Origin of the sequence: Brevundimonas sp. (assembly GCF_036400995.1) — a bacterium.
Lineage (GTDB): Bacteria > Pseudomonadota > Alphaproteobacteria > Caulobacterales > Caulobacteraceae > Brevundimonas.
On sequence record NZ_DASWWG010000107.1, the window covers coordinates 1 to 55,214 of the forward strand.

55 protein-coding genes and 1 riboswitch (1 of these 56 running past the window's edge) are annotated in these 55,214 nt (G+C 68.8%); of the genes, 28 read left to right on the top strand and 27 right to left on the bottom strand.

From position 1 onward, the window contains the following. The 5 genes from VGE03_RS14410 to VGE03_RS14430 all read left to right on the top strand — a co-directional run. Positions 1–311: SPOR domain-containing protein (locus VGE03_RS14410; RefSeq protein ID WP_331047167.1), on the top strand; the 311-nt coding region annotated here is incomplete at its 5' end. 184 nt (positions 312–495) lie between these two features. Beyond that, complete coding sequence (rpsF, locus tag VGE03_RS14415) at positions 496–876, top strand: 30S ribosomal protein S6 (RefSeq protein WP_331047168.1); 381 nt, start codon at positions 496–498, stop codon at positions 874–876. 12 nt (positions 877–888) lie between these two features. Beyond that, complete coding sequence (rpsR, locus tag VGE03_RS14420; RefSeq protein WP_331047169.1) at positions 889–1,164, top strand: 30S ribosomal protein S18; 276 nt, start codon at positions 889–891, stop codon at positions 1,162–1,164. A gap of 1 nt (position 1,165) precedes the next feature. Beyond that, positions 1,166–1,750, top strand: a complete 585-nt coding sequence (gene rplI / locus VGE03_RS14425) for a 50S ribosomal protein L9 (RefSeq protein ID WP_331047170.1) — start codon at positions 1,166–1,168, stop codon at positions 1,748–1,750. A gap of 109 nt (positions 1,751–1,859) precedes the next feature. Continuing rightward, positions 1,860–1,970, top strand: a riboswitch (SAM riboswitch). 296 nt (positions 1,971–2,266) lie between these two features. Beyond that, entirely contained in the window at positions 2,267–4,681 is a 2,415-nt protein-coding gene (locus tag VGE03_RS14430; RefSeq protein ID WP_331047171.1) for a TonB-dependent receptor, read from the top strand. Between the two features lie 60 nt (positions 4,682–4,741). Here the strand turns inward: VGE03_RS14430 and VGE03_RS14435 are convergent, their stop codons facing one another. Then, positions 4,742–5,200, bottom strand: coding sequence for a surface-adhesin E family protein (locus tag VGE03_RS14435; protein WP_331047172.1), 459 nt, complete (start codon positions 5,198–5,200; stop codon positions 4,742–4,744). A 117-nt stretch (positions 5,201–5,317) separates the two neighbouring features. Here VGE03_RS14435 and VGE03_RS14440 point away from each other — a divergent pair, with 117 nt between their 5' ends. Continuing rightward, positions 5,318–5,695, top strand: coding sequence for a hypothetical protein (locus VGE03_RS14440; protein ID WP_331047173.1), 378 nt, complete (start codon positions 5,318–5,320; stop codon positions 5,693–5,695). Between the two features lie 117 nt (positions 5,696–5,812). Further along, positions 5,813–7,294 carry a replicative DNA helicase gene (locus tag VGE03_RS14445; protein WP_331047231.1) on the top strand — a complete coding sequence of 494 codons (1,482 nt, stop codon included), beginning with the start codon at positions 5,813–5,815 and terminating at the stop codon, positions 7,292–7,294. Here the strand turns inward: VGE03_RS14445 and VGE03_RS14450 are convergent. The 10 genes from VGE03_RS14450 to VGE03_RS14495 all read right to left on the bottom strand — a co-directional run bounded on the left by VGE03_RS14450 (position 7,291) and on the right by VGE03_RS14495 (position 25,790). Further along, entirely contained in the window at positions 7,291–8,739 is a 1,449-nt protein-coding gene (locus VGE03_RS14450; protein ID WP_331047174.1) for a hypothetical protein, read from the bottom strand. The genes VGE03_RS14445 and VGE03_RS14450 overlap by 4 nt on opposite strands. A gap of 82 nt (positions 8,740–8,821) precedes the next feature. Next, on the bottom strand, positions 8,822–12,049 hold the full coding sequence (locus VGE03_RS14455; RefSeq protein WP_331047175.1) for a discoidin domain-containing protein: 3,228 nt from the start codon (positions 12,047–12,049) through the stop codon (positions 8,822–8,824). A gap of 159 nt (positions 12,050–12,208) precedes the next feature. Next, positions 12,209–13,024, bottom strand: a complete 816-nt coding sequence (locus VGE03_RS14460; RefSeq protein WP_331047176.1) for a carbohydrate ABC transporter permease — start codon at positions 13,022–13,024, stop codon at positions 12,209–12,211. Continuing rightward, the gene (locus VGE03_RS14465; RefSeq protein ID WP_331047177.1) at positions 13,021–13,920 is read right to left on the bottom strand and encodes a sugar ABC transporter permease; all 900 of its coding nucleotides are present in this window, start codon (positions 13,918–13,920) and stop codon (positions 13,021–13,023) included. Before VGE03_RS14465 ends, VGE03_RS14460 begins: the two co-directional genes overlap by 4 nt. Continuing rightward, positions 13,917–15,143, bottom strand: coding sequence for an extracellular solute-binding protein (locus tag VGE03_RS14470; RefSeq protein ID WP_331047178.1), 1,227 nt, complete (start codon positions 15,141–15,143; stop codon positions 13,917–13,919). The genes VGE03_RS14465 and VGE03_RS14470 overlap by 4 nt, the downstream gene beginning before the upstream one ends. Before the next feature lie 191 nt (positions 15,144–15,334). Continuing rightward, a complete protein-coding gene (locus tag VGE03_RS14475) occupies positions 15,335–16,777 on the bottom strand; it encodes a glucoamylase family protein (RefSeq protein WP_331047179.1) in 1,443 nt (480 codons plus the stop codon). A gap of 89 nt (positions 16,778–16,866) precedes the next feature. After that, positions 16,867–19,908, bottom strand: a complete 3,042-nt coding sequence (locus VGE03_RS14480) for a TonB-dependent receptor (RefSeq protein WP_331047180.1) — start codon at positions 19,906–19,908, stop codon at positions 16,867–16,869. Between the two features lie 99 nt (positions 19,909–20,007). Beyond that, entirely contained in the window at positions 20,008–22,998 is a 2,991-nt protein-coding gene (locus VGE03_RS14485) for a TonB-dependent receptor (RefSeq protein WP_331047181.1), read from the bottom strand. Continuing rightward, positions 22,998–24,059 (bottom strand): LacI family DNA-binding transcriptional regulator, encoded by a 1,062-nt coding sequence (locus VGE03_RS14490; RefSeq protein ID WP_331047182.1) that lies wholly within the window; start codon positions 24,057–24,059, stop codon positions 22,998–23,000. The genes VGE03_RS14485 and VGE03_RS14490 overlap by 1 nt, the downstream gene beginning before the upstream one ends. 225 nt (positions 24,060–24,284) lie before the next feature. After that, the gene (locus VGE03_RS14495; RefSeq protein WP_331047183.1) at positions 24,285–25,790 is read right to left on the bottom strand and encodes a carboxylesterase/lipase family protein; all 1,506 of its coding nucleotides are present in this window, start codon (positions 25,788–25,790) and stop codon (positions 24,285–24,287) included. 166 nt (positions 25,791–25,956) lie between these two features. Between VGE03_RS14495 and VGE03_RS14500 the strand changes: the two genes are divergently transcribed. Then, positions 25,957–27,465 carry an HWE histidine kinase domain-containing protein gene (locus VGE03_RS14500; protein WP_331047184.1) on the top strand — a complete coding sequence of 503 codons (1,509 nt, stop codon included), beginning with the start codon at positions 25,957–25,959 and terminating at the stop codon, positions 27,463–27,465. After that, positions 27,458–27,835: a response regulator gene (locus tag VGE03_RS14505; RefSeq protein ID WP_331047185.1), complete on the top strand. Its 378-nt coding sequence runs from the start codon at positions 27,458–27,460 to the stop codon at positions 27,833–27,835. The genes VGE03_RS14500 and VGE03_RS14505 overlap by 8 nt, the downstream gene beginning before the upstream one ends. Positions 27,836–27,905: 70 nt before the next feature. Here VGE03_RS14505 and VGE03_RS14510 read toward each other — a convergent pair whose 3' ends face one another. Further along, positions 27,906–29,489, bottom strand: coding sequence for an NAD(P)/FAD-dependent oxidoreductase (locus VGE03_RS14510; RefSeq protein WP_331047186.1), 1,584 nt, complete (start codon positions 29,487–29,489; stop codon positions 27,906–27,908). Between the two features lie 202 nt (positions 29,490–29,691). On the opposite strand from VGE03_RS14510, the gene VGE03_RS14515 reads away from it, so the two are divergent. Further along, a complete protein-coding gene (locus VGE03_RS14515) occupies positions 29,692–31,368 on the top strand; it encodes an MHYT domain-containing protein (protein WP_331047187.1) in 1,677 nt (558 codons plus the stop codon). 28 nt (positions 31,369–31,396) lie between these two features. Here the strand turns inward: VGE03_RS14515 and VGE03_RS14520 are convergent, their stop codons facing one another. Further along, entirely contained in the window at positions 31,397–32,260 is an 864-nt protein-coding gene (locus VGE03_RS14520; RefSeq protein WP_331047188.1) for an AraC family transcriptional regulator, read from the bottom strand. A 143-nt stretch (positions 32,261–32,403) separates the two neighbouring features. Between VGE03_RS14520 and VGE03_RS14525 the strand changes: the two genes are divergently transcribed. Continuing rightward, the gene (locus VGE03_RS14525; RefSeq protein WP_331047189.1) at positions 32,404–33,288 is read left to right on the top strand and encodes an oxidoreductase; all 885 of its coding nucleotides are present in this window, start codon (positions 32,404–32,406) and stop codon (positions 33,286–33,288) included. A 21-nt stretch (positions 33,289–33,309) separates the two neighbouring features. Here the strand turns inward: VGE03_RS14525 and VGE03_RS14530 are convergent, their stop codons facing one another. Further along, entirely contained in the window at positions 33,310–34,182 is an 873-nt protein-coding gene (locus tag VGE03_RS14530; RefSeq protein ID WP_331047190.1) for an MBL fold metallo-hydrolase, read from the bottom strand. Positions 34,183–34,249: 67 nt separating this feature from the next. Here VGE03_RS14530 and VGE03_RS14535 point away from each other — a divergent pair, with 67 nt between their 5' ends. Genes VGE03_RS14535 through VGE03_RS14545 form a run of 3 tightly spaced genes read left to right on the top strand, consistent with a single transcriptional unit; the run spans position 34,250 to position 35,898 of the window. Next, complete coding sequence (locus tag VGE03_RS14535) at positions 34,250–34,570, top strand: metalloregulator ArsR/SmtB family transcription factor (RefSeq protein ID WP_331047191.1); 321 nt, start codon at positions 34,250–34,252, stop codon at positions 34,568–34,570. Between the two features lie 11 nt (positions 34,571–34,581). Further along, entirely contained in the window at positions 34,582–35,118 is a 537-nt protein-coding gene (locus VGE03_RS14540) for a rhodanese family protein (RefSeq protein WP_331047192.1), read from the top strand. Positions 35,119–35,121: 3 nt separating this feature from the next. Then, on the top strand, positions 35,122–35,898 hold the full coding sequence (locus VGE03_RS14545) for a sulfite exporter TauE/SafE family protein (protein ID WP_331047193.1): 777 nt from the start codon (positions 35,122–35,124) through the stop codon (positions 35,896–35,898). On the opposite strand, the gene VGE03_RS14550 is transcribed toward VGE03_RS14545, so the two are convergent. From VGE03_RS14550 to VGE03_RS14565, 4 genes are read right to left on the bottom strand one after another with little or no spacing between them, the layout of a single operon-like run. Then, complete coding sequence (locus tag VGE03_RS14550) at positions 35,865–36,749, bottom strand: DUF817 domain-containing protein (RefSeq protein WP_331047194.1); 885 nt, start codon at positions 36,747–36,749, stop codon at positions 35,865–35,867. The genes VGE03_RS14545 and VGE03_RS14550 overlap by 34 nt on opposite strands. Before the next feature lie 57 nt (positions 36,750–36,806). Continuing rightward, positions 36,807–37,358, bottom strand: coding sequence for a hypothetical protein (locus VGE03_RS14555; protein ID WP_331047195.1), 552 nt, complete (start codon positions 37,356–37,358; stop codon positions 36,807–36,809). A gap of 5 nt (positions 37,359–37,363) precedes the next feature. Next, positions 37,364–37,825, bottom strand: a complete 462-nt coding sequence (gene queF, locus VGE03_RS14560; protein WP_331047196.1) for a preQ(1) synthase — start codon at positions 37,823–37,825, stop codon at positions 37,364–37,366. Between the two features lie 31 nt (positions 37,826–37,856). Next, positions 37,857–39,008: a Xaa-Pro peptidase family protein gene (locus tag VGE03_RS14565; RefSeq protein WP_331047197.1), complete on the bottom strand. Its 1,152-nt coding sequence runs from the start codon at positions 39,006–39,008 to the stop codon at positions 37,857–37,859. Between the two features lie 88 nt (positions 39,009–39,096). Between VGE03_RS14565 and VGE03_RS14570 the strand changes: the two genes are divergently transcribed. From VGE03_RS14570 to VGE03_RS14595, 6 genes are all read left to right on the top strand, one after another. Then, positions 39,097–39,930 (top strand): energy transducer TonB, encoded by an 834-nt coding sequence (locus tag VGE03_RS14570; RefSeq protein ID WP_331047198.1) that lies wholly within the window; start codon positions 39,097–39,099, stop codon positions 39,928–39,930. A 4-nt stretch (positions 39,931–39,934) separates the two neighbouring features. Next, positions 39,935–40,621 carry an energy transducer TonB gene (locus VGE03_RS14575; protein WP_331047199.1) on the top strand — a complete coding sequence of 229 codons (687 nt, stop codon included), beginning with the start codon at positions 39,935–39,937 and terminating at the stop codon, positions 40,619–40,621. A gap of 70 nt (positions 40,622–40,691) precedes the next feature. After that, positions 40,692–41,624, top strand: coding sequence for a nitronate monooxygenase family protein (locus VGE03_RS14580; protein WP_331047200.1), 933 nt, complete (start codon positions 40,692–40,694; stop codon positions 41,622–41,624). 35 nt (positions 41,625–41,659) lie between these two features. Next, complete coding sequence (locus VGE03_RS14585; RefSeq protein WP_331047201.1) at positions 41,660–42,361, top strand: TorF family putative porin; 702 nt, start codon at positions 41,660–41,662, stop codon at positions 42,359–42,361. Between the two features lie 31 nt (positions 42,362–42,392). Next, entirely contained in the window at positions 42,393–42,605 is a 213-nt protein-coding gene (locus VGE03_RS14590; protein WP_331047202.1) for a hypothetical protein, read from the top strand. Positions 42,606–42,770: 165 nt separating this feature from the next. Further along, the gene (locus VGE03_RS14595) at positions 42,771–42,983 is read left to right on the top strand and encodes a cold-shock protein (protein WP_331047203.1); all 213 of its coding nucleotides are present in this window, start codon (positions 42,771–42,773) and stop codon (positions 42,981–42,983) included. A 100-nt stretch (positions 42,984–43,083) separates the two neighbouring features. On the opposite strand, the gene VGE03_RS14600 is transcribed toward VGE03_RS14595, so the two are convergent. The 3 genes from VGE03_RS14600 to VGE03_RS14610 are packed head-to-tail and all read right to left on the bottom strand — an operon-like array spanning position 43,084 to position 46,056. Further along, a complete protein-coding gene (locus VGE03_RS14600; RefSeq protein WP_331047204.1) occupies positions 43,084–43,485 on the bottom strand; it encodes a hypothetical protein in 402 nt (133 codons plus the stop codon). Then, positions 43,482–44,648 (bottom strand): PLP-dependent aspartate aminotransferase family protein, encoded by a 1,167-nt coding sequence (locus VGE03_RS14605; protein ID WP_331047205.1) that lies wholly within the window; start codon positions 44,646–44,648, stop codon positions 43,482–43,484. Before VGE03_RS14605 ends, VGE03_RS14600 begins: the two co-directional genes overlap by 4 nt. A 4-nt stretch (positions 44,649–44,652) precedes the next feature. Next, complete coding sequence (locus VGE03_RS14610) at positions 44,653–46,056, bottom strand: cystathionine beta-synthase (protein WP_331047206.1); 1,404 nt, start codon at positions 46,054–46,056, stop codon at positions 44,653–44,655. Between the two features lie 117 nt (positions 46,057–46,173). Between VGE03_RS14610 and VGE03_RS14615 the strand changes: the two genes are divergently transcribed. The 6 genes from VGE03_RS14615 (at position 46,174) to VGE03_RS14640 (ending at position 50,821) form a co-directional block, all read left to right on the top strand. After that, entirely contained in the window at positions 46,174–46,437 is a 264-nt protein-coding gene (locus tag VGE03_RS14615) for a type II toxin-antitoxin system Phd/YefM family antitoxin (protein ID WP_331047207.1), read from the top strand. Then, the gene (locus VGE03_RS14620) at positions 46,434–46,889 is read left to right on the top strand and encodes a type II toxin-antitoxin system VapC family toxin (protein WP_331047208.1); all 456 of its coding nucleotides are present in this window, start codon (positions 46,434–46,436) and stop codon (positions 46,887–46,889) included. Before VGE03_RS14615 ends, VGE03_RS14620 begins: the two co-directional genes overlap by 4 nt. After that, positions 46,890–49,202: a ribonuclease R gene (rnr, locus tag VGE03_RS14625; protein ID WP_331047209.1), complete on the top strand. Its 2,313-nt coding sequence runs from the start codon at positions 46,890–46,892 to the stop codon at positions 49,200–49,202. Next, the gene (locus tag VGE03_RS14630) at positions 49,202–49,906 is read left to right on the top strand and encodes an NUDIX hydrolase (RefSeq protein WP_331047210.1); all 705 of its coding nucleotides are present in this window, start codon (positions 49,202–49,204) and stop codon (positions 49,904–49,906) included. The genes rnr and VGE03_RS14630 overlap by 1 nt, the downstream gene beginning before the upstream one ends. 76 nt (positions 49,907–49,982) lie before the next feature. After that, the gene (locus tag VGE03_RS14635; RefSeq protein WP_331047211.1) at positions 49,983–50,411 is read left to right on the top strand and encodes a hypothetical protein; all 429 of its coding nucleotides are present in this window, start codon (positions 49,983–49,985) and stop codon (positions 50,409–50,411) included. Next, complete coding sequence (locus VGE03_RS14640; RefSeq protein WP_331047212.1) at positions 50,411–50,821, top strand: DUF5990 family protein; 411 nt, start codon at positions 50,411–50,413, stop codon at positions 50,819–50,821. Before VGE03_RS14635 ends, VGE03_RS14640 begins: the two co-directional genes overlap by 1 nt. Here the strand turns inward: VGE03_RS14640 and VGE03_RS14645 are convergent. Then, positions 50,818–51,384 carry a hypothetical protein gene (locus tag VGE03_RS14645; protein WP_331047213.1) on the bottom strand — a complete coding sequence of 189 codons (567 nt, stop codon included), beginning with the start codon at positions 51,382–51,384 and terminating at the stop codon, positions 50,818–50,820. The two genes, VGE03_RS14640 and VGE03_RS14645, sit on opposite strands and share 4 nt — an antisense overlap. Before the next feature lie 130 nt (positions 51,385–51,514). Between VGE03_RS14645 and rpmG the strand changes: the two genes are divergently transcribed. Beyond that, on the top strand, positions 51,515–51,682 hold the full coding sequence (gene rpmG / locus VGE03_RS14650) for a 50S ribosomal protein L33 (protein ID WP_029417689.1): 168 nt from the start codon (positions 51,515–51,517) through the stop codon (positions 51,680–51,682). Positions 51,683–51,752: 70 nt separating this feature from the next. Here the strand turns inward: rpmG and VGE03_RS14655 are convergent, their stop codons facing one another. Further along, positions 51,753–52,286 (bottom strand): hypothetical protein, encoded by a 534-nt coding sequence (locus tag VGE03_RS14655; protein WP_331047214.1) that lies wholly within the window; start codon positions 52,284–52,286, stop codon positions 51,753–51,755. A 108-nt stretch (positions 52,287–52,394) separates the two neighbouring features. Between VGE03_RS14655 and VGE03_RS14660 the strand changes: the two genes are divergently transcribed. Then, on the top strand, positions 52,395–52,580 hold the full coding sequence (locus VGE03_RS14660) for a hypothetical protein (RefSeq protein WP_331047215.1): 186 nt from the start codon (positions 52,395–52,397) through the stop codon (positions 52,578–52,580). A 4-nt stretch (positions 52,581–52,584) separates the two neighbouring features. Here VGE03_RS14660 and VGE03_RS14665 read toward each other — a convergent pair whose 3' ends face one another. The 4 genes in view from VGE03_RS14665 to VGE03_RS14680 are tightly spaced (at most 22 nt apart) and all read right to left on the bottom strand, a layout consistent with a single transcriptional unit that may run on beyond the window. Beyond that, on the bottom strand, positions 52,585–53,097 hold the full coding sequence (locus VGE03_RS14665) for a hypothetical protein (protein WP_331047216.1): 513 nt from the start codon (positions 53,095–53,097) through the stop codon (positions 52,585–52,587). After that, entirely contained in the window at positions 53,097–53,618 is a 522-nt protein-coding gene (locus VGE03_RS14670) for a hypothetical protein (RefSeq protein WP_331047217.1), read from the bottom strand. The genes VGE03_RS14665 and VGE03_RS14670 overlap by 1 nt, the downstream gene beginning before the upstream one ends. A 22-nt stretch (positions 53,619–53,640) precedes the next feature. Beyond that, complete coding sequence (locus VGE03_RS14675; protein WP_331047218.1) at positions 53,641–55,005, bottom strand: PleD family two-component system response regulator; 1,365 nt, start codon at positions 55,003–55,005, stop codon at positions 53,641–53,643. 6 nt (positions 55,006–55,011) lie between these two features. Continuing rightward, on the bottom strand, positions 55,012–55,214 hold the 3' portion of the coding sequence (locus tag VGE03_RS14680; protein ID WP_141626327.1) for a response regulator. 163 nt of this gene lie beyond the right edge of the window; only the last 203 of its 366 coding nucleotides appear in the window; the start codon falls outside the window, past its right edge; the stop codon is at positions 55,012–55,014.

Here is a 55,214-nt window from a genome sequence, read left to right on the forward strand (position 1 = left end):
CCACCCGCAGCCCGCCGGCACGCACGTCGCCACGCGCCCCGGCCCGTCCCGCCCGGGAACCCGCCCGCGAGCCCGCGGGCCGCTGGACCGTGCAGGTCGGCGCCTTCCGCGACGAGACCGTGGCCCGGAACTGGCTGGCCGAGGTCAACCGCCGCTACACCCGCCAGTTCGCCGGCGCCGAACGCAATGTGCAGAGCGCCTCGGGCTGGTACCGGTCGCGCTTCACCGGCATGACCGAGGCCGCCGCCCGCGCCGCCTGCGAGGCCCTGGCCGAACGGCGCTGGGACTGCACGATCATTCGGCCGGAGTAACAACGGCGCCGCAGCCTTGCTCCCCGGCCGGTTTTCCCCTATACGCGCCCGCTTTCCAGGGCTTCGGTCCCGGTGCGGAGTTCCAAAGGGTTCGGGAAGTCATCCCGGCCGCCGCCTCGGGAACCATCGTGGAACGGACTGAACCCGGTCCGCCCGCGCCGGCGCCCACAAGGGAGAATACCGCATGGCTCTTTACGAGCACACGGTCATGACGCGCCAGGATATCTCGGCGCAGCAGGCCGAAGCGCTGAACGACACCATCAAGACTCTGATCGAGGAAAACGGCGGTTCCGTCGCCAAGATCGAGTACTGGGGTCTGCGCAACCTGACCTACCGCGTGAAGAAGAACCGCAAGGCTCACTACTCGCTGCTCGCCGTCGACGCCCCTCCGGCCGCCATGGCCGAAGTCGAGCGTCAGCTGTCGATCAACGAAGACGTGCTGCGCTGGCTGACCGTCCGCGTCGAGGAACTCGACCTGGAACTGTCGCCGCTGCTGGCCCGTCGTGAACGCGAGCGCGAGCGCGAGCGTGAACGCGGTCCGCGTGAAGACGCCGTCGAAGCCTAAGGAACCCGGAACATGACCGATACCACCGCCCCGATCCCGGGCGCGCCGGCCGGCTCCGGCCCGGCCCGTCGCCCGTTCTTCCGCCGCCGCAAGGTGTGCCCGTTCTCCGGCCCGAACGCGCCGAAGATCGACTACAAGGACGTCAAGCTGCTGCAACGCTACATCAGCGAGCGCGGCAAGATCGTCCCGTCGCGCATCACGGCTGTCTCCCAGAAGAAGCAACGCGAGTTGGCCAAGGCCATCAAGCGCGCGCGCTACCTGGCCCTCCTGCCCTACGTGGTGAAGTAAGATGAAGGTCGTTCTGCTGGAACGCGTCGATAACCTCGGCGCCATCGGCGACGTCGTCACTGTCAAGGACGGCTTCGCTCGCAACTTCCTCCTGCCGCGCGACAAGGCCCGCCGGGCCACCGCCGCCAACCTGAAGGCCTTCGAACTCGACCGCGCCGCCATCGAGCAGCGCAACGAGAAGAACAAGGCTGACGCGCAGAAGGTCGCCGACAAGATCGACGGCCAGACCTACGTCATGATCCGTCAGGCCGGTGAAACCGGTCAGCTGTACGGTTCGGTCGCCGGTCGCGACGTCGCTGAAGCCGTCCAGGCTGAAGGCGGCAAGGTCGAGCGCTCGCAGGTCGTGCTCAACACGGCGATCAAGACGCTGGGCGTCCACGACGTGCTGGTTCGCCTGCACGCCGAGGTCTCGGCCACCGTCAAGATCAACATCGCCCGTTCGGCTGAAGAAGCCGAGCGTCAAGCCAAGGGCGAGGACGTGATCAAGTCGGCCTACGACGAGGATCGTGAAGCCGCCGCCGAACAGGCCGCGGACATGATCGCCGGCGGCGCCGGCCAGCAAGACGGCCTGGGTTCGGAAGCCTAAACCCAAGCTTGATGCTGAAAAGTCACGGCGGCGTGGGGGAAACCCTGCGCCGCCGAACTTTTTTCCGGCCCGTCCTTGACGCATTTATGACGCGCCGCAATATCGCAACTGCTCATCGAGACCGGCTGAGGGATAGGCCCTTTGACGTCGGGGCAACCTGCGGACCTCCGTAAGGTGCCAACTCCTTCGGGACCCCTCCCCGGGTCGCGGCAGATGAGAGACCGGGTTGCAAGCCGGACTCCCCCCATCTGTCACCGCTGGCGTTTCCGATTGAGCAGGAGACGACCATGCGTGCCTTCCAGCCCTACGCCCTGACTCCTCTCGTCGCCGATGCCCGTGCGCCGCGCACCCTCATGTGTTGCGGCGGCCTGATGCGATGTCGCCGTTCGCTGTAACCGGCTGACTTCCCCGGCCTCGCGCCAGACCTGAACCACCCCATCGCTAGCCCGGACACCCGGCGATCGCTGCGCGCGACGCCGCCCGAGGACCTGCGTCACACATCGAGAAGAGACCGTCATGACCACCCCCACCCTGCGCCTGCGCGCCACCCTGTTCGCCGCGGCCTCGGCCACGGCCCTGCTGGCCGGCGCCGCCCACGCCCAGACCGCCCCGCAAACGGCCCCCGACGCGGCAGAGCTGGACGACGTCGTCGTCACCGGCACCCGCGCGCCGAACCGCTCGCGACTGGACACCCTGGCCCCCGTCGACGTCGTCACCCAGGAGGACCTGCAGAACCGCGGCACGACCGAGCTGGCCGCCGCCCTCGCCCAGTCGGTGCCGTCGCTCACCTTCCCCCGCCCCGCGGTCGTGGACGGCACGGACTCGATCCGTCCGGCCACCCTGCGCGGCCTGTCGCCGGACCAGACGTTGGTGCTGGTCAACGGCACGCGCCGCCACGCCTCGGCGCTGGTCAACGTCAACGGCTCGGTCGGGCGCGGTTCCGCGGCGGTGGACCTGAACACCATTCCGGCGGGTGCCCTGGACCGCGTCGAGGTGCTGCGGGACGGCGCCTCGGCCCAGTACGGCTCGGACGCCATCGCCGGGGTCGTGAACCTGCGCCTGCGGCAGGCCCGCAGCGGCGGCGGCGCGACCTTCACCGCCGGCCAGTACTACACCACCGTCGACACCGCCCGGGCGGCGGGCCGTGACGAGCAGGACGGCGGCACCCTGACCGCCTCGGCCTGGCAGGGCTTCGGCCTGGGCGACGAGGGCTATCTGACCCTCAGCGCCGAGTATCTGCAGCGCGATCCGACCAACCGCTCCGACCTCGATCCGCGCGTCACGCCCAACGCCGTCACCGCCCGTTTCGGTGATCCGGAGGTCACCCAGTGGACGGTCTTCGCCAACGCCGGCGCCCCGCTGGGCAACGGCTGGGAGGCCTATGGCTGGGCCGGATTCCAGGATCGCGACAGCGAAAGCGCCGCCTTCCCGCGGCTGGCCTCGAACGTGAACAACGTCGCCGCCATCTACCCCAACGGCTTCCTGCCCAAGATCGCCGTCAACTCGCAGGACCTGTCGGTCGCCGGCGGGCTGCGCGGCCAGATCGGCGGCTGGGACGCCGACGTGAACCTGGTCTACGGCCGCAACGCCCTGGACTTCCGTACCGAGGATTCGCTGAACGCCACCTACGGCGCAGCCTCGCCGACCAGCTTCGACTCCGGCTCGCTGATCTACGACCAGCTGGTGCTGGGGGCGGACTTCACCCGCCAGTATGACGTGGGCCTCTACGCCCCGCTGAACGTCGCCGCCGGTCTGGAGGCGCGCCGTGAGACCTATCAGATCAAGGCCGGTCAGCCGGAATCCTATGATCGCGGCCCCTTGGGCGGCAACACGGCCCTCTCGGGCGGGGCGCAGGGCTTCGTCGGCTTCCAGCCGTCCAACGAGGTGGACGAGGACCGCACCGCCGTCGGCGTCTACCTGGACGTCGAGGCCCCGGTGACGGAGCAGTTCACCGTCGCCGGCGCCGTGCGGTTCGAGGACTATTCGGACTTCGGCAACGCCACGACCGGCAAGATCTCGGCCCGCTACGACTTCACCCCGTCGTTCGCCCTGCGCGGCTCGGTCTCGACCGGCTTCCGCGCGCCGTCGCTGCAGCAGTCCTACTTCACCTCGACCGCCTCCGTGATCCAGAGCGGCGTGGTGGTCGAGACCGGCACCTTCCCGGCCACCAGCACGGTCGCCGGCCTGCTGGGCGCCGAGCCGCTGGATGCCGAAACCTCGACCAACTACACCCTCGGCGCCGTCTTCCGCTGGGGCGACTTCAACCTGACGGTCGACGCCTACCAGATCGACATCGAGGACCAGATCGTCCTGTCGGAGTTGATCAACCGCAGCTTCAGCCCGCAGGTCGCCAGCCTGCTGGATCCGCTGGGCGTGCAGGCGGCGCGCTTCTTCCTGAACGGGGTCGACACCACGACCAAGGGCGTGGACGTGGTCGGCCGCTATCGCCTGAACACCGTGGACTACGGCGACTGGGACTTCACCGTGGCGGCGAACGTGAACGACGTCGAGGTGACCCGCACCCCGACCTCGTCGTCGGTGCTGAGCCCGGTGCCGCCGCTGTTCGCCCGCAGCCGCATCCTGACCATCGAGGAAGGCACGCCGGACACCAAGGTGTCGGGCACGGCGAACTGGAGCTACGGCCGGTGGGGCCTGACGGCGCGCTCAACCTACTACGCCAGCGTCCTGCAGCCGGGTTCGACGGCGGCCAGCGACTATTCGACCGGCGACAAGGTGGTGGCGGACTTCGAGGCGCGCTTCAGCCCCAATGACCGGGTGACCCTGTCGCTGGGCGTGGACAATGCGTTCGATGAATACCCGGACGCGGTCCCGGCGGCGCTGAACAGCAACGGGGTGCTGGGCTTCCCCTACTACTCGCCGTTCGGCTTCAACGGGCGCTTCGTCTACGCCCGCATCGGCCTGAACTGGTAAGGGGCCGGACGGTCGTTCGGGAGGCGCGCCGCAGGGGGCGCCTCCCGAAGATCGGGCCTGTCAGCGGGCGTCTTCGGCCGCCATGTCCTCGAAGGTGGCGCGGGCCACCTGCAGGAAGGTCTTGAGCGAGTCGACCGGCGTCGTCTCCGGCCAGTCGTTGTGGCAGACCGCCGCCATATAGTCCGCGGCCACCGAGCCGGGCACGATCGGGTCCGTCGAGTCGCCCGCGCCCGAGAAGATGCTGCTTCCGCCGTCGTTGTAGTCGGTCATGTGCAGGATCGAGATCGTCTCGCGGTTGCACTCGATCTTGTAGCGGTCGACCGAATAGCGGGTGCCGTCGTCCTGGACCTCACGATAGTAGGTCGAGAGCCAGAAGATCCGCTCCGAGCCGGTGGCGCGCACGCCCGAGGCGTCGATGGCCTTGATCCAGTTGTCGTGGAAGGCGATCGCCCGCCAGTCGTTGCCGGACTGAACCGGCGACATCGCCATGGTCGCCGCCAGCACAAGAGCCTGAATCATAACGTCCCCCGTCTCACCATACGTTGAGCGACTGCTATCAGATACCGCGCGCCATTCAACCGGCCAGCGTTGCCATAAGGCGCTGTGAGGCCTACCTGAGCGGTCGGAGACCTCCCCATGCTTCGCATCCTCCAGGCCCTCGGACTGGCCCTGTTCCTTTCGCTCGCCGCCACCTCGGCCGCCGAGGCCATGACGGTGCGCGAGTTCCTGTCGATCGCCGACCGCCTGCCCCAGAACGCGACCGCCGCCCTGCGTCCGGAGGGCCGCCGCCTGATCAGCGAGGTCAGCACCGCCGTCCACGCGGTGAAGAACGCCCAGTTCGCCGACGAGCGTGCCGGACGCCGCCCCGCCTACTGCATCCCGCCGCGCGGAACGGGCATCACGCCCGAGGGCCTGCTGGCCCGTTTTCGCGCCCTGCCCGCGGCCCGGCGCGGCATCAGCGTGGAACAGGCGATCCGCGAATGGATGACCGAGCGCTGGCCCTGCGGCGCCTGATCGTTAACTGATCCGGTTGCGGAATTCGGGACTGCCCACAGCCCCGACGAATTGTCCCCGGCAACCGATGCGACCAACAATGACGCAGGCGGCCTGTAAGGGCATGACGTCATGACCATGAACGCCTTTGCTCCGTCCGCCTTCAACGACACGCCGTCGGTCGCGTCCCTGCCGCACAACCTCGAGGCCGAGCAGGCGCTGCTCGGGTCGCTGATGTTCGACAACGCGGTGTTCGAGCGTCTGAGCGACCGGCTGCGCGGCAGTCATTTCTACGAGCCGTTCCACCAGCGGCTGTTCGAGGCCATCGAGGACCACATCCGTCAGGGCATGCTGGCCGAGCCGACCATCCTGATGGAGCGGTTCAAGCAGGACCCGGCGTTCCAGGAATTCGGCGGCCTGCGCTACCTGGCCGATCTGGTCGACCGCGCCCCACCGGCGGCCAACGCCCCTGACTATGCGCGGGTGGTCTATGACCTGGCCCTGCGGCGCGACCTGATCCGCATCGGCGGCGAGATCATCAAGGAGGCGCCGAACCCCGAGACGCCCGCCGACGAGCAGATCGAACAGGCCGAACAGACGCTGTATTCGCTGGCCGAGACCGGCAAGCCGTCCTCGGGCTTCGTCAGCTTCTCCCACGCCCTGTCCGGCGCCGTGCAGATGGCCGCCGAGGCCTACCAGCGCGACGGCAAGCTGGCCGGTCTGGCGACCCAGCTGGACGACCTCGACCAGAAGCTGGGCGGACTGCACCCGTCCGACCTTCTGATCCTCGCGGGCCGTCCGTCGATGGGCAAGACGGCGCTGGCCACCAACATCGCCTTCAACGTGGCGCGCAGCTATCGCTGGGAGCCGACGCCGGAGGGCCGCAAGACGGTCTCGGGCGGGGTGGTCGCCTTCTATTCGCTGGAAATGAGCGCCGAACAGCTGGCCATGCGTATGCTGGCCGACGCCTCGGGCGTGTCGTCCGACAAGCTGCGCAAAGGCGAGATCGACGCCTCGGACTTCGGCAAGATCCGCGACGCGGCGGTCGAGATCGGCGAGAGCCCGCTCTACATCGACGCCACCGGCGGTCTGTCCATCTCCAAGCTGGCGGCGCGCGCGCGTCGCCTGAAGCGGATGGAGCACGGGCTGGACCTGATCATCGTCGACTACCTGCAACTGGTGACCACGGGCGAGAACAGCCAGAAGAACCGGGTGCAGGAAGTGTCCGAGATCACCGGCGGCCTGAAGGCGCTGGCCAAGGAGCTGTCGGTGCCGATCATCGCCCTGTCGCAGCTATCGCGCCAGGTCGAGCAGCGCGAGGACAAGCGGCCCCAGCTGTCCGACCTTCGTGAATCCGGCTCGATCGAGCAGGACGCCGACTGCGTGATGTTCGTGTACCGCGAAAGCTACTACCTGGGCCGCGCCGAGCCCAAGGAGGGCACGGAAGAGCACCTGCAGTGGCAGCAGGACATGGACCGGCTGGAGCACCAGGCCGAGGTCGTCATCGGCAAGCAGCGTCACGGCCCCATCGGCATCGTGAAACTGGCCTTCGACGCCAACACCACCCGCTTCGGCAACCTGGCCCATGACGGGCGCCGGTACGACGACTACGGGGACTAAGCTAACGGGCTCGTCAGGACCGCATCTGCCGCCCGGCGACCGATGACCAGCCGGATTGCCTCCCAACTCGAAGCGTCTTCTGCTCGTTGATCGAGCGCGCGAACCGCGCGGGCGAAGATAGCGTCGAGCCGTTCACCGTCTCCCGCAATGGCAGCCAGCATCATGAGCTCTTCTGTCCCGGCTGCGTCCAGTACCGCCGGATCGGCCAGCAGGTGATCGAGCAGGGCGCGGGCGTCTGCCACCGCGCGGCGCTCCAGCAACTCGGGAACCAGTAGCTTCAGCTGGAAGTCGATCCGGTGATCGGTCAGCCATCTCGGGTCAGGTCGCCGACCTGCGCGAAGCTCAAGGCGGTAGCGATCCCGCCCCGCCAGATAGCCGTTGGACAACGCCTCTTCCGTCGCGCCCAGTCTGTAGAGCTGTTGAACGGGCTCCGTTCCAAAGCCATTCGCCATCTCGGCGACGACGGCGGGCGGCGTTGTGCTCACGTCCTGACGATATGAGGTCCGGTTGGTGACCGTGAGCGGCGTCAATAGCGCCCCCTCTCGCGCCGCCGCCAATGCGGCATCCTGATCACCCGCGACGGCCAGAAGCATGGATGCAGCCGCCAGATCGTCGGTCCGCGCCTCGATATCCCGTTCCGGGTCACGCCCCCTCGCCAGCAGCACATCGGAAGCCCGCCTCGCCTCGCCAGACGCTCCAGCCGCAGCCAGAGCCGTGACCTCATCGTCGAACCACAGCGAAACCTCGTCGTCCGCCACGATCCCGTCAACGAGGTCTGCGGCCGCTCTTGGGTCATATCCGGCAAGCAGACGCGCGCGACTGATCCTCCGACGGATTCCGCTGACATCATAGTTCCGGGCCTTGTCCCCGCCGGCCGCCAACCAGGCATCCGCCGCGTCTGCGTAACCTGATAGAGCAAGCTGACTGGCGAACGAGGCTCTCTGGTCCGGTGTCCAGTTGCGCTCCAGCGGGGCCTCCGAGATCAATCGGCGAACGTCCTCATCCCGCCCGATCCGCCACGCCGTCGCGATCAAACTTTGGCGACGCTCCAGCGACGGGATCGGCCCGCTCAGGGCGATGGGCCAGAGCCAGTCAGCGCGCGCGTCTCCCGGCAGCCCGCTGTCGTAAAACTCGACTTCACCAAACACATCCAGCACGGCCTGCGCCTGTGAGGGCGAAAGGGCGGGGCGTTCTCCGCGACTGACCTTCGCGGCCAGCTCCACGGCGTCCCGGTAACGTCGAGGGGCGACTTCGACAGCGGCTTCCACCGCGCCTGCGGCGATCCGGTCAGTGAGATCAACAGACCCGTGCTGGTCACGCGCCATCGCAACTTCCGCGACGCAGGTGCTCGGGTCGGGCGCCCGGAGACAGGCGCCGTAGCCCTGATCGACCGGCAACTGGCCCGCGACCACCGACAAGCCCGCAAGGGCCACAGTCCAGATCATTCCATCCCCCGGCGACGTGTCCGGAGAAGCTGCCACGCGGCGTGACGCACCGTAAAGGCGGGGTTGGCGGATCAGTCGCCTCTCACCGCATCTCCACGCGCCGGGCGCCGGCGGGGACCGACAGCTCCCCGTCGGCGAAGGCCGCCGCCCGTCCGTCGATGCGGACCGTCGTCGGCGGCGTCTCGCCCGCCGGCCACTGGATGATGAAGCCGCCGGGAGGCGTGACGCCGGGCTCCAGCGTCAGGACATAGCCCCGCCGGGCCGCCCGGAGGCTGTAGGTCAGCGGGCCGTACGGGGTGCGGACGGCGCGGACGCCGACGCCCTCCCCGGCCAGCCAGCGGGTCGGCACGCCCGCCGCCAGCACCAGCGCATGGTCGCGGTCGCGCTCATAGACCAGCATGTCCATGACCGAGCGGATGTAGTCAGAGCTGATCCAGGCGTGGGGCATGTCGCCGATGAAGCGCGGCTCGCGTTCCTCGCGGCCGACCACCTCGGCCCAGCCGTTCCAGGCCCGCGGGCGGACGTCGGCGAAGTAGAAGTCCAGCGCCCGGATCGCCTCCTCGCGACGACCCAGCCGCACCATGGCCCCGACGTTGCGCAGCTCGTACGGGGTGTAGTCCTTCCACGCCTGACGGTTCTCCTGCCGGGCGGTGAAGTTGTCCCACCACTTGTCGAAGGTGCCCTCCAGCAGCTCACGCGGCAGGTCGTCGATCAGGCCGCCGGGCGACAGGCCGATGGTGGTCGAGGTGGCGTCGAAATCGCCCCGGTCGGCGGCGCCGGCGATCCAGTCGATGCCGTGGACGCGGGCGGTCGCCTCGATCGAGGCGATGATGTCGGCCTTGAACTGGGCCTCCGACGCGCGGAAGCGGGCGGCGGCCTCGACGTCGCCCAGCGTCTCGGCGATGAAGACGGCGTCGGCGTAGCCGCGCAGCCCCCAGAAATCGTCCCAGTAGCTGTAGGCCGGACGGTCGGAGTAGCCCTCGTGGCTGATGGTCGGGGGCAGCAGGCCGAACAGGTGGCGCTTGTCCGCCGCCTCGAACTCGGGCGTGCGGGTCGAGGCGCGCAGCTCGTCCATGTAGCGGATCGCGCCCTGAACCTGCGGCCAGCTGGCGCGCAGCAGTTCGAGGTCGCCGGTGTAGCGGTAGGTCTCGGCGGCGAGGAAGACGAACTCGCCGTGACTGTCGTTCTCGGGCACCGGATCGGCGCCGCGGCTGTCGACGCAGCAGGGCACCTTGCCGTTATCGAAGACATAGGGGGCGAACCAGCGCAGATAGTCGGCCGACAGCCCGGCGTGGCCCAGCCGGTTCAGCCCCTCGGCCATCATGGCCCCGTCACGGATCCAGCTGCGGTTATAGCTGCGCGTGCCCGGCTGCAGGATCGGCCCCTGCCGCGACATCAGCATATGGGCCAGCGAGGACTTCATCACGTCCTCGACCGGGCCGGCCTCGGGCGGCAGGGTGACGTCGAAGCGGTCGAGCTTCTCGCGCCATTGGGTGGCGACGCGCTCGTGAACGCTGTCGAGCACCGCCTCGACCGAGCCGGTGACCGGCAGGGCCGCGGGCCTACCGGCCAGCGCGCTCGTCCAGCCGACGGTGCGACTTTCGCCGGGCTGCAGGGTGACGTCGTAAAGCCAGCCACCGGACATGAGAGCCGAGGTGTCGTATTCCGCCCCGCCTTCCCCCATGAACGCGCGCCGGTCTGCGACGGTCAGAAGGCTTTGCGGATCGCTGCCGGCTTCAAAGCTGGACGCGACGATATGATCGGCCGGGCTCAGGGCGCGAACATTCACGTTGTCATTCAGCGTCAGCTCTGCGGGAGTGATCTCGATCTTCTCGATCGGACCGACGCCGCCCGGCGTGGTCAGGAACTGGCGTGGTCCGTTGACCTGGAACGGCCGGGCCATCAGGGCCAGGGTCAGGCGACGGGGGCGGTCCGAGGTGTTGGTCAGGTCATAGCGGCCCCACAAGGCCGCCTGATCCGCCGCGCCGTCGGCGATGGCGGTCGTCTTCAGGGTCCAGCCGTCGCCCTCCCATGTGACCGACGGGATCGGCAGGTCGTCGTCGGCCAACGACTGGGTGACGTTGACGTCCGCCCAGGTGACCAGCCGGCCGTTGTCGAGGATGAAGGGCTCGATGCTCGGCCCGCCGCGACGCAGCTCGATGGCGCCGTCCTCGCCGATCAGGCCGCTCTCGCCGCCGCCGTCGACGCCGACCAGGGTCCAGTAGGGCTGCTCGCCGTGGAAGCCGCGCGGATAGAGGCCGCGGCGGCTTTCGGAGGCCACCGCCATCATGAAGCTGGTCGCGGTTTCGCCGAAGGACAGGGGTTCGATCTCGAGGCCGGTCAGGGCGTAGGCGTTCACCGCCGCCTGCCCCAGACGCTGGCCGGCGCCCGCCTGACCGACGACGCCGCTCTCGTCCAGCGGGGCCAGCAGGTCCAGCCGCAGCCAGCGGGCCGAGGCCTCGGGCGTGCGCAGCCAGTCGGTCCCGCCGTTGCCGTCGGTGACGGACGCCAGTTCGCGCCAGTCCCGACCGTCGGAGGAGGCCATCAGGCGATAGGCGGACGCCGCCATCCGGTCCGCCCAACGCAGGGTCAGGCCGCCGAACTCACGCTCATAGCCGAGGTCGAGGGTCAGGCTCTGCTCGCCGCCGGCGGCGGACTTCCAGAAGGTCAGCGGGTCGTCGTCCACGGCGCGGGCGGCGAGATTCAGGCCGTCCTCGCTGGTCGCGCTGGCGACCGGACGCGGCGGGACCGAGGGCTCGGGCGGGAGTTCGCGCAGCTCCAGCTGGTCGATCTCCAGCCAGCCGCGACCGCCCTGCCCCGCCGTGACCACGAACTCGATCCGGGCGGCGCCGCGGAAGGTGCGGTCGGGCTCGGGGCCCCACGCCCAGATGATCTGGCGCTTCTTGATGACGTAGCGGGTCCACTCGCCCTGCGCCTCGAAGCGCTGGACCTGGCGCCAGTGGACGTTCTCGCCGGACGCGTCGGTGAACTTGATCTCGAGGGTGTTGGGCAGCATCTCGCCGCGCGCCCAGAAACTGATCTCGTAGTTCTCGGGCACGCGCAGATCGAGGGCGCGGGCGGCGAAGGCGTAGCCCGACCGGCCGTTGAAATCATAGCTCAGCCGCATCGCCCTGCCGTCATGGCCCGGGACTTCCGACACGGCGGAGGAGACGTCGGTGGAGGCGTCGGCGGTCCACGGCGTCAGGGTCTCGAAGGCGTCGAGCGGGCGGACCGCCCCGTTCTGGCTCTGTGCGTGCGCCGCCGTGGCCAAAGCGAGGGCGGCCGTGGTGGCCAGCAGGAAGGTGCGCATAACTCAACTCCATCGTTCCTCCCCTATTGGGGAGGGGGACCATGCGCAGCCCAAGGCGAAGCATGGTGGAGGGGCGCCGGCCCCGGATACCGGTGAAGCGGACAGACCCCTCCACCGCTTCGCGGTCCCCCTCCCCCGTTGGGTGAGGAACGGACTGCGCTAGCCCTTCACGCTGCCCGCGAGCATGCCGCGGATGTAGTAGCGTTGCAGGGCGAGGAAGATGGCCAGCACGGGGGCGACGGTGATGACGGCGCCGGCCATCATCATCTCGGCGTCCTGCACATGCTCGCGCGACAGGGCCGCCAGCGCCACCGGCAGGGTGTAGTTGGACTGGTCCGTCAGGATGATCAGCGGCCACAGGAAGTCGTTCCAGCTGCCCAGGAAGACGAACAGGGCCAGGGTCACGACGATGGGCTGCATGGTCGGCAGGACCACCTTGCGGAAGATCTGGCTCTCGGAGGCGCCGTCGACGCGGGCGGCCTCGAGCATTTCGTCGGGGATGCTGAGCGCGTACTGGCGCACCAGGAACAGGCCGAAGATGGAGGCCAGCCAGGGCACCAGGGCCCCGGCGTAGGTGTTCACCAGCCCCATGGACTTGAGCATCAGGAACAGCGGCAGGGTGCCGATCTGGGCAGGCACCACCAGCGCCGCGACCAGAAGCTGGAACAGGCGTTCGCGGCCCTTGAACCTCAGCTTGGCGAAGGCGTAGCCGGCCGGGACGGTGAAGCCGAGCGCCAGCACCGTCGCCAGCGTGGCCAGGGCGAAGCTGTTCCACAGATAGCGGCCCATGCCCTGGGTCACGAACAGGTCGCGGTAGTGCTCCAGCGTCCAGGTCTTCGGCCACAGCGGCGGCGGGAAGGCCGCCGCCTCACCGGTCGACATGAAGCTGACCGACACCATCCAGGCCAGAGGGAACAGGACGGCCAGCGCGATCAGGGCGACCGCGAGGTTCAACAGGATCGAACGGGCCTTCATTCGTAGGCCCCCACCTTCTTCGCCACGGCCAGCTGCACCAGCGTCACCGCCAGGATGCAGACGAACAGGACGAAGGCGACGGCGCTGGCGGAGCCGAGGTTCCACCATTTGAAGCCCTCTTCGTACATGAAGTAGAGCACGGTCACCGTCGACTGGGCGGGCCCGCCCTGGGTCATCACATAGGGCTCGGCGAACAGCTGGAAGAAGCTGGCCACGGCGATGATCGACACCAGAAGCAGGGTCGGTCCGATGGCCGGCAGGGTCACGTGGCGGAACTGCTTCCACGGCCCGGCGCCGTCGATACGGGCAGCCTCATAGAGGTCGTCCGGCACGGTCTGCAGGACCGCCAGGAAGATCAGCATGTTGTAGCCGAAGGTCTTCCAGACGACGAACATCAGGATGGCCGGGATGGAGGTCGAGGGGTCGCCCAGCCAGTCCACCGGCGGGATGCCGAAGGCGCCCAGCGCCCAGTTGATCACGCCGTAGCGGGTGTGGAGCATGTAGTTCCACAGCACCGCGGTGGCGACGAGGGTGGTCACGAAGGGGGCGAAGAACATCACCCGCCACAGCGGCCGCCACTTGATGACGCGGGCGTTGAGGATCACCGCCGCCGCCAGCGAGGCCGCGATCGACAGGGGCACGCCCAGCACCGCGAACAGGCCGGTGTTCTTCATCGCCCCCCAGAACAGGGGATTGGCGAACAGCCGTTCGTAGTTCTGCAGGCCGACGAACCGCATGTTGCCGATGTCGGCCAGCGCATAGATGTCGAAATCGGTCAGGCTGAGCAGCAGGGCCGCGAAGACCGGGATGGCGAAGAAGACGCCGATCGCGATCAGGGCCGGGGCGACGAAGCCCCATGCGGCGCGCTCGCGCTTGCGCAAGGATGAGGTGGTCACTCCGCCCTCCCCTGTTCGATCATCCAGCGGCGTTTCTCCAGCAGGCGGTCGGCGCGGCGGTCGATCTCGGCGGCGGCGGCGGCGGGGGTGAATTCCCCCCGCACCATGCGTTCGGCGACGATCTGCATCTCGGTCACGATCCGCTCCCACTCCGGGACCTTGGGCACGGCTTTCGCGCGGGCCAGTTGTCCCTTGAACGCGGCGATGTAGGGGTCGTTCGCCACCGTCGGCGCGGCCCAGGCGCTTTCGCGCGCCGGGAGGTTGCCGGTCACGCCGTTGAAGACAGCCTGGATGCGCGGCTCGGACAGGTAGCGGACCAGTTTCCACGCCGCCTCCTGATGCGGCGACGAGCGATAGACGACCAGCGACGAGCCTCCGGGGGCCGAGGCGCCGGGGCCGGTCGGACCGGGCACGCCCGCGGTCATCCACTGGACGCCGGGCGACAGGCGATCCTTGAAGTCACCGATGGTCCACGGACCGGAGAAGTAGAAGCTGAACCAGCCGCGCTCGAACTCGGTCCAGACGTTCGAGATCTGGGCCGCCGAGGCGATGGGGGCCAGCCCCTCGTCGAACAGGCTCTTGTAGAACTCCAGCGCGGCGATGAAGGACGGGGTGGAGAAGTTGCCGCGCGTGTCCTGGTCCTTCAGCAGGGGCGCGTCGCCCTGAAGGCCGAAGGTCAGCAGTTGCTCGAACTCGTTGAGCGGCAGCAGGACGGCGTATTTGTCCGGCCCGACCACGCGCTTGACCGCATGCATGGCCTGCTTCCAGCCGGCCCAGTCCTGCGGCACGGCCTCATAGCCCGCCTGCCGCAGCAGGTCGGTGCGGTAGAAGATCAGCCGGGTGTCGACGTACCAGGGCGTCGCCATGGGGCGGCCGTTGACGCTGTTGGTGTCCAGCACCGCCGGGAACTGGTCGGTCAGCAGGTCGCGCGCCTCGGCCGGCATCGGGCTGATGGCGCCGATGGCGGTCATCTCGGACACCCAGGTATTGCCCACCTGACTGACGTCCGGCAGGGAGGCGCCGGCATAGGCGGTCAGCAGCTTCTGGTGGGCGGCGGTCCACGGCAGGGCCTGCACCTCGACCCGGATGTCCGGGTTCAGTCGCTCGAACTCCGGCAGGATCTGGCCGACATTGGTCGCCTCCGAGCCCATGGCCCAGAAGCGCAGGCGGGTGCGACCGTCGTTGCGTGGGGTGCAGGCGGCCAGCGCGCTTCCAGCCAGCAACCCTACAGCGCCGCGGCGGCTCAGCCCCCCTCCCCCCCGCGAGGGGGAAGGTGTCGCGCGAAGCGCGACGGATGAGGGGGATGCCGGAGGCGAACCGGACAGCGTGGATTCGGCGGCGACAGCCCCCCCATCCGAGCGGCTCCGCCGCCCACCTTCCCCCTCGAGGGGGGAAGGACGCTGTTCCTGTTTCCTCATGCGTTATCCAGCCAGCCGCCGGTGAAGCCCGCACGCTTCAGGCCGCGGACCAGATTCGGCTCGCCGTGCATGGCCTTCCAGACGATCTCCGAGCGATGGTTCTCGATCTGGATGACGATGGGGCCCTGATCGATGCCCAGATAGTCGTCGGCCACCCAGCCCACGCCCGGCACGATGTTGCCGTGCTGCAGCGGGCCGTCGCGCTGCGTCAGCGTCGGGTTGAAGGCGTCCAGGAAGCCGTAGCGGGTATAGACGCCCGCGCCGTAGCGGGCCTTGACCGTGTTCAGCCAGGTCAGGACGTGGTCCGGGGCGAAGGGCAGCGAGGCCAGGGCCGCGGTCGGGGCGATGGTGCCGTCGTCGCGGTCGCCCGGACCACGGGCCGAATAGCTGAAGAACTCGCGCTCGCGCCCGTCGATCACCTGACGGAAGTCGCCCGGGCCGTCGCAGGCGGTCAGGCCCCAGACGTCCTGCGAATAGCCGGCCCAGCCCATCGGGTTGTCGACGGCGTACTTGCGCTGCGCCTCGACGGCGCGGACGCTGTTCTGGAAGTAGTCGAAGCCCGGGATTTCGGCCTGCTGATCACGCATCCAGCGGTCGTGGATGCCGCGGAAGTCGATGTACATGTGGCTGAACTCGTGCCCGAACAGGGGCGCGAAATGCAGGTGTTTGGGGCCCCAGACGTCGGTCCAGCTGCGGTCGTAGACGCTGCACCACTCGTCCCAGACCGCGGCCGGGACCGGATGGGTCGGGCTGCCGATGGCCAGCAGCAGGACCATCATCCCCTCGTTGTAGACGTTCCAGTCCGACGGGATGAAGCCGGTCTCCGGGTGCCAACCCATGGTGATGCGGTTCGGGCGGACCACGGCCCAGTCCCATTCGATCCGCTCATAGATGGCCTGGGCCCGCTCGCGGATCTCGCGCTCCTGCGGGTGGTCGCCGTCGAACCAGCGGGCGGCGAACAGCATGCCCGAGACGAGGAAGGCGGTGTCGACCGTCGACAGCTCGGTCCGGCCGAAGCGGTGGCCGGTGTTCATGTCGAGGAAGTGGTAGAAGAAGCCCTTGTAGCCGCCGTTGCCGGTCGGCTCGGGCCCCTGCGGCAGCTCATGGAAGAAGCGGATGGTCGTCAGGGTGCGCTCGCGCGCTTCGTCGCGGCTCATCCAGCCGCGCTCGACCCCGATGGGCCAGCAGGTCAGGGCGAAGCCGACGGCGGCGACGGACGAGAAGGACTCGGTCGGCCAGCGGTCGGGCGTCAGCCCGTTGGATTGTCTGGTGACATGGACGAACCAGTCGAAGGTCTTGCGCTGCAGGTCTTCGAAGCCCGCATCCAGCGCCCGTCCCCGCGGCCCGGCGGGGCTGGCGGACGGCATGGTGGCGCACCCGGCCACGGCCAGGGCCGCGCCGGCGAAGGTGGATCCCATCAGAAAGCGTCTGCGGTTCATGGGGATCATCCTTCTACTCAAAAACACTCAGGTCAAAAAATCGGCCGCCCCCGTTTGGGTCGAGGGCGGCCGTCAGGCTCAGGAGACGGTTACCAGCGGTACCGCAGACCGACCTGGAAACTGCGCGTCGGCAGGAACTGGGCGGTCGGGTTGCCGAACGTCGGGTTCAGCGGGGCGAGCCCCGTGTTCGACGTGCGGTAGGTTTGGTTGAAGCTGCTGAAGTTCTTGAAATCCAGCACGTTGATGGCGTCGAAGGTCAGTTCGACGAAGTCGCCGTTCGGGAGCTCGATCTCCTTCGTCACCCGCAGGTCGACCTGGCGGAAGGCCCAGGCGTCGGGGATGATGAAGTCCTTCTTCTCCGGATAGGCGGAGAACCAGTCCGGCTTGGCGCCGTTGCCCACATTGTTGCGCGTGAACGGCAGGCCCGAGCCCAGGGTGACCAGGGTCGACAGGCGGAAGTCGTACGGCAGGGCCACCGTGCCCGACATGATCAGGCGGTGACGCTCGGCGCCCGGCGAGTTGAACTCGGGGCTGTACGAGGTCCAGGGATAGTCGAAGTCGAAATTGCCGGTGCCCTGGTCACGGCTGCCGTTCTGGCTGGCTTCCGTATAGGTGTAGGCCAGGTTGAAGCCCCAGCCGCTGGCGACGGTGAACGGCTTGTCGGCGGTCAGGAAGATCGCCTGATAGTCCCGCTCGCGATCGTGGTTCGAGACGAAGACGCCGTCGTTGAACTGGAACGGACGGCCGGTCGACGGGTCGATCAGCGACGACGGACGCACCGCGGCCGGAACCGAGTTCGTCGTCGGGTCGATGTTGGCGCGGTACCAGGCGAACTCGTTCTTGGTCTTGGCCCACGAGAAGGTCAGCGAGGTCTGCCAGTCGCCGAACTTCTGGCGGATGCCGAAGTTGAACTGGTCCGTCATCGGCGGCGGGGCGTCGTCCTGGATCAGGAAGACCTCGCCGCGACCGACGGTGCCGGCCAGCAGGGTGTCCAGGCCCTCGGCCGTCGCATAGATCGGGTTCCAGGCCACGGTGTCGGTGCGACCGCCGTACGTCCCGCCGGCGGGCGAGAAGTAGATGGTCTTGTTCAGCTGGTAGGGCTTGAACCGCTCGTCGAAGGCGAAGTTGAAGGCGATCCGGTCGTAGTAGCGACCGGCGCCGCCGAAGATCACGGTCTGCTCGTCGCCGAAGACGTCGTAGCTGAAGCCGATGCGCGGCTGCCAGGCGCCGGTGAAGGCGTCGCGGTCGCCGTCCGAGATGTAGTCGTTGATGTCGAGGTAGGACGGGAAGTCGAAGCCGGCGACGCCGTCGATGGCGGTCAGCAGGCGACGGACCACGTCCGGCGTGCGCCAGTCATTGTTGACGGCGTTGTCCTCATAGTCCCAGCGCAGGCCGAGGTTGATCTCCAGCTTGTCGGTGACCTGCCAGTCGTCCTGGATGTAGGCGCCGAAGACGTTGTTCTCGGCGTCGACCGGATCCACCGGCAGGTTCAGCGTCACCTGCGTCGGGATGGTGGTCGTGCCGTTGACCTCGGACCGGCCCTGCACGTCGTAGGTGAAGAACGGGTTCCGGTTGAACTGCTTGTAAACGTAGAGGCTCTGCATCGAGTACTTCACGCCCATCTTCAGCGTGTGGGTACCCATGAAGTCGATGTCGCTGAACGTCAGGTCGTCGCGGAAGGTCAGCACCTCCTGCGTCAGGTCCTGGTTGTTCGTGCCGCCGCCGGCCGTGAAGATGGTGGCGTTGATCTGGCCGTAGTCGAACTGGAAGCCCGGGGTCCCGGCCGCGGCGTCGCGATACTCGACGAAGCGGGCGCCGGTCTGGTCGAAGTTCAGGGCGCGCGGGTTGTACTGGGACTCCAGATAGTCGACCGACACCTCGTTCAGGAAGTTGTCGCCCTGGAACTGGTGGCGCAGGTTCAGCGAGCGGTACTCGACGTTGATCGCCTGGGCGCGGTCGAACGAGGTCGGGCCGCCGCCGAAGTCGCGGATGTCCTGCTCGGTCCGGTAGGTGGCGCTCAGGTCGAGGCGCTGGCGGTCATCGATCGACCACGACAGCTTGCCGAAATACAGGTCCTGCTCGAACGGGGCCTCGAAGGTGCCCAGCTCATCCGAGAACTGCGAGGTGAACTCGGTGCGGTTCAGGAAGACCGAACGCTCGCGGGTTTCGTCCTTGCGCTCATAGGTCAGGAAGAAGTGCAGACGGTCCTCGATGATCGGGCCGCCGACCGACAGGCCGTACTGCATCCGGTCCAGACGCGGACGGGCCTCGCCGCGGGCCCGCGAGAAGACGTTCTGCTCCACCCAGTCCGAGGGCTGGTAGGTGATGAAGAAGTCGCCGGTGAACTCGTTGGTGCCCGAGCGGGTGACCGAGGTGATGATGGCCGACGAGGCCTGCTCATACTCGGCCTTGAAGTTCTGGGTCAGGACCCGGAACTCCTGCACGGCGGCCTGCGGGAACGGGTTGCCGCGGCTGTCGTCCTGGCCAGCGATGCCGCCGTCGTTGATCAGCGACTTCTGGTTCTGGCCGTCGATGAAGACGTTGACCGCCAGCGACGGCTGGCCGCCGGCCGAGATGGTCCGCTCGGTGTCGCCTTCGGTGACACGCACGCCGGGCGCCAGGGCCGCGAAGTTCAGGAAGTTGCGGCTGATCTGCGGCAGGTCGTTGATCTGCTGCTGGCTGACGTTGGTCGCCACTTCCGAGGTGCGGACCTCGAAGATGCGGCGGCCGGACACGACGACCTCGCCCAGATCGGTGGCGCCGTCGGTATTGGAACCGGTTACAACAGGGGCCGTATCAAGATCCAGCGTGGCCACCTGACCCAGCACGATGGTCACGGTGTCCTCGGCCGTCTGGCCGTCGGCGCTGGTGGCGACGATGCGATAGGTGCCCGGACGCAGGCCGGCCATCACGTAACCGCCGTCGGCGTTGATGCGGCCTCGGGTGACGTAGCCGGTCGCGACGTCGGTCGCGACGACCGTGCCGCCCGTCTCGACGCCCGCGCCCTCATAGACGGTGCCGCGCAGGGTCGCGGTGGACACCTGGGCGGAGGCGCCGCCGGCGGCGGCCAGCGAAATCGCGAGTGCGAGCGCCGATGCGGCGCCCATGGCTGTGGTTCTGGATCTGATCATGAAGGTTCCCCCCGGAAAGATCGTTCTGTTTCTTGTTATGGCCCGGGCCGCGCTTTCGCGCGGCCCGGGGTAGGCGGTGTCGGCTGACGCCGGCGTCGATTACCAGCTGTAGCGCAGGCCGACCTGGAAGCTGCGGGTCGGCATGTACTGGCTGAAGGGCATGCCGTAGTTGGGGTTGTTGAAGTCCCCTTCGAACGACGAGTAGTTCTTGAAGTTGAACACGTTGATCGCGTCGAAGATCAGTTCGACACGGTCGCCGTACGGCACGTCGAAGGACTTGGTCAGGCGCAGGTCGACCTGACGGAAGGCCCAGGCGTTCGGGATGATGAAGTCGTGCTTCTCCGGACGGCCGCCGTTCCAGCAGATGTTCGGGTTGCTGGCGGTCGGGCAGTTGAAGGTGTTGAACGGCAGGCCCGAACCCAGGGTCAGGATGCCCGACAGACGGAAGTCCATCGGCAGGCCGACGATGCCGGTCGCGACGATGCGGTGACGCTCGTCCTGCGCGGTCGGGAAGTACGGCGACAGACCCGGACGATTGTAGTCGAAGTCGAAGGGCGTAATGCCGCCGTCACGGCTGCCGTTCCGCTCCGCTTCCGACAGGGTGTACGAGAAGGTCATCCCCCAGTTGCTGGCGGTGTCGAACGGCTTGTCGACCGTCAGGTACATGGCCTTGAAGGTCTGCTCGGCGTCGTTGTTGCCGAAGAAGATCAGGTTGCGGAACTGCGGGAAGCCGACCGAGGTCGGGGTCGGACCCGAGAAGCGGTCACCCGTCTCCGAACCGGCGTTGGCGATGTACCAGGCGAACAGGTTCTTGGTCTCGCCGTAGGCGAAGGTCAGCGAGGTCTGGAAGTCGCCGAACTTCTGGCGGATGCCGAAGTTGAACTGGTCGGTGCGCGGCGGCTCCATGTCGTTGTTCAGCAGGAACACCTCGCCCGAGCCCGGCGCGGCGGCCAGCAGCGGGTCGAGACCTTCTGGCGTCAGGTAGATCGGGTTCCAGGCGACCGTCTGGTTGCCGCCGACCATGCCGCCGGTGTTCGAGAAGTAGATGGTCTTGTTGAACTGGAACGGCTTGAACCGCTCGTCGAAGGCGAAGTTGAAGCCGACGCGGTCGTAGTAGCGACCGGCGCCGCCGAAGATCACCGTCTGCTCGTCGCCGAAGACGTCGTAGCTGAAGCCGATGCGCGGCTGCCAGGCGCCGGTGAAGGCGTCACGGCCGTCCGTCACATAGTCCGACGGGTTGAAGTACGACGGGAAGTCATACCCCGGCAGGGCCTGGATCGCCGCCAGCATGTCGCGGATCGATTGCGGCGTGCTGTAGTCGTTGTTGACGGCGTTGTCCTCGTAGTCCCAACGCAGGCCGAGGTTCAGTTCCAGCTGGTCGGTGATCTGCCAGTCGTCCTGGATGTACAGGCCCCAGACGTTGTTATCGACGTCGGCCGGGTCGACCGCCACGCCCAGATCGACCTGGACCGGGATGTCACGGCTGCCGTTGATCTCCGGACGGCCGTCGATGTCGTAGGTGAACTGCGGGTTCCGGCCGAACTCCTTCTCGACGTACATGTTCTGCATCGAGAACTTCAGGCCCATCTTGACGGTGTGCGAGCCGTACCAGTCGAGATCGGTGAAGGTCAGGTCGTTCCGGAAGGTCCAGTTGCGCTGGCGGATGTTCTGGTTGTTCGACCCACCGCCGGTCGAGAAGACCGTCGCTTCACGGTTGCCGTTGTTATACTGGAAGCCCGGCGTTCCCGCGTCGTTGTCGCGGAAGATCACGTAGGTCCGGCCGTAGTCGTCGAAGTTCAGCGACGTCGGATTGTAGGTGTATTCGAAATAGTCGACCGTCGCCTCGTTCAGGAAGGTGTCGCCCTGATACTGGTGACGGATGTTCAGCGACCGCGTGTCGGCGTTGATCTGGTCAGCGCGCGAATAGGCGTTGGTGCCGCCGCCGAAGCGGACGTCGGACTCGGTGCGGTAGGTGCCGCTGACGTCCAGGCGCTGGCGGTCATCGATCGACCACGACAGCTTGCCGAAGAACAGGTCTTCCTCGAACGGGGTCGAGAAGGCGCCGACGTCGCTGGCGAACAGCGGCGCATAGGCCGAGCGGCTGACGAAGACGTTGCTGGCGCGGGTCTCGTCCTTGCGCTCATAGGTCAGGAAGTAGTGCAGCCGGTCCTCGATGATCGGACCGCCGACCGACAGGCCCCACTGCAGGCGCTCCAGCTCCGGCTTGTCCTCGCCGCGGGCTTCCGAGAACGAGTCCTGGGCGATCCAGTCCTGGTTCTGGTAGCTGACGAAGACGTCGCCCGAGAAGTCGTTGGTGCCCGAGCGGGTGATCGAGGTGATGATCGAGGACGAGGCCTGCTCATACTCGGCCTTGAAGTTCTGCGAGATGACGCGGAACTCCTGCACGGCGGCCTGCGGGAACGGGTTGCCGCGGCTGTCGTCCTGACCGGCCACGCCGCCGTCGATGATGGTCGACTTCTGGTTCTGGCCGTCGATGAAGACGTTGATCGCCTGGGCGCCCTGGCCGCCGGCCGAGATGGTGCGCTCGGTTTCGCCTTCGGTCACCCGCACGCCCGGAGCGAGGGCGGCGAAGCTGAGGAAGTTGCGGTTGATCTGCGGCAGGTTGTTGATCTGCGTCTGGCTGACGTTCGTCGCCACTTCCGGAGTGCGGACCTCGAACACGCGGCGGCCGGTGACGACCACCTCGCCCAGATCCGTCGCGCCCGAGGTGTCGGCGGTCGTGGTCGCGGCGACATCGAGGTCGAGGGTGGCGACCTGACCCAGCACCAGGGTGACGGTGTCGGTCGTGCTCTGGCCGTCAGCCGTCGTCACGTCGATGCGATAGGTGCCCGGACGCAGGCCGGTGAAGACGTAACCGCCGTCCGCGGCGATACGGCCGCGGGTGACGTAGCCGGTGGCCACTTCGGTCGCGAGGATCGTGCCGCCCGCCTCGGGGGCCTCGCCCTCGTAGATGGTGCCGCGCAGCGTCGAGCTGGCCACCTGGGCGCTGGCCGCCCCGGCGGTACCCAGCGCGATTGCGACGGCGAGAGCGGACGCCGCCCCCAGATAGGCCTTGTTCCGGATGCTCATCACAGCTTCTCCCCTTCAAGAGACGGTGTCTGGATACTGTTGGAGACCGAACCGGCGGCGCCGGAAGCGGTCGGGAAAACGGTACTTGAGGCGCGCACGACCAGTTCGGGCTGGACCACCTCGCAGGCGGTGTCAGCGGACGAGCCGATCAGTCTGACAAGCCGCTCGAGCGCATTGCGGCCCGTCTCGGCGATGTTGATCCTGAGGGTGGTCAGGGCCGGGCGGACGAGGCCGGCCAGCGGAATGTCGTCGAAGCCGACCATCGCCACGTCCTCGGGGACGCGCAGGCCGGCGTCCTGGAAGGCCAGCAGCGCGCCCACGGCCATGTTGTCGTTGGCCGCGAAGACGGCGTCGGGGCGGTCGGCGCGACCGGTCAGCTTCGCCCCGGCCTCCTGACCGGAGGCCTTGGTGAAGGTCCCGTCCACCACCATCGTCGGCAGGGCGGCCCGGGCCATGGCTTCCAGATAGCCGGCCAGGCGGGCCTCGGCTTCCAGGTTGCCCGCGGGTCCGGCGATGTGGGCGATGCGGCGGCGGCCGATGGCGATCAGATGCTCGACCGCGGCGACCGCGCCGCCGTGGTTGTCGACGACGATCGACGGACGCCCGGCTTCCGCCGCGCCGCCGTTCATCAGCAGCACAGGCATACGCCCGGCCAGTCCCGACGCCAGGTTGGCGGCGCCCAGATGCGGCGACAGGACGATCAGGCCGTCGACCCGCCCGCGCATCGAGCGGATGGCCGAGGAGGCCTCGTCGGCGTCGTCGTGCGACGAGGAGACGATCAGGTGATAGCCGAGCGCGCGGGCGGCCACGTCCATGCCGCGGATCAGCTCGGAGAAGAACTCGCCGTACAGGTCGGGGAGGATCACCCCGACCGTATTGGTCTTGCTGGTCGACAGGCTGCGCGCGCCGGAATGGGGCACGTACTGCAGGGCCTCGACCGCGGCCAGAACCCGCTGGCGAGTCGCCTCGGTGACCGGCCCCGCGCCGTTCAGGACGCGCGAAACCGACGCGACGGATACGTCCGCGCGTTCGGCGACGTCGCGGATGGTCGCCGGCTTCAAGCCTGACCGCCCGCGCCCGAGGGCTGCGTGGTTGAACGGAACAAAAGTGAGTCTCCCTGGCGGACGCCCAGCCCCGGCCCACTTTTCGCGAGTCCGTCCGAAGCACCGTGTAACCGATTACATGACATACGAGTCACGTGCCCCGCAAGGGCCGGATTTTGGCCACAAGCCGCGCGGGGCAGTCTGTCGCAGGCTCGGAGCGCCGAAGACGGGCGCCCGTTACCGCTATCGGGTACGTCGGTAATAGGCCTCGATCAGGTCGAGACGATCCGCGTACGGAACAGGCTTCGCCACCGGGCCGTCGTTGGTGAACTCCAGCAACCGGTCGCCGTCGGCCCGCACCTCGGGCCAGGCCGGACGGTCGCCGCCGTTGGGATTTCCCGTCCGGGCGAAGGCCGTCCAGTAGTCCGCCATGACCGTCGCCTGCCGCTGGTCCATCTCCTCGGTCGGCCATGGAGACGCCACCAGATTGTCGAAGACATACTGGCGCTCCGACGCGTGGGTCGCGCCCGCGTGCGGCTCGGGCATGGCGGCCGAAACGACGTCGAAGCGGTAGACGTAGGCCGGATGGCCGTTCGCCGCGTGCAGCCGGGCCAGATGCCGGGCCGGTTCGCTGAAGACCAGATCGCTGAGGACGTGGGCGTTGTACCCCTCCTCTCCCCCGTAGGCCGCCAGGAAGGCCGTGCGCTCGTCGGGCGTCATGGCGTCGTCGATGGCGCCGTAGGGGCTGATGTCGGTGGGCTTCATCCACCAGAACTCGGCGCTGTTCGAACCGATGACGAAGGGCACCGGCGCCTCGCGTCCCGCGGCGAAGGCGGCCTCGACGTCCTCGCTGATCAGCCCCCCGTCCTTCACCAGCAGATCCCCGCCGTAGAAGCTGGGGGCCGGGGCCAGGACGCGCTCGGCCGGGATGGCGCGCAGGTCGGCCGCCGTGGCGTTCGACAGCCCCTGCCCCGCCGCGAAGGCCACGCCCCGCTCCTGCATCGACGGGTCGCCGTTGGGGCGCAGCTCGGTCAGGGGCGTGCCCTGGTCGCGGCCCAGCCCGGACTGGACCACCGCCCGATGGAACAGCCCCCTCGCCCGCGGCGAGATCATCAGCCGCGTGACCAGCGCCCCGCCCGCCGACTCGCCGAAGACGGTCACATTGGTGGAATCCCCGCCGAACGCCGCCGCGTTGTCGCGCACCCACTCCAGCGCCGCGACCACGTCCATGAAGCCGTAGTTGGCCGCGTCCTCGCCGGGCGCGCGCTCGGCCGCCAGCGCCGGGTGGTCGAAGAAGCCCAGACGACCGAGACGGTAGTTGATCGTCACCAGCACCACCCCGCGCCGGGCCAGATTGGCGCCGTCGTAGAGGCGCGCCGTGCCCGACCCGTTGTTCAGGCCGCCGCCGTGGATCCAGACCATCACCGGCAGGGGCGTCCCCGGGTGCTCGGCCGGAACCCAGACGTTCAGGTTCAGGCAGTCCTCGCTCATCGGCAGCGGCCCCACGCCGGGGTCGCCGTTCGCGGGCGGCTGGATGCAGATGGCGCCGGGCGCTCCGGCGTCCCGTTCGTCCTCCCACGTCGCCGCCGGCGCGGGCGGGCGCCAGCGCAGCGCGCCGACCGGCGGGGCCGCGTAGGGAATGGCCTGGAAGCTGTCGACGCCGTCGACCTGCCGCCCGACCAGCGTCCCCTGGGCCACCGTCACACGGGGCTGGAGGCCGGGATCAGGCGTTTGCGCTTGAGCAGTCATCAGGGCCGCCGCGAACAGTGAAGCTATCATCCGGCCACCGTAGCCCTGTCGCGCCACGCGGCTCAAATGACGAAGAGTTTTCTCCGCCGTTGCGCCGGAACCCGCTCCGGGTCAAAGCGTTACAGTAACAAGAGTGCGGGGTGCCGGTTTGCGGAAATTGGCGGAAATGAGCGGCGCGACCGTGGATCTGGCGAGCGCGTTCGACGCATCGCCCAATCCCTACATGCTGCTGACGACCGAGCTGCGCTACGCCGGCATGAACCGCGCCTATCTGAACGTGACCCAGCGCACGCGCGAAGAGCTGATGGGCGCGCACGTGATGGAGATGTTCGACGCCGGCGGCGACGACGTGAACGCCGGACGTCTGCTGGCCTCGTTCAACAAGGTGCTGGAGACCAACCAGCCGGACCACCTGCCCCTTCTGCACTATCCGATCCCCGTGCCCGACGGCGCGGGCGGGATGCGCTACGACGACCGGTACTGGAGCTGCACCCACAGTCCGATCCGGGACGAGGACGGCAATCTCCGCTACATCCTGCAGCACACCAGCGACATCACCGAGCTGCAGCTCCTGCGGCATCAGGCGGCGGCCGCGACCGGCAGCCCGGCCGAGACGCCCTCGGCGCTGGACACCATCCTGAGCGGACAGGTCCTGCGCCGCGCCGAGGACGTGCAGGCTGACAGCGCCCGGCTGGAGTCGGAGCGACGCCAGCTGGTCGATCTGTTCATGCAGGCGCCGGGATTCGTCGCGGTGCTGACCGGGCCCGAGCATGTCTTCCAGATGTACAACCCGGCCTACGCGCAGTTGATCGGCCACCGGGCGATCACCGGCAAGGCCATTCGCGACGCCCTGCCTGAACTGGCCGGACAGGGCTATTTCGAGTTTCTCGACAACGTCTACGCCACGGGCGAGCCGCATGAGGGCCGGGGCAGCCGGGTGCAGCTCCAGCGCACCGCCGACGCGCCCCTCGAGACCGTCTATCTGAACTTCATCTACCAGCCGATCCGCGACGGCGCGGGCAAGGTCGCCGGCATCTTCGTGCAGGGGCACGACGTCACCGACACCGTCATCGCCGCCGAGCGGCAGAAGCTGATGATCGACGAGCTGAACCACCGGGTGAAGAACACCCTGGCCACGGTCCAGTCGATCGCCATGCAGACGGCCCGCTCGCACGCCGAACCGGCCACCTTCGCCGAAAGCTTCCAGGCGCGGCTGATGGCGCTGTCACACACCCACGACCTGCTGACCCGCAGCCACTGGGAGGGCGCCGACCTGCGCGCCATCCTGGAGCACGAGACCGAGGCCCACGGCCCGCAGCGGATCAGCCTCAACGGACCGCCGGTGGCGCTGGGCCCCGCGACGGCCCTGTCGCTGGGGATGATCTTCCACGAACTGGCCACCAACGCCGCCAAATACGGGGCCCTGTCGGGGCCTGAAGGCCGGGTGATGATCGACTGGTCGGTGGCCGACCACGCCCATCCGAAACTGCACCTGACCTGGCGCGAGCTGGACGGCCCGCCGGTCGTCGCGCCGTCGCGGCGGGGCTTCGGCAGCCGGCTGATTGAACGCAACGTCCGTCACGATCTGGCGGGCGAGGTGAAACTTGACTACGCAACCGCCGGGTTCTCGGCGGCGTTCATGGTCCCGCTGGACCGGGAGAAGACGAATGACTGATGCCTTGTCCGGTCGCCGGGTCCTGATCGTCGAGGACGAGTCGCTGGTCGCCATGCTGCTGGAGACCATCCTCGAGGACATGGACTGCACGCCCGTCGGCCCGGCCTCCAACATCGACGAGGGCCTCGCGCTGGCCACCGGCGAAGGCGCGCTGGACGCCGCCCTGCTGGACGTCAACGTCGCCGGCCGCCAGGTCTTCCCGGTCGCCCAGGCGCTGAAGGACCGGGGCGTGCCCTTCGTCTTCTCGACCGGCTACGGCGAAGGCGGCCTGCCCGACGAATGGCGCGGCCAACGCACGATCCAGAAGCCCTTCACCGAAGCCGCGGTGCGTGATGCGCTGCTGGCGGCGATGGGCGTGGAAAGGGGCTAAACTCCAAGGGATTAGGGACTAGGGATTAGGGATTAGGGGCAATGTGGCGGGTCGTTCGCCGATCTAGTCCCTAATCCCTAATCCCTTTCAGCACCGCCCTTGCCGCATTATGCCCCGGCGCGCCCGTCACGCCGCCGCCAGGGTGGGCGCCGGAGCCGCACAGGTAGAGGCCCGGGACCGGCATGCGATGGTCGGCGTGGCCCAGCACCGGACGGGCGCTGAACAGCTGATCCAGCGTCAGGCGGCCGTGGAAGATGTCGCCGCCGACCAGACCGAAGCGCCGCTCCAGATCGCGCGGCCCAAGCGCCAGTCGTCCGATCACCGAGGCCCTGAAGCCCGGTGCATATTTGTCGACCGTATCGATCATCAAATCCGCCACCGTGTCGCGATGCTCGTCCGCCAGCGTCGGATCGACGTGCTGGCAGAACAGGCTGGCGACGTGCCGGCCCGGCGGGGCCAGGCTGTCGTCCAGGGTCGAGGGGATCAGCATCTCGACGATCGGCTCCCGCGACCAGCCGTCCAGACGGGCGCCGGCGTGGGCACGGTCCATGTAGGCGAGGCTGGGCGCGATGATGATGCCCGCCGTCAGATGATCGCCCTGCCCCGGCAGGCTGGTGAAGTTCGGCAGCTCCGACAGGGCCACGTTCATGCGGAAGGTGCCCGAGCCGGACTGGTAGTTCCCGATCCGGGCACGGAAGTCGGCGGGGACCACGGCGTCGTCCACCAACTGTTCGAACAACAGGCGCGGATGCAGGTTGGACACCACGGCCCGCGCGCGCACCACGTCGCCGCTTTCCGTCACCGCGCCGACGGCCCGGCCCTTCTCGGTCAGCACCTCGGCGACGGCGGTCTCCAGCCGCACCTCGACGCCCTGTTCGGCGCAGGCCTTCGCCATGGCCTGGGTGATCGCGCCCATGCCGCCGATCGCGTGGCCCCAGACGCCCTTCTTGCCGTTCACCTCGCCGAAGACGTGGTGCAGCAGCACATAGGCCGAGCCCGGGGTGTAGGGGCTGCCGTAGGCGCCGACGATGCTGTCGAAGCCGAACAGCGCCTTGATCGGATCACTCTCGAACCAGCCGTCCAGCCAGTCGCCCGCCGACTTGGCGAACAGGTCCAGCAGGTCGCGGCGGCCCTCCTCGTCGAGCGACAGCCCCTGCCGCGCCAGCGCCGTGGCGCTGGCCAGCTCGGGCAATTGCGCCAGCCAGCCGCCCTCGGTCAGATTGGGCGGCGCCTTCAGGATCCAGTCGCGCAGGATGCCCGCCACGACTTCCAGCCGACGCTCGTACTCGGGCAGCCGTTCGGCGTCCTTCGCCGAGAATTTCGCCACCTCTCCTTGCGTGCGCCCTTCGCCCGCCAGCAGATACCGGCCGTCGTCGAACGGCAGGAAGTTGGACACCTTGCGCTCGACCACCCGCAGCCCGTGCCGGGGCAGGTCCATGTCGGCGATGACCTTCGGATTGAGCAGGCTGACCGTGTAGCTGGCGGTCGAGTTGCGGAAGCCCGGATGGAACTCCTCCGTCACCGCCGCCCCGCCGACCACATGCCGCCGCTCCAGCACCGTCACCTTCAGCCCGGCCTTCGCCAGATAGAAGGCGCAGACGAGGCCGTTGTGGCCCCCGCCGAGGATGACGACGTCGGTGGTGGTGGTGGTCATGCGCGCTCCCTCGTTGGGCGTCTGCCGCGCCCCGATCCTCTCTAGCGAACGGAAACGCGCAGGTCGCGGCCTTCCTCGATCCGGGCAGGATCATCGGTTGCGTCGCCGGCGCGCGCCCTGCCCGGTCTCCCGTTACGCGTGTGATGTAGCGGGGCGGTGCGGGTTCGGATAACACTCGGGAGTCGTTGAACGGGGCGTTTGGGTGCATCACGACCACCACCTGATCTATCCGCTGCTGTCGAGCGTGGTCGCGGTCTTCGGTTCGTGGACCGCGCTGGACCTGTTCCGGCGCGCCCGCAGCCATGACGGCCTGTCCCGGGCCCAGTGGATCGGCCTGTCCGCGGTGGCCATGGGCGTCAGCATCTGGTCGATGCATTTCGTGGCCATGCTCGGCTTCAACCCCGGCGCGCCGGTGTCCTACGCCCCGGGCACGACGGTGGCTTCCCTGCTGCTGGCGGTCGCCGGCACGGCCCTCGCCTTCCTGATCAGCGGCCCCTCCACCGCCCGCCTGCCCCGTTTGCTGGGCGGCGGCGCCCTGATGGGGCTCAGCATCGGCGGGATGCACTATCTCGGCATGTCGGCCATCCGCAGCTCGGTGGTGCTCGGCTACCAGCCCGGCTGGGTCGCCGCCTCGGTCGTGGTCGCCTTCCTGGCCTCCGCCGCCGCCCTGGCCGCGGTGCGGCGGAACTCACGGTCACGCTGGCAGGCGGGCGCGGCGATCCTGCTCGGCGCAGGCGTCGTGGCCATGCACTACACCGCCATGGCCGCCGTCGTGCTGGAACCCGGATCGGCCCTGCACCATGACCAGGGGGTCTCCCCCCTGTGGCTGGCCTTCGCGGTGGCGGGACTGACCCTGCTGCTGCTGTTCCTGGCCCTCGGCGCCAGCCTCATGGATCAGCGACAGGTCCTGTCGATGGCCCTCCGCGCGGGGCGGATGGGCTATTGGGAGATGGACATTCCCCGTCGCCGTCTGGCGCTCAGCGAACAGGGCCGCGGCCTGCTGGGCTTCGCCCCCGACGCCCCCTTCGACCAGTCGATGGTCGCCGGACTGATGACCTTCGAAAGCAGCGCCCGGCGTCAGGCCGCGCTCGACCGGTCGATCAATGAAGGCGTCGACTACGAGGTCGACTATGAACTGCTCGACGGCCGCTGGCTGGAGGTTCGCGGCCTGATGATCCTGGACGGGGGCGGCCGCCCGCTGCGTCTGGTCGGCACGATCCAGGACGTCACCGCCCACCGCATCGCCTTCCAGGCCCTGGCCCGTAGCGAGGCGCGCCAGCGCATCCTGATCAACGAGCTGAACCACCGGGTGAAGAACACCCTCGCCACGGTCCTGTCGATCGCGACACTGACCGCGCGGCGCTCGGACGACGTGCAGACCTTCGCCAAGGCCTTCCAGGCGCGCCTGCTGTCCCTGTCGGCGACCCACAACCTGCTGACCGCCGAGGGTTGGCAGCAGGCCGAGCTGCGCGACATCTTCCGCGCCGAGTTCGGCCACTACAACGACGATCAGGTCCTGCTGGAGGGCCCGGACATCCGGCTGGGCGCCGAGAACGTGCTGACGCTGGGTTTGATCGCCCACGAGCTGGCGACCAACGCCACCAAATACGGCGCGCTCAGCCGCCCGGAGGGCCGGGTTCGGGTCCAGTGGCGCACCGACGGCGGAACCCTGCACATCGCTTGGCGCGAAAGCGGCGGCCCGCCGGTCGTCACGCCGGAGCGCACGGGCTTCGGCTCCCGACTGATCACCTCCAGCGCGACCGCGACCGAGTTCCGATATCCCGAGACCGGCTTCGAGGCCGACCTCTCCCTGCGCCTGTTCGAGCGTCCGTCGACGACGCCCGATCTGGCGGAAGCCGCCCTGTCCCCCGCCTCCTAGACCGCCACCGCCAATGACGGATCGGCCCTCAGCCGCTCCAGGTCACGCCCGGCGGACGGCCGAACATCCGGGCGTACTCGCGGCTGAACTGGGACGGGCTGTCATAGCCGACGGCGAACCCGACCCCCGCGACGTCCCGCCCCTGCGAGAGCAGCCGGTGCCGGGCCTCCTGCAGGCGGATCTGCTTCTGGTACTGCAGCGGGCTCATCGCCGTGACAGCCTTGAAGTGGCGATGCAGCGAGGTCTCGCTCATGCCCGCCACCTCGGCCAGCCGTTCGATCCGCATGGGTTCGGCATAGTTCTGGCGCAGCCAGCGGATGGCCCGCTTCACTTGCGCCGAGCGCCCGTCCGAGGCCGCCAGCTGGCGCATCATCCCGGCCCGCTCCCCGACCAGCAGCCGCCACGCCAGCTCGCGCCGGATCATCGGGCCCAGCACGGCTGCCTGTTCGGGCCGCTCCATCAGGCGGACGAGACGGATCACGGTGTCGATCAGGTCCTCGTCCATCTCGCTGACGGCCAGCCCCCGCACCGGCGCGGTCTCCGGAACGGCCCCTTCCGTCTCCATCAGCAGTTCGGCGATCATGACCGGGTCCAGCGGCACGCCGACGGCCAGATAGGGCGCCTGGATCACCCGCGCGCTGACCGGCAGCTCCTCCGAGATGACCAGATACTGGCCTGCGCGGTAGGGATAGGTCTCCGGCCCAAGGGTGGTCGATTTCGCGCCCTCCAGGATCAGGCAGACCATCGGCTCGTACAACACCTTCTGGGTCTCGGTGACCCTGGTGCTGGCGATCATGTGCAGGCCCGCACCGGTCAATGGACCGACGCCTTCCGGCGAAACTCCGCCGAGCTGGTTGCGCACAAGGGTGACAAGTTCAGGCAAGCGGCTCATGGCCATACTCAAGCCCTGACGGGCGCGCGATGCAACCACATCCGGGATCGAATGGCAGGATCGTGCAAGACACTGGCGTGATCCGTCTACGTCCGCCGCCCGGCCCGGGCGCATATCGGGGCTCCCAACCAAGGAGACTTCCCATGACCTCCACCTCTTCCCGCGTCTGGTTCGTCACCGGCGCCTCGCGCGGCCTCGGCGCCGCCATCGTCCGCACCCTGCTGGACGCCGGCGAGCGCGTCGTCGCCACCGCCCGCAAGCGCGACGCCCTCGCCGCCGCCTTCGGCGCGGACAGCGACGCCCTGCTGAGCCTGTCGCTGGACGTGACCGATCCCGCCGCCGTGCAGACCGCCGTCGCTTCGGCCCTCGAGTATTTCGGCCGGATCGACGTGCTGGTGAACAACGCCGGCTACGGCGACCTGTCCCTGTTCGAGGAATCGACCGTCGAGGACGTTCGCGCCCAGTACGACACCAACGTCTTCGGCCTCATGCATGTGACCCGCGCGGTCCTGCCGGGGATGCGGGCGCAGCGGTCGGGCCGCATCTTCAACGTCTCGTCGGTCGGCGGCATCGTCGGCGGCGCCAGCGGCAGCCTGTACTGCGCCTCGAAATTCGCCGTGGAGGGCTTCACCGAGTCGCTGGCGCAGGAGATCGCCCCGTTCGGCATCCACGCCACCATCGTCGAGCCCGGCTTCTTCCGCACCGACTTCCTGGAGGCGACGTCAGTGAAGCACGGCTCGAACCCGATCGCCGACTACGCCGAGACCGCGGCGGCGCTGAAGAGCTTCTACGACAGCCGCAGCCGTAACCAGGCGGGCGATCCGGTGAAGCTGGCGCGGGCGCTGATCACCCTGGCGGACGCCCCGCAACCGCCCGTTCGCTGGTGCGCGGGCACGGATGCGCTGGGCATGGTGCAGGCCAAGATCAACGGCCTGCAGGCCGAGCTGGACGCTTGGCGCGACCTGTCGGCCGGCACCGACGGCGACTTCGAGTTCCGCCCGGAGGCGGGCTCCAGCGCTTGGGGGTGACGTGACCGGCGGGGCGCCGCTTCAGAGGACGTTCAACGGCGTTTTCAGGAAGCGGCGCCCCGAGGCCTCCGCCGGCGGCAGGGCGCCGGCGCGGATGTTGATCTGCAGCGCCGGCAGGATCAGCTGCGGCGGGGACAGGGTGGCGTCCCGGGCCTCCCGCATGGCCACGAAATCGTCCTCGGACCGCCCGGCGCCGACATGGATATTGTCCGCCTTCTGCGCCCCGACCGTCGTCTCCCAGGCGAAGTCGGCCCGCCCCTTGGGCAAGTAGTCGTGCCCCACGAAGACCCGGGTCTCGTCCGGCAGGGCCAGCAAGCGTTGGACCGAGCGGTACAGGGTGCGCGCGTCGCCGCCGGGGAAGTCACATCGCGCGGTCCCGAAGTCCGGCATGAACAGGGTGTCGCCGACAAAGACGGCGTCGCCGATCCGGTAGCTGACGCAGGCCGGGGTGTGCCCCGGCGTATGCAGGACCTCGACCTCGATCTCCCCCAGGCTGAACCGGGCGCCGTCCGCCCAAGCGTGGTCGAACGCCGAGGCGTCGGCGCGGACGTCGCTCGCCTCGAAGATGTCGCCGAAGGTCTTCTGCACGCGGGTGATCTTCTCCCCGATGCCGATCGGGGCGCCGGTGCGTTCGCGGATCTCGTGCGCCCCCGTCAGGTGATCGGCGTGGGCGTGGGTTTCCAGCACGTACTGAAGGCTCAACCCCCGGTCGGCGACCAGGGCCAGCAGATGCTCCAGCGAGCCGGTCGAGGTCCGCGCGGCCGCCGGGTCGAAGTCCAGAACGGGATCGATGATCGCCGCCGCCCCGGTGGCCGGATCGGAGACGACGTAGCTGATCGTGTGGCTGGCGGGATCAAAGACGCCGACGACGTCGGGGCGGGCGATCTGGGTCATGCGGGGCTCCTTCGACGCCCTACATATTAGCACTTGCTAAATTAGCAATAGCGAATATATCGGCGACATGATCGATATCCAGACCCTCGGACTCGACCGTTTTCAAGCCAGCGCCGCGCAGGCGTCGGCGCTTCTGAAGGCGTTGTCCAACGAGCACCGCCTGATGATCCTCTGCCAGCTCGGCGAGGGGGAGCTTCAGGTATCGGAACTGCTGGATCGGGTCGGGCTGTCCCAGTCCGCCCTGTCCCAGCATCTGGCGCGCCTGCGCGACGACGGGCTGGTGTCCGCCCGCCGCGAGGGCGTGGCCGTCTTCTATCGCATCGCCGATCCCGCGGCCCTGAAGGTCATCGCCGTCCTGGCCGAGATCTTCTGCCCGCCCCTGCCCTGAAGGAACCGCCCATGAGCGCCCCCCTGCTTCCCCTCTCCCCGCGCGAGGTCGCCGACCGCCTGAAGTCCGGCGCGATCCGCCTCGTCGACATCCGCGAGAGCGACGAGTTCGCCCGCGAGCACATCAAGGGCGCGGCCCCCGCCCCGCTGTCGGCCTTCGAGGCCGCCGACCTGTCGATCCATGCGCGGCAGGACGTCGTCTTCATGTGCCGGACGGGCAACCGGACCGGCGTGAATTGCGACCGGCTGGCCGCCCGCGTCGACGGCCCCGCCTATGTGCTGGACGGCGGTCTGGAGGCCTGGAAGAAGGCCGGCCTGCCGACCCGGCTGGACACCCGCCGGCCGATCGAACTGATGCGTCAGGTCCAGATGGCCGCCGGCGGCCTGATCCTGACGGGCGCGGCCCTGGGCCTGCTGGTTCATCCGGCCTTCTGGGGCCTGAGCGCCTTCGTCGGCGCGGGACTGTTCCTCGCGGGCCTGACCGGCTTCTGCGGCATGGCGCGGTTGCTGGCCCTCGCCCCCTGGAACCGCGCGGCGAAGGCGGCCTGAACCATGGATGCGCCGACCCTCCTGCTGGCCGCGATGAGCGGCGGACTGGTCGCCCTGCTGCTGACGGTGTTCGGCGGCGGCGGGTCCGTGCTGGCGGTTCCCCTGCTGCTGTATGTCGTCGGGGTGACCGACCCGCATGTCGCCATCGGCGTCTCGGCGGCGGGCGTCTCGCTCAACGCCCTGACCGCTCTGGTGGGACAGGCCCGGGCCGGGCGCGTCCGCTGGCCGTGCGCCCTGACCTTCGCCGCCTTCGGGGCCACGGGCGCTTGGGTGGGCTCCAGCCTCGCCAAGCGGATCGACGGCCACCAACTGCTGCTGGTCTTCGCCCTCGCCATGGCGGCGGTCGCCCTAGCCATGTTCCGGCGGCCGAAGACCGAGGGCGAGGCGTCGGTGCGGCTGAACCCCGCCATGGCGCCGCGTGTGGCCCTGTCGGGCGCGGGCGTGGGCGCGGCCGCGGGCTTCTTCGGCATCGGCGGCGGCTTTCTGATCGTTCCGGGTCTGATGGGCGCCACCGGTATGACCCTGGCGCTGGCGCAGGCGTCGTCGCTGGTCAGCGTCGCGGCCTTCGGCGCCTCGACCGCGCTGAACTACAGCCTGTCCGGGCTGATCTCATGGCCGCTGGTCGCCGCGATGACCGTCGGCGGCGTCGCAGGCACCCTCGTCGGCCTGCCGATCTCGCACCGGCTGGGCGCCAACGCAGCCCTCGGCCGCCGCCTGTTCGCCGGCCTGATCCTGGGCGTCGCCGCCTATGTCGCGGTCCGGGCGCTGGCCAGCGGCTGATCCTCCTCCTCGGGCCTGTGCACGATGGACACCAGAACGATCGACAGGATCATCAGCAGGAACCAGCTCCCCAGCTTCTCCAGCCCGACCATGGTCCAGCCCGCCGCCTGCGACGGATAGGTCCACGCCCGGCCGAAGGTGGCCAGGTTCTCGGCGAACCAGATGAACAGGGCGACGAGGACATAGCCCAGCAACAGCGGCATCCCGCGCCGCCTGCGGTCGGTGGTGAACCAGAACCAGCCGCGCCCGAAGATCAGCGCCGTCGCCGCGAACAGCAGCCACCGCGCGTCCCACAGCCAGTGGTGGGCGAAGAAGTTGACGTAGACGGCCGCCGCCAGCACCGCCGTCATCCAGAAGGGCGGATAGCCCCGCACCCGGATGTGGAACACCCGCTGCACCCGCGCAATGTAGCTGCCCACCGCCGCGTACATGAAGCCCGAGAACAGGGGCACGGCGCCGATCCTCAGCAGGGAGTCCTCCGGATAGACCCACGAGCCCTGCGCGGTCTTGAACAGCTCCATCACCGTTCCGGCGACATGGAACATCAGGATCACCACCGCCTCGTCCCGGCTTTCCAGCTTCAGGGCCAGCATGCCGACCTGGATCGCCACGGCGCCGACGACCAGAAAGTCGTAGCGCGAAACCGGCGCGCCCTCGGGCCAGAACAGGAAGGTCCCGACGATCAGCGCCAGCAGCAGGCCGCCGAACAGGCAGGCCCAGGCCTGCTTCAGCCCGAACCACAGGAACTCATAGGCGGCGCCCCGCCAGGGCGACCGGTCCGCCCACGCCTCCGCATGGGTCAGCCAGCGGCGGCCGAGGGCTTCAAGCGGGAGGCGGCGGGCGACGATCATGCGCGGAGGCTAGCGGTGGTCGACGCCGCTGGCGCGTGGAGATTTGGTGCAGGCGCCCTACCCCGCCGCGCGCGCCCGCGCCGCCGCCAGACGCGCCTCCAGCCGGTCCGTCAGCGTCGTCAGCGTCATCCGGACCTGCAACATCAGAGCGATATCGTAGCCGCTGGTCGTATACCGCCCCTGCGTCCCGCGCGCCTCGCGGGCTTCAGGGGTCAACCGGATCATCAGACGGGCCGGCGAGCGCGGCTGCTGGCTGCGGGTGAACTGCACCATCGGGTGGGCGTTCCACGCGTCCGATGAGCGGTCGCGCCAGACGCCGAAGCCCTCAATCTCGGACCAGGTCAGGGATCGCTTCGGCCCGGCCTGTCTCCACTCCAGTCCCGTCGCGTCCGCCCGCAGGGACAGGGGCGCCAGGCTGTAGAGCAGCGCCGCTGCGCCCAACGCGCCGTGGATCCACGCGAAGACCAGAGGGGCGCCCCGCGTGCTGCCGAGCGCGTGCATCCCCCAGAAGAATCCGCCCATCGCAAAGAAGACGAGACTGTACAGGGTCATCGGCCAGTTGAAGGTCCGAAACTCCAGAACCTCATCCTCCCCCGAGGCGTCGGTCATGGGGATCAGCCGCGCCCGCGGTACGTCGGCACGCCCTGGTCGGGTAGCCAGAGGCCTTCCGGGGCGGGACCGGTCTGCCAGAAGACGTCGATGGGGATGCCGCCGCGCGGGTACCAGTAGCCGCCGATGCGCAGCCACTTCGGTTGCAGCAGGTCGGCCAGCCGCTTGCCGATGGCCACGGTGCAGTCCTCGTGGAAGGCGCCGTGGTTGCGGAAGCTGGTCAGGTAGAGCTTCAGGCTCTTGGACTCGACCAGCCAGTCGCCCGGCGCATAGTCGATGACGATGTGGGCGAAGTCCGGCTGGCCGGTGACGGGGCACAGGCTGGTGAACTCCGGCGCCGTGAAGCGCGCGAGGTAGAGGGTGTCCGCGTGCGGGTTGGGCACCCGCTCCAGCACGGCGGTCTCCGGGCTGTCCGGTGCGGCGATCTGCTGGCCCAGCTGGTGCAGGCCCGAGGTGTCGGTGGTCATGGCTTGGCTCTAGCGATTTCGGCGGCGAAGGTCACGCCGCCAGCGGGGCGACGCCCCGGAAGGGCTCGTCGAGGCTGGGCTGCGGCTCGGTGAACCAGCGCGGGCCGTCGGCGGTCATGTGGAAATGGTCCTCCAGCCGGATGCCGAACTTGCCGGGAACCACGATCATCGGCTCGTTCGAGAAGCACATGCCGACGTCCAGCAGGGTGCCGTCCCCGCGCACCAGGTTGGGCGCCTCATGGATGTCCAGGCCGATGCCGTGGCCGGTGCGGTGCGGCGTGCCCGGCACCTGATAGTCGGGGCCCAGTCCGCTGGACTTCAGGAAGGTCCGAACGGCGGCGTCCACCGCCTCGCACGGCTCGCCCAGCCGGGCGGCGTCGAAGGCCGCTGCCTGCGCGGCGTGTTCCAGCTCCCAGATGCGCCGGACCTCGGCGGTGGGCTCGCCGAAGACATAGGTGCGGGTGATGTCGGCGTTGTAGCCGTCCAGGGCGCAGCCGGTGTCGATCAGGACGACGTCGCCCTCCTTCAGCTCCGGATCACCCTCCCCGCCGTGCGGCAGCGCGGTGTCGACGCCGAAGGAGGCGATGCAGAAGGTGTTGCCGCCGTCGGCGCCGAGCGCGCGGTGCTGCTGGTCGAGGAAGGCCACGACGTCCGAGCCGCGCATCCCGGCCTCGAGGCTGCCGTGCGTCCGCCGATGCGCCTCCAGCGTCAGGGCCTTGGCGCGGGTCATCAGGGCGATCTCGGCCTCGGACTTGCGCGCCCGCAGCGGGGTGATCAGCGCGCCCGCGCCACGCAGACGATCGACGCCGAAGACCTCGGCCAGCCCCAGCCAGGCGAAGACCGGCGCCTGCTCGTCCACGGCCAGCACGCCGGTCGGGACCGCGTCGGCGACCAGGGCGTAGGGGCTGTCGTGCTCTTCCCACGTCAGGAAATCACCGGGCACGCCGATCGAACCGCCGACCTTGTCCAGTTCGAAGGCCGGGCAGATGTAGGTCAGCGGCTTCCCGGGCCGCACCAGGGCCGCGATCATCCGCTCGGACCGCCACCAGACCAGACCGGTGAAATAACGCAGGCTCGAGGTCGCATCGATCAGCACGGCGGCGACGCCCCGCGCCTCCATCGCGGCCTCCAGGCGGGCCAGCCGCTGACGGCGTTCCTGAAGGGTGATCGGCGGCGGGTTCATGGGCGATCTCATCGTGGACGGAAGACTTGCCTGCGCCCCGCGCGCCGGGGCATGAGGGACGCAGTAATCTGTCGGGGGACATAGAGGCATGGGCGTTCGTTTTCAAAGCCGGGGGGCGGCCTGCGCCCTCCTCGCCCTCGGCCTGCTCGCCGCGCCGGCCCTGGCCCAGCAGGCCAAGCCCAAGCCGCGCGCCACGACCCCGCCTCCGCCGCCGGTGCTGATCGAGCCGACGCGTCCGCAGGACCGCATCCCCGTGCCCCCGATCTCGCCGGCGCCGCCGCGCCCTCCGGTGATCACGCCGAGCCCGCGTTCGCCGGGACCGCCGCCGGCGCCGGGCCGCCCCTCGGTGATCAGCGCCCCGTCGTGGGCGCGTCAGCCGATGGTCGAGTTTCCGAACCGGGCCATCGCCAACGGGGTGCTGCAGGGGCGCGTCACCCTGCGCTGCCTGACGCATCCGAACGGCACGCTGTCGGACTGTCAGGTGATCGAGGAGACGCCCGCCGGACAGGGCTTCGCCGAGGCCGCCATCGCCGGGGCCCTTCGCGCCCGTCTGTCGCCCCGCACCATCGACGGCGCCGCGACCGGCGCCCGCGTCCAGTTCACCACCCGCTTCGTCGCGCCGGCGGAGCCTGAGCCTTTCATGGTCCTGCGCGACCCGGCCTGGGCGGTCCGCCCCCGTCCCGAGATGCCCCGCAGCGCCCGCCGCGCCCGGATCGAGACGGCGCAGGTCCGGCTGGAGTGCGAGATCGTCCCCGGCTTCGGCCGCATGCGGAACTGCCGCGTGCTCGAGGACGGCCCCGCGGGCCACGGCTTCGGCGAGGCCGCGATCCAGGCCGTCCGCGGCGCCGAGATCACCGACGAATGGCTGGCCCGCGCCGCGCCCGGCGCCCGCGCGGTGTTCACCATCACCTTCCGGCGCTGATCCGATGCGGCGAGCCTTCCTGATGGGCGCGACCGGCGTCGTCCTGCTCGCCAGCCTCCCGCTCGGCGCCCTCGCCCAGGACAGCGTCCCCCCGCCCGGACCGGGTACGACGATTATCCGGCCCGGCGAGAGCCTCGCCCTCGTCTATCCGGAACGCGCCCTGGCGCGAGGCGTCTACGAAGGTCGGGTCGACCTCCTCTGCAATCTCCACCCGGACGGCCGGCTGAGCGAATGTGAGGTGGTCGAGGAAACGCCGACGGGTATGGGCTTCGCCGCGGCGGCGCTGACCGGCGCGAGACACGCCCGCATCTCGATCCCGGAAGGTCAGCCCATCCCCGAAGGCGCGCGCATGAGACTGAACCTGCGCTTCGTCGCCCCCGAGGCGGAACCGCCGCTGGCCCGGCTGGAAGACCCTGACTGGGCGATATCGCCCCGTCCCGACTTCCCGAGCGCGGCCCGTCGCCACGGGATCACCACGGCGACCGTGCGTCTCGACTGCCAGAGCCTCAGAGGGACCCTGCGGCTGCAGAACTGCAGGGTGCTGGAAGAGAGCCATCCCGGACGCGGTTTCGGGGCGGCCGCGATACGCTCGGCCCGCGCGGCCGCCGTCTCCCCCGGCCCGATGTACAACCTCGGTCCGGACACCCGCGTGATCTTCACGGTTTCGTTCGAGGACCATAGCCCCCGCTAGTCGCTTTTCCGGTTTGCCTTCCCCTGCGTCCCCCCGCTATCCGTAGCGAAAGACAACCCGGGGAAACGTCATGGCCATTCCGGCTTCGCTTCAAAACGGTCTCAAGCTGCCGGTGATCGCGGCGCCGATGTTCCTGGTCTCCGGCCCGGATCTGGTGGTCGCGACCTGCAACGCGGGGGCCATCGGCACCTTCCCGTCGCTGAACCAGCGCACCACCGAGGGCTATCGGGAGTGGCTGCATGAGATCAAGGGCCGCCTGAACCCCGACGCCGCCGCCTTCGGCGTGAACCACATCGTCCACCCGACCAACCCGCGCCTGATGGCCGATATGATGGTGTCGGTCGAGGAGAAGGTGCCGCTGATCATCACCTCGCTGGGCGCGGTGCGTGACGTGGTCGATGCGGTGCATGGCTACGGCGGTCTGGTCTTCCACGACATCGCCAACGTCCGCCACGCCCGCAAGGCGGCGGAAGCGGGCGTCGACGGCCTGATCCTGGTCGCCAACGGCGCCGGCGGCCATGCGGGCATCGTCAACCCGTTCGCCCTGGTGGAAGAGGTGCGCGGCTTCTTCGACGGGACCATCATCCTGTCGGGCTGCCTGTCGACCGGCTCGGACGTCGCCGCCGCCCTGATGATGGGCGCCGACTTCGCCTATATGGGCACGCGCTTCATCAACACGACCGAAAGCTCGGCCCAGCAGCACTACAAGGACATGATCATCGACTCGGGCTCGGCGGACATCGTCCACACCCCGGCGGTGTCGGGCATCCCGGCCAACTTCATGATCAAGTCGCTGGTCGAGAACGGAATCGACCCCAAGACCCTGCCCGAGCACAAGCTGGACATGGCCGACGAGGCCAAGGCCTGGAAGACCGTCTGGTCCGCCGGTCAGGGCGCGGGCGCCATCCACGACATCCTGCCCGCGGGCGAACTGGTCGGGCGCCTGCGACAAGAATTCGCTCAGGCAACGGAACGGTTCGCCAAGAAGACCGCATTCGTCTAGGGAACCTCCGGCGCGGTCGCGCGTCTGGAGGCCCCATGATCAGAATCCTGTCCTCGGCCCTCGCGGCCTCGTTCCTGCTCGTCGGCGCCGCCCAGGCGCAGGAGGCCCCGTCGCCCGGCTACGGCGACTGGTCGTTCTCGTTCGGCGGCGCCACCGACAACCGCTCCAAGGACGCGTCGAAGTCGCAAGGCGACGCCTTCGTCTGGGGCGAGGCCGAGTGGGAGAGCGACAGCGGCTTCTTCTACGTCACCCCCGCCTTCGAGACGATCAAGGCCTCTACCGGCTCGGAGCTGGAGGTCGCCCTCGCCGCCGGTATTCGTCCGGAGGTCGCCGGGTTCGACCTGGACCTGAAGGCCGAGCACAAATGGCATGTCGACGCCAATCCGGGCACGGACGATGACGGCTGGGAATTCACCGCCGACGTCAAACGCTCCATCGGCCCGGCCAGCGCCCGCCTGCGTCTGCAGTATTCGCCCGACAGCACCGGCTCGACCGAGGCCTGGACCTGGGTCGCGCTGCGCGGCGGCTGGGATTTCACCGACAAGCTGACCGCCACCGCCGAGGTCGGCCGTCGCGAGCAGGACAACAGCGTCGACTACACCGGCTGGAACGCGGGCTTCACCTACGCCCTCACCAGCCACATCGAGGCCGAGGTCCGCTACTACGACACGGACGCCGACCCGAATAATCCGCAGTATGCCGACGCTGTCGTCGCCGGATTGAGCTTCAGCTTCTAGAAATCCCGGTTTCGCCCCCCATATCAGGGGCATGACTTCCCATCGACCGACGACCCTGGAACGCGCCTATGAACTGGCGCGCGAGGGCCGCTGTCGCACCGTCAGCGACATCAAGCAGGCCCTGTCGTCCGAAGGGTATGACCGGATCCAGGACGCCCTGTACGGGCCGAAGCTGAGCGCCGATCTGCGCAAGATCTGTCGTGAGAACTACGTCCCGCCGAGCGGCGCCGAAACCGTCGATTGACGGCGCGCCTTGCTTTCGCCCCCGCGAACGCTCAAAAGACCGCGGTCGATCTCTCTTTGCGAAACGCCACCCCTCTGCTTTCGCCCGAGGTTCCGCCGCTCCCATTCAGACCCGACAGGCCTCCGGACGCTCTTGTCCGCGGCCAACGCCAGAAGGAGGTCTCAAATGGCTACCGGCACCGTTAAGTGGTTCAACTCGACCAAGGGCTACGGCTTCATCCAGCCGGACGACGGCGGCAAGGACGTCTTCGTCCACATCTCGGCCGTGGAAGCGGCCGACCTGCGCGGCCTGGATGAAAACCAGAAGGTTTCCTACGAACTCGAGCGCGACCGTCGCTCGGGCAAGGAATCGGCTGGTCAACTGAAGACCGAAGGCTGAGGTCACGCGTCGATCTGATCGACGCCTGATTTTGAACGGCGGCGGGGCTTCGGGCTCCGCCGCCGTTTTCATTTGCGGGGCTGCACGAAGGCCCCAGGCGTCAGGCGGCCGTCTCTCGCGGCAGATACTCCACACGGCAGCCCTTCGCGCTGATCCTGCCCCCGACACCAATGACCGGGTCCAGATCCAGCGTCACACCCTGCTCATGCCGCAGGACCGTCAGCCCCATGAGGATCGCCCCCTCATCGAAGGCATCAAGGTCAATCTCGAACACGTCCTGCAGGATGAAGGTCAGCAGGCAGTGCTTCTCAAGCACAAAGTATCCCGCAGCATCCACCTCGGAGGTCATGCGGAAGGTACGGATCGAAAGCCGGGACTCCCCGCGATGGGTCAGCGTCAGGCTTTCGACCTCGGCATCGTGAAAGTACGGCGCATCGTTTCCGAACCAGCGGCTGAAGTCCTTGGCGCCATCGAGGAACGAGAACTGCGTCTCTTCCCTCATCCGCCCAGCGCCTGATCCAGGTCGCCGATCAGGTCGTCCAGGTCCTCGACCCCGACCGACAGGCGGATCAGGTTGTCGGTCACCCCGCCCGCCTCGCGCACCTCCTTCGGCACGCTGGCGTGGGTCATGATGGCCGGGTGGTTCACAAGGCTTTCGACGCCGCCCAGCGACTCCGCCAGGGTGAAGACCTGCACCCGCTCGAGCACCTGCTTGGTCCGCGACAGGTCGCCGTCGATGATCGCCGTGACCATGCCGCCGTAGCGGCCGTTCATCTGGGTCGCCGCGAGGCTGTGCTGCGGGTGGCTGATCAGGCCCGGATAGATGACCTTGGCGATCCCCTTGCGGGTCTCCAGCCAGCGGGCGACGGCCAGGGCGTTCTCGTTGTGCGCCTTCATGCGCAGGCCCAGCGTCTTCAGGCCCCGGTTGGCGAGGAAGGCGTCGAACGGCCCCATCACCCCGCCGACCGAATTCTGCAGGAATTTGATCTCCTTCGCGAGATCCGGGCTGCCGGTGACCAGAGCGCCGCCGATAATGTCGGAGTGGCCGTTCAGGTACTTCGTCGCCGAGTGCATGACCACGTCCGCGCCCAGTTTCAGCGGCTGCTGGCTGAACGGGGTGGCGAAGGTGTTGTCCACGACCAGCAGCAGGCCGTGCGCCTTGGCGATCTTCGACAGCCCCGCGATGTCGGCCAGCTTCATCAGCGGATTGGTGGGCGTCTCGGCCCAGATCATCTTCGTCTTCGGCGTGATGGCCGCCTCGACGGCGTTCAGGTCGCTGAAGTCGACATAGGAGAAGTCCAGCCCCATCGAGCGCCGCCGCACCCGCTCGAACAGCCGCCAGGAGCCGCCGTACAGGTCGTCGCCGGTGACGATGTGCGAGCCTGCGTCCAGCAGCTCCAGCGCCGTCGAGGTGGCCGCCATGCCCGAGGCGAAGCCGAAGCCCTGCACCCCGCCCTCAAGGTCCGCCAGACAGGCCTCGAAGGCCTCGCGGGTCGGGTTCTTGCCGCGGGCGTACTCATAGCCCTTGTTCACGCCCGGGCTTTCCTGGGCGTAGGTCGAGGTGGCGTAGATCGGCGTCATCACCGCCCCGGTCGTGGGGTCGGGACGCTGGCCGGCATGGATGGCGCGGGTCGAGAAGCCCTGCTCGTTCTTCAACTGGCTCATGGGCTTAACGGTTCAGGCTCAGGTGATTGATCAGGTCGGTGCGGGTGATCAGGCCGACGAAGGTTTCGCCGTCCAGAACGATGGCCACCCGGTCGCGGTCGAACAGCGGGATCAGGGCGTCCAGCGGCTCGGACACCTGCACCGTGTCCAGGTCGCGGGTCATGGCCGAGGCCACCGGCTTGGCGAACCGCTCCTTGCGGGTGATCTCGTCGGTGTTCATCACATGCACCAGATCGCTCTCGTCCAGGATGCCGACCAGACGGCCGTCGCTGATGACCGGCAGCTGCGACACGTCCGAGCCCTTCATCCGCTTGAAGGCGGTGTCCAGGGTGTCGTCCGGGCCGATCACGACCACGTCGCCCTTCTCGTACTTGCGGGTGATCAGGTCGGACAGGTCGCCGTGCAGCTCACGCTCGCCCAGCCCCTGATCCGCCAGCCAGGCGTCGTTGTAGACCTTGGACAGGTATTTGGCGCCGGTGTCGCAGACGAAGGTCACCGCGACCTTCGGCTCGGTCTGCTCGCGGCACCAGCGCAGGGCGGCGGCGATCAGGGTGCCCGACGACGAGCCGGCCAGGATGCCTTCCTTCAGCAGCAATTCGCGCACGGTCGCGATCGCCTCGGCGTCCGGGATCGAATAGGCCTTGTCGATCAGGGTGATGTCGGCGGTGTCCGGCACGAAATTCTGGCCGATGCCCTCGACGGTGTAGCTGCCTTCCGGCGACGGGACGCCGTCGTTGACGATCCCGGCCAGCGTCGATCCGACCGGGTCCGCCAGAATGATCTGCGCCGTCGAACCGACGCTCTTCAGATAGCGGGCCGTGCCGGTGATGGTGCCGCCCGAGCCGATGCCGGCGACCAGCGCATCGACATTGCCGTCCAGCTGCTCCCAGATTTCCGGGCCCGTGGTCTTCACATGGGCTTCCGAGTTGGCCTCGTTGGCGAACTGGTTGACGTAGAAGCCGCCCGGAATCTGCTGCGCCAGACGCTCGGCCATGTCGGTGTAATACTCAGGGTGGCCGTGCGGCACGTCCGAACGGGTCAGGCGAACATCCGCCCCCATCGCCCTGAGATGCTGGATTTTTTCCTTGGACATCTTGTCCGGGATCACCAGAAGCACCTTATATCCCTTGGCCTGCCCGACCAGGGTCAGGGCCAGCCCGGTGTTTCCCGCCGTCGCCTCGACGATGGTGCCGCCGGGCTTCAGGAAGCCCTCGCGCTCCGCCGCCTCGATCATCGACACCGCGATGCGATCCTTGATCGACCCGCCCGGGTTCTGGGCCTCGAGCTTCAGGAACAGACGGCAGGGCCCGGTGTCGATCTTCTTCACCTCCACGATCGGCGTCCTGCCGATCAGGTCGAGGGTGGAACCGACGGGACCGGACAGGACCGGCTGCGTAGCGAGGGGCATCAGAAACTCCGTTGAGGCCAGCGCCGGAAGCTAGGCGCGCGCCTCCCACGGAACAACCCGGGCTGGCGAGAGAAAGGATTTATGGCTATACTTCTGGCCAGAATTGGAGACTGACCGATGGCCAACTACGGCGTCGCGGAAGCCAAGAACAAGTTCACCCACCTGCTGGAGCGGGTGCAAGACGGCGAGCGCATCACAATCACCAAACATGGCAAGCCCATTGCGGAGTTGCGCGCCGCACCGGATCCAAGTCCCAAGACCAAGGGACCGGAGTGGCAGGCGTGGTACGATGAGTTCGTCAAACGCCGGAACGCCCGGCCCGCCTCAAGTATTCCCGCCGCAGAACTGGTCCGGGCCATGCGTGACGGCGATCCGGAGTGATCCTCTTTCTCGACGCCAGTGCGGTCGTGGCTGTTGTTGGGGATGAAGCGGCCAGTCTGGCCGTGGACCGATTGGTCAGGGATCCAGAGACCGTCGTGGTGGTCAGCGACTTTGTTCTCGCCGAGTGCTCTGCCGCATTGGCCAGAAGAAGCCGTGTTCAAAACTGGAGTCGTTCAGAGACTGAACGGATTTTCGGCGAACTCGACCTTTGGATGGCAGGCGTTGGGGAAACGACCACAGTTACATCGGCCGATATTGCCGACGCTAGTGCGTTCGTCCGCCTTCCCGGCGTCTCGCTCCGCGCCCCGGACGTCATCCACATCGCCGCCGGCCACCGGCTCGGCGCAACCCTTTTGACGCTGGATCACGGCATGGCCCGCGCGGCCGCCGAAATCGGCGTACCCTGTATCAATCCCGCCGAGGCCGACGCGCCCGGCGACCTGAAAGACTAGATGAAAAACACCCCCAAGAGGCCGCCCGCCGGCCTCCCCGACAAACAGACCCTTCTGGCCTTCCTGCGTGACGCGGGTTCGGCCGAGAAGACCGATATCGCCCGCCACTTCGGCCTGAAGGGCGGCGACCGCCGCGCCCTGCGCGAGATGATCCGCGAGCTCGAAGCCGACGGCGAACTGGGCAAGCGCGGCAAGAAGGGCTTCAGCCCCTCGGGCGCCCTGCCCCCCGTCGGCGTGGCCGACGTGGTCGAACGCGATGTGGACGGCGAGATGTACGTCCGCCTGGTCGAGGCGTCCGAAGACGCCCCGCGCGCCCTGCTGATGCCCGACAACTCGGGCCGCACCGGCCCCGCCCCCGGCATGGGCGACCGCCTGCTGGTCAAGTTCAGCAAGGGCGCTGAAGGCTGGGAAGCCCGCTTGGTCAAGAAACTCGACAGCGAGCGCAGCCGCGTCCTCGGCGTCATCCGCAAGTCGAACCGCGAGGTCCGGGTCGAGCCCATCGACCGCCGCTCCAAGGACGTGCTGCTGGTGCCCCACGCCCAGTCCGAGGGGCTGAGGGATGGCGATCTGGTGCTGGCCGCCATCGAGAAGGGCGCCCAGCGCTACGGGCCCAAGCGTGGCAAGATCCTGGAGACCATCGGCCGCGAGGACGACGCCCGCGCCGCCTCCCTGATCGCCATCCACTCGCACGGCGTGCCCACCGGCTTCTCCGAGGCCGTGGAGCAGGAAGCGGGCGATCAGGAACTGCCGTCGCTGAAGGGCCGCGAGGACCTGCGCGACATCCCCCTGATCACCATCGACCCGGCCGACGCGCGCGACCACGACGACGCCGTCTACGCCCAGAAGGACGAGGACCCGAAGAACCCCGGCGGCTGGATCGTCTGGGTCGCCATCGCCGATGTCGCCGCCTACGTCCGTCCCGGCAGCAATCTGGACCGCGAGGCTCGCGACAAGGGCAACTCGACCTACTTCCCCGACCGCGTCGAGCCCATGCTGCCCGAGCGGCTGTCGAACGGCCTGTGCAGCCTGAAGGAAGGCGAGAATCGCGCGACGATGGCCGTGCGCATGGTCTTCGACAAGGACGGCAAGAAGACCGGGCACAAGTTCGTGCGCGGCCTGATGCGGTCGCACGCCAAGCTGTCCTATGAGCAGGCCCAGGCGGCCATCGACGGCAATCCGGACGAGACCACCGGCCCGATCATGGAGGCCATCCTCTATCCGCTGTGGAACGCCTACCACACGATGCTGAAGGGCCGCCTGAAGCGCAGCCCGCTGCAGATCGAGAGCGCCGAGCGGCGCATCCGCATGACGGACGGCGAGATCACCTCCATCGAGCCGCGCGTCTCCCTCGAAGCCCACCGGCTGATCGAGGAGATGATGATCCAGGCCAACGTCTGCGCCGCCGAGACGCTGGAGCAGAAGAAGATCGCCCTGCTCTACCGCGTCCACGACGCGCCCAGTCAGGAGAAGCTGTTCAACCTGGCCGACTTCCTGGGCACCATCGGCAAGCCGTGGACCAAGGGCGAACCGGCCACGACCAAGCGGTTCAACAAGCTGCTGGACGAGACCCGCGAGGGCGAGCACGCCGAGGTCGTCAATGAGGTGGTGCTGCGCACCCAGATGCAGGCCATCTACAGCCCCGAGAACGTCGGCCACTTCGGCCTGAACCTCGATCGCTACGCCCACTTCACCTCGCCGATCCGCCGCTACTCGGACCTGATCGTCCACCGCGGCCTGATCCGGGCGCTGGGGCTGGGCAAGGACGGGCTGACGGATCGCGAGATCGCCGAACTGCCGGCCATCGCCGAGCACGTCGTGATGACCGAGCGCCGCTCCATGGCCGCCGAACGCGACGCCATGGACCGCTACATCGCCGCCTTCCTCGAGGACCGCGTCGGCGCGACCTTCACCGGCCGCATCACCGGCGTGACCCGCTTCGGCCTGTTCATCCGGCTGGACGAGACCGGCGCCGACGGCCTCGTGCCGGTCTCGACGCTGGGCAATGAGTATTTCACCCACGACGACCGCAGCCATGCCCTCGTCGGCGAACGCTCGGGCCTGCGCTGGACCTTGGGCCGGACGGTCGAGGTCAAGCTGCGCGAGGCGACCCCGGTCACCGGCGGCCTGCTGTTCGAGATGCTCAGCGAGCCCGGCCCCCGCGACCCCAACGCCCCCTCGGCCCGTCTGGGCATGCGGGCGCGCGGCGCCAAGGACGGCGGTTATCCCAAGCGCTCGGGTCCGGGCAACAAGCCGCGCAACGGCAAGAAGCCGTCCGGCGGGCTGAAGGGCGTCCGCAAGGGCAAGCGGCGCTGATGCAGCCCTTCGACGCCGCCCAGGACCTCAGGGACGCGCCGCGCACCGGCGGCCGCCAGCGCCCCAAGGACGCCGCCACCCTGATCCTGACCCGCAAGGGCGCGAAGGGCCCTGAGGTGTTGATGGGCCGCCGGGCGCCGGGTCACGTCTTCATGGCCTCCAAATGGGTCTTCCCGGGCGGTAAGGTCGAGCGGGCCGACGCCTTCGCCGCCTTCGCCACCGACCTGTCGCCCGCCGACGCCGGGCGGCTGGCGCGTGAGGTCACGCGCAGCCGGGGCCGCGCCCTCGCCCTCGCCGCCGTGCGCGAAACCTTCGAGGAAACCGGCCTGCTGCTGGCCGAGCCCGCGCCGGTCGCCTCCGTCGCCGGAGGCTGGCGCGAGTTCCGGGCTGTCGGCGCCCTGCCCGATCTGGCGGCCCTGTCCTATGCGGCCCGCGCCATCACCCCGCCGGGACGCACCCGCCGCTTCGACGCCCGCTTCTTCATGGCCGACGCCTCGGCCCTGCTGCATCCCGAGCCCACGGCCGGGTCGGGCGAACTGGACGAGATCGCCTGGCTGCCGCTGGACGAGGCCCGGGCGCAGGACCTGCCCGCCATCACCCGTTTCGTGCTGGGCGAGATCGCGGAACGCCTCGAGGCCCCCGACCGTCCCCTGCCCTTCGTGCGCATGGTGCGCGGCCGGCATGTGGTCGAGCATCAGGACTGACGGGGCCTGATCCCGCCCGCCGGCGCCTTGCGCGCCTCGCCGGACAGAGGTTCTCTGGTCGCCGGAGGACCAGTTCATGCGCCGTCTCGCCCCGATCGCCGCCGCCCTCATGGCCTGTCTGACCGCCCCGCCCGCCGCGGCGCAGTCTCCCGAGAGCATGACCCTGGTCTGGAAATCCTGGGGCAATCGTCTGGTCGAATGGACCCTCCCGCGCGGCGGAGAGGGCCGCTACATCGACCGCGCCGGAGAGACGACCGTCTTCCCCGTCACCGCTGACCAGTTCGACCGCTTCCGCGCCCTGTTCGCCCCCTACGAAGGCGTGGCCTTCCGTTGCGAGCGCGTTATCACGGACGGCGCTTACGGCAGCGTCGTCTGGTCTCGGCGGGGCGTGGCGGATCAGTCCCTGAGCTTCGACAGCGGCTGCACCAGCGGCGACGCGGACGACCTCTTCCGTCGCCTCGAACAGGCCGAAGACCTGCTGACCGGCCTCCGTGACGCCCGCTGATGGCCGACACTCCGATCACCCTGCGCCTGACCATCGCCGACCCGGTCCCGGGCGTCCGCTACAGCCTGCAGCAGGACGACATGCCGTTCGAGCCGGTGACGGCGACCGGGGCGCCCCTGTCGTTCGACGTCCCGATCCGGCTGGCCGACGACAACCGGGTGCTGGGCCCCTTCGTCCGGCGCGAGGGCAAGGAGCGGCGCTTCGTCTACATCCGCATCGGGACCTCGGCGGGCGACCACGCCTCGGAATGGAGCCGTCGGGCCAAGATCGACATCCACGACATCCCGCCCAGCCTGCTGGACAGGGCCCGCGCCGGCGCGGTGCTGGAGGTGGTCCTGCCGGGCCGGGGCAAGGACGGCACGCCCGCCTGCGCGACGGTGCGGCCGACGGCGGGGTGGCGGGCTCTCTAGTCCGCCAGCGGTCGCGACAGATCGAACTCGACCCGGAAGAAGCGGCCGCCCGGGCGGCTGAGCTCATAGGCGAACATCCGCTCCGGATGCACCTCGACCGCCCAGGTGTTGGTGGTCGAGACCTGCGCCCCGCCGGCGTTGAACTGGTCGATCGACTCCTGGTCCACCGGGAAGGACTGGCGCGAGGCCGTGCCGGGCTCCGTCGTGTCCCCGCCGTACATGTGCCAGCCGTGGATCTCGCCCTGCGGATCGCGATGGTCGTGCTTCAGGCGCAGGCCTTCGACGGTGCGGGTGATCACCCAGCGGCGCGAGCGGTCCTCGCCCACGGCGAAGGGAATGCCCACCTCGTCCGCCGCGCAGTCCCGCACATGCATGACCAGCCTCTGGCTGCGGAACGAGTCGTCGGCGGCGTCGGTCGACACCACCCGCCCCTCGAATCTCTGCCCGCACAGGGCGTTCAGCCGGGCGAGGAAGGCGTCCTGCGGATTCGCGGGCTCCTGCGCGAGGGCGGGCGTGCTGAAGGCGGCGGCGACCGCGAAGGCCGTGAGGATCAGGGTTTTCATGCCGCCACGGTGGCCCGTAGAGGACTTCCGCTCAATGCGGCGTCACGCCCGTTGACTTCCGGCCGCGCCTGAGTATGTTCCGCGCCTCTCATTTCCGCGGCTTTCGCCGTCCGCAAAGGTAATTTCTCCGATGGCCAAGCCCGCCTCGATCAAAATCCGCCTGAACTCGACCGCCGACACCGGCTTCTTCTACGTCACCAAGAAGAACGCCCGCACCATGACCGAGAAGATGGTCGTCAAGAAGTACGATCCGGTCGTGAAGAAGCACGTCGAATTCAAGGAAGGCAAGATCAAGTAAGCACTTGATCGCCTGACGATTTTCGAAACGCCCGGTCAGCGATGACCGGGCGTTTTTCGTTGTCCCGCGCTCAGTGCCAGCCCCGCCGGCAGTCCTCCTGCACCCGCGCCATCGCCGCCCGGGTGTCCGCTGAAGGACCGAGGCGGTAGGTGCGTTCCTGCCGCCGCCCCCGCTCATCCACCGCCGCCAGCGTCAGGCTGCTTGAGGCGGCCAGTCGCTCGGCGAAGGCCCGGGCGTAGGCGTCATCACGCTTCCAGGCCGCGCCGACAAAGGCCTCCCACGGTTCGACCGAGGCGGGGCCGCGGTCCCAGCGGACCGTCACCTCGCGCGGCTCATAGTCATTCAGCCCGCCCAGCCGGGCGTTGGGCTGCCAACTGACCAGCAGGGTCGCCTCCCCTTGCCGCCGACATTCCACGCTGATGTAGCCGTCACGGGTCAGCAGGGAGGCCCGTGCGCCGTGCTCGTAGGTCGGACCGCTCCGGCTATGGAAATGGCGAACCTCCCAAGCCCCGAAGGTCTGGACCTCCTCGGCCTCCTGTACGGGAACGCCGCCCGACAGAAGCGCCGCCAGCACGGCGAACCCCGGCATGAACGATCCCGTCATCGGCGCGTCTCCCTTGTCCCGGCCAGTTGAAAGCAGGGGCCGGGATGAGTCCATGGGTCGGAACGCGGGGATCAGACCCCGTCACGCCTTATGTGCTAGAGGGAAGACATGACCGACCAGCCCGACGACGCTCCCGCGCCCATTCCCGAGAACGAGACCCCGGCCCAGAAGGCGCTGCGCCTGAAGCAGGCGAAGATCGCCGCCAAGCCCCAGCCCCCGCGCGGCGGCAAGTTCCAGCGCGAACAGGCGGCGCGCATCGCCGCGGGCAAGTCCAAGCCGTGGATGACGCGGTAGGGCTTCAGTGCGACCGGACCAGCGACCACACCCGGTCCTTGTCAAAGCGGGAGAGACCCAGTTCCCCGTTCGCGTCCGACTGGAACCCGGCCTTGCCGTCCCCGAGGATGCAACCACGCCAACCGGCGTCGGCCAGGTCGCGAAAACCCCGATCCGCGATCTCACGCCACTGATCGTTCGAGAGCAGCGCGCGCGCGCCTGGCCGGAAATCGTCGCGCCGGAAGGTCAGGCTCCGGCCTTCGGACCGGATGACCACAGTCTCGTGGTAGAAGCTCACCGGAACAGGCCCGCCGTTCTGCAGAGCCTGTTCGAGGCGCTCGAAGAAGGCCGGGGCCGCGCCCGGTTTCAGGGCTCCCCCGCAGGTCGGAAAGTCGTCTCCACGCATCGCCTCTGGCCGGGCGGCCTCACCGGGTAACGCCGCAGGCTCCCGGTCGCAGGCCACGAGCATCAACATCGACAGGGCTGCGCCCCAGACCCGCGCGCAGCCCGGCGGTCGATGATCGGGAACGCGGCGCATCAACACGATTCGAAGGCACGGATGCCGGTGACGTAGCACCACGCCTTGTCGGGAAGAGAGGTCCGCTCTCCGTCCACCCGCCCTTCACGCATATCGACGACGGCGCCTTCGGTGCGGGTCCCCGTGACCGTGATGCGTCGCGCATCGGACGCGTAGCGCCACTCATAGACGTTCGCCGAGGCCGGGTAGCGATCCGGCATGACGTCGCTCACCTCAAGAACGAGGTGGCTCCAGAGGACCTTGAAACCCTGCGTCGTCGGCGAGACCAGCGCGACGGACTGGATGTGAATCCCTGTGCCCCAGGCGGGGCTGTAGAACACCTCCATCGTCGGGATGCCGTCCACGACGGGCCCGGACCGGGCGCTTTCGAACCGCCCAAGCTCTTCCACCAGTTCACAGAAGCCGGCCGGCGCCCGTCGGTGATCGGGATGGCAGGTCGGATCAGAAGTCGACGTCTGCGCAGGTTCCGCCTGCCCCGAAGGAGCGGTCACGCCGATCAGGGCGAGGACAGCCGCCAGCATCGGAGCCCTCCGCCAGTTCACCTTACGCCGCCCTTGCGATCACCTGGTTGCGGCCCCGGCTCTTGGCCTCATAGACGCCTTCGTCCGCCCGCTTCAGCAGGGCGTCGGGGGTGTCGGCCGCGCTGGTCGAGCAGGCGACGCCCACAGAGACGGTGATGGTCAGGCTTTCGGCGCCGCCCATGATCGGGAAGGGCTGGGAAGCGACGTCGCGGCGGATGCGGTCAGCGACCTTCGTGGCGTCCTCCAGCGAGGCGCCGGGCATGACGACCACGAACTCCTCGCCGCCCAGGCGGCACGGCAGGTCGATGGCGCGGACATTGGTGGCCAGGCGCACCGCGAACTCGCGCAGCACCTCGTCGCCCGCGTCGTGGCCGAAGCCGTCGTTGACCGCCTTGAAGTGGTCGATGTCCATGACGAGGGCGGCGACCGGATCGCCCCCCTGCCCCGCGCGGCTCATCAGCGCCTGCAACTGCCCCGCCATGTAGCGGCGGTTGTGCAGCCCGGTCAGCGCGTCGGTGACGGCCATCTCGAGGCTGTAGTCCAGCTTCTGCTTCAGGAAGTCGGCGTAGCGCTTGCGCTTGATCTGGCTGCGGGCGCGGGCGTCCAGCTCTTCCGGATCGACCGGCTTGGGCAGGATGTCGTTGACACCCAGCTCCAGCGCCTTGATCAGGCGCGGCCGGTCGGCGGGATCGACCACCGCCAGGATCGGCACGCGGCGCGAGGCCTCGGTCGAGCGGGCCTGGGCGATGAAGCGCAGGCCGTCGAATTCGGACGCCGAGACGTTGACGATCATCAGGTCCACCGGACCGCGCGCGGCGATCAGGGCCGCGGCGGGGTCGGGCTCATGCACCGGGCGGTGCTCGTCCGACAACTGGTCGACGATCTTGCCGGCCTGCAGGGCGCTGTCGTCCACGACCAGCACCCGGCCGCCGGACCCGCGCAGGCGGCCCGCGCCGTCGGTGTCCACGCCGAAGCGGCGACCGCTCTCCTCGCGCTCGCGCAGCTCGTCCATGACCGCCTTCAGCCGCACCAGCGACTTCACGCGGGCGAACAGGATGACGTCGTCGATCGGCTTGGTGATGAAGTCGTCCGCGCCGGCTTCGAGGCCCCTGATCTTGTCCTCGCGCCCGTCCAGGGCGGTGACCAGAATGACCGGGATGTGGCGGGTGACCGGATCGGCCTTCAGCCGGCGACAGGTCTCGAACCCGTCCATGCCGGGCATCATGACGTCCAGCAGGATGATGTCGGGCCGTTCGGCCGAGGCGACCTCGATCGCCGTCGCCCCGTCCATGGCCGTCAGGACCTCATAGTACTCAAGGGTCAGCTTGGCTTCGAGCAGGCGGACGTTCGGTTCGACGTCGTCCACGACAAGGATGCGCGCCGTCATCCCGCCCTACCCCAGATGCTTCCGGACGACCTCGAGGAAATGCATCACCGAGATGGGCTTGGAGATATAGGCCTCGCAGCCGCCCTGACGGATCCGCTCCTCGTCGCCCTTCATGGCGAAGGCGGTCACGGCGACCACCGGAATGTGGTTCAGCTCTTCATCGTCCTTGAGCCATTTGGTGACCTCCAGCCCGGAGATCTCCGGTAGCT

Bases quoted from the DNA above. Each gene is read 5' to 3' on its own strand.
- VGE03_RS14645 (WP_331047213.1), bottom strand. From the start codon at position 51,384: ATGAAAACCCTGATCCTCACGGCCTTCGCGGTCGCCGCCGCCTTCAGC.
- VGE03_RS14670 (WP_331047217.1), bottom strand. From the start codon at position 53,618: ATGCTGGCGGCTGTCCTCGCCCTGATCGGCGTGACCGCTCCTTCGGGG.
- VGE03_RS14450 (WP_331047174.1), bottom strand. From the start codon at position 8,739: ATGATCTGGACTGTGGCCCTTGCGGGCTTGTCGGTGGTCGCGGGCCAG.
- VGE03_RS14545 (WP_331047193.1), top strand. From the start codon at position 35,122: ATGGATGCGCCGACCCTCCTGCTGGCCGCGATGAGCGGCGGACTGGTC.
- VGE03_RS14655 (WP_331047214.1), bottom strand. From the start codon at position 52,286: ATGACGGGATCGTTCATGCCGGGGTTCGCCGTGCTGGCGGCGCTTCTG.
- VGE03_RS14630 (WP_331047210.1), top strand. From the start codon at position 49,202: ATGCAGCCCTTCGACGCCGCCCAGGACCTCAGGGACGCGCCGCGCACC.
- VGE03_RS14475 (WP_331047179.1), bottom strand. From the start codon at position 16,777: ATGAACCGCAGACGCTTTCTGATGGGATCCACCTTCGCCGGCGCGGCC.
- VGE03_RS14445 (WP_331047231.1), top strand. From the start codon at position 5,813: ATGAACGCCTTTGCTCCGTCCGCCTTCAACGACACGCCGTCGGTCGCG.
- VGE03_RS14585 (WP_331047201.1), top strand. From the start codon at position 41,660: ATGATCAGAATCCTGTCCTCGGCCCTCGCGGCCTCGTTCCTGCTCGTC.
- rpmG (WP_029417689.1), top strand. From the start codon at position 51,515: ATGGCCAAGCCCGCCTCGATCAAAATCCGCCTGAACTCGACCGCCGAC.
- VGE03_RS14580 (WP_331047200.1), top strand. From the start codon at position 40,692: ATGGCCATTCCGGCTTCGCTTCAAAACGGTCTCAAGCTGCCGGTGATC.
- VGE03_RS14460 (WP_331047176.1), bottom strand. From the start codon at position 13,024: ATGAAGGCCCGTTCGATCCTGTTGAACCTCGCGGTCGCCCTGATCGCG.
- VGE03_RS14510 (WP_331047186.1), bottom strand. From the start codon at position 29,489: ATGACCACCACCACCACCGACGTCGTCATCCTCGGCGGGGGCCACAAC.
- VGE03_RS14440 (WP_331047173.1), top strand. From the start codon at position 5,318: ATGCTTCGCATCCTCCAGGCCCTCGGACTGGCCCTGTTCCTTTCGCTC.
- rpsR (WP_331047169.1), top strand. From the start codon at position 889: ATGACCGATACCACCGCCCCGATCCCGGGCGCGCCGGCCGGCTCCGGC.
- VGE03_RS14610 (WP_331047206.1), bottom strand. From the start codon at position 46,056: ATGCCCCTCGCTACGCAGCCGGTCCTGTCCGGTCCCGTCGGTTCCACC.
- VGE03_RS14590 (WP_331047202.1), top strand. From the start codon at position 42,393: ATGACTTCCCATCGACCGACGACCCTGGAACGCGCCTATGAACTGGCG.
- VGE03_RS14595 (WP_331047203.1), top strand. From the start codon at position 42,771: ATGGCTACCGGCACCGTTAAGTGGTTCAACTCGACCAAGGGCTACGGC.
- VGE03_RS14565 (WP_331047197.1), bottom strand. From the start codon at position 39,008: ATGAACCCGCCGCCGATCACCCTTCAGGAACGCCGTCAGCGGCTGGCC.
- VGE03_RS14675 (WP_331047218.1), bottom strand. From the start codon at position 55,005: ATGACGGCGCGCATCCTTGTCGTGGACGACGTCGAACCGAACGTCCGC.
- VGE03_RS14615 (WP_331047207.1), top strand. From the start codon at position 46,174: ATGGCCAACTACGGCGTCGCGGAAGCCAAGAACAAGTTCACCCACCTG.
- VGE03_RS14575 (WP_331047199.1), top strand. From the start codon at position 39,935: ATGCGGCGAGCCTTCCTGATGGGCGCGACCGGCGTCGTCCTGCTCGCC.
- VGE03_RS14665 (WP_331047216.1), bottom strand. From the start codon at position 53,097: ATGCGCCGCGTTCCCGATCATCGACCGCCGGGCTGCGCGCGGGTCTGG.
- VGE03_RS14500 (WP_331047184.1), top strand. From the start codon at position 25,957: ATGAGCGGCGCGACCGTGGATCTGGCGAGCGCGTTCGACGCATCGCCC.
- VGE03_RS14550 (WP_331047194.1), bottom strand. From the start codon at position 36,749: ATGATCGTCGCCCGCCGCCTCCCGCTTGAAGCCCTCGGCCGCCGCTGG.
- rplI (WP_331047170.1), top strand. From the start codon at position 1,166: ATGAAGGTCGTTCTGCTGGAACGCGTCGATAACCTCGGCGCCATCGGC.
- VGE03_RS14480 (WP_331047180.1), bottom strand. From the start codon at position 19,908: ATGATCAGATCCAGAACCACAGCCATGGGCGCCGCATCGGCGCTCGCA.
- VGE03_RS14495 (WP_331047183.1), bottom strand. From the start codon at position 25,790: ATGACTGCTCAAGCGCAAACGCCTGATCCCGGCCTCCAGCCCCGTGTG.
- VGE03_RS14570 (WP_331047198.1), top strand. From the start codon at position 39,097: ATGGGCGTTCGTTTTCAAAGCCGGGGGGCGGCCTGCGCCCTCCTCGCC.
- VGE03_RS14530 (WP_331047190.1), bottom strand. From the start codon at position 34,182: ATGACCCAGATCGCCCGCCCCGACGTCGTCGGCGTCTTTGATCCCGCC.
- VGE03_RS14635 (WP_331047211.1), top strand. From the start codon at position 49,983: ATGCGCCGTCTCGCCCCGATCGCCGCCGCCCTCATGGCCTGTCTGACC.
- VGE03_RS14555 (WP_331047195.1), bottom strand. From the start codon at position 37,358: ATGACCGACGCCTCGGGGGAGGATGAGGTTCTGGAGTTTCGGACCTTC.
- VGE03_RS14430 (WP_331047171.1), top strand. From the start codon at position 2,267: ATGACCACCCCCACCCTGCGCCTGCGCGCCACCCTGTTCGCCGCGGCC.
- VGE03_RS14540 (WP_331047192.1), top strand. From the start codon at position 34,582: ATGAGCGCCCCCCTGCTTCCCCTCTCCCCGCGCGAGGTCGCCGACCGC.
- VGE03_RS14505 (WP_331047185.1), top strand. From the start codon at position 27,458: ATGACTGATGCCTTGTCCGGTCGCCGGGTCCTGATCGTCGAGGACGAG.
- VGE03_RS14520 (WP_331047188.1), bottom strand. From the start codon at position 32,260: ATGAGCCGCTTGCCTGAACTTGTCACCCTTGTGCGCAACCAGCTCGGC.
- VGE03_RS14455 (WP_331047175.1), bottom strand. From the start codon at position 12,049: ATGCGCACCTTCCTGCTGGCCACCACGGCCGCCCTCGCTTTGGCCACG.
- VGE03_RS14600 (WP_331047204.1), bottom strand. From the start codon at position 43,485: ATGAGGGAAGAGACGCAGTTCTCGTTCCTCGATGGCGCCAAGGACTTC.
- VGE03_RS14435 (WP_331047172.1), bottom strand. From the start codon at position 5,200: ATGATTCAGGCTCTTGTGCTGGCGGCGACCATGGCGATGTCGCCGGTT.
- VGE03_RS14485 (WP_331047181.1), bottom strand. From the start codon at position 22,998: ATGAGCATCCGGAACAAGGCCTATCTGGGGGCGGCGTCCGCTCTCGCC.
- queF (WP_331047196.1), bottom strand. From the start codon at position 37,825: ATGACCACCGACACCTCGGGCCTGCACCAGCTGGGCCAGCAGATCGCC.
- rpsF (WP_331047168.1), top strand. From the start codon at position 496: ATGGCTCTTTACGAGCACACGGTCATGACGCGCCAGGATATCTCGGCG.
- VGE03_RS14605 (WP_331047205.1), bottom strand. From the start codon at position 44,648: ATGAGCCAGTTGAAGAACGAGCAGGGCTTCTCGACCCGCGCCATCCAT.
- VGE03_RS14660 (WP_331047215.1), top strand. From the start codon at position 52,395: ATGACCGACCAGCCCGACGACGCTCCCGCGCCCATTCCCGAGAACGAG.
- VGE03_RS14535 (WP_331047191.1), top strand. From the start codon at position 34,250: ATGATCGATATCCAGACCCTCGGACTCGACCGTTTTCAAGCCAGCGCC.
- rnr (WP_331047209.1), top strand. From the start codon at position 46,890: ATGAAAAACACCCCCAAGAGGCCGCCCGCCGGCCTCCCCGACAAACAG.
- VGE03_RS14640 (WP_331047212.1), top strand. From the start codon at position 50,411: ATGGCCGACACTCCGATCACCCTGCGCCTGACCATCGCCGACCCGGTC.
- VGE03_RS14525 (WP_331047189.1), top strand. From the start codon at position 32,404: ATGACCTCCACCTCTTCCCGCGTCTGGTTCGTCACCGGCGCCTCGCGC.